This is a genomic window from Commensalibacter communis (assembly GCF_947179105.1).
Taxonomy (GTDB): domain Bacteria; phylum Pseudomonadota; class Alphaproteobacteria; order Acetobacterales; family Acetobacteraceae; genus Commensalibacter; species Commensalibacter communis.
In genome coordinates, this window is the sequence record NZ_CAMXCK010000006.1 from 57,672 (window position 1) to 115,342 (window position 57,671).

At 36.8% G+C, this 57,671-nt stretch carries 54 protein-coding genes and 1 tRNA gene (2 of these 55 cut by a window edge); 29 read left to right on the forward strand and 26 right to left on the reverse strand.

The window, feature by feature from the left end; translation table 11 throughout:
• A protein-coding gene (locus tag PQG52_RS09595) for an SMI1/KNR4 family protein (protein WP_271829292.1) crosses the window boundary here: on the reverse strand, window positions 1-210 show its 5' portion. It extends 231 nt beyond the left edge of the window; only the first 210 of its 441 coding nucleotides appear in the window; its start codon is at window positions 208-210; the stop codon falls past the left edge of the window.
• Window positions 155-631 carry an NTF2 fold immunity protein gene (locus PQG52_RS09600; protein ID WP_271829240.1) on the reverse strand — a complete coding sequence of 159 codons (477 nt, stop codon included), beginning with the start codon at window positions 629-631 and terminating at the stop codon, window positions 155-157. The genes PQG52_RS09595 and PQG52_RS09600 overlap by 56 nt, the downstream gene beginning before the upstream one ends.
• Window positions 632-759: 128 nt before the next feature.
• Here PQG52_RS09600 and PQG52_RS09605 point away from each other — a divergent pair, with 128 nt between their 5' ends.
• The gene (locus tag PQG52_RS09605; RefSeq protein ID WP_271829241.1) at window positions 760-1,062 is read left to right on the forward strand and encodes a hypothetical protein; all 303 of its coding nucleotides are present in this window, start codon (window positions 760-762) and stop codon (window positions 1,060-1,062) included.
• Between the two features lie 129 nt (window positions 1,063-1,191).
• Window positions 1,192-1,572, forward strand: coding sequence for a tetratricopeptide repeat protein (locus PQG52_RS09610; RefSeq protein WP_271829242.1), 381 nt, complete (start codon window positions 1,192-1,194; stop codon window positions 1,570-1,572).
• Between the two features lie 183 nt (window positions 1,573-1,755).
• Here the strand turns inward: PQG52_RS09610 and PQG52_RS09615 are convergent, their stop codons facing one another.
• From PQG52_RS09615 to PQG52_RS09625, 3 genes are all read right to left on the reverse strand, one after another.
• Window positions 1,756-2,766 carry an acyltransferase gene (locus PQG52_RS09615; protein WP_271829243.1) on the reverse strand — a complete coding sequence of 337 codons (1,011 nt, stop codon included), beginning with the start codon at window positions 2,764-2,766 and terminating at the stop codon, window positions 1,756-1,758.
• A 137-nt stretch (window positions 2,767-2,903) separates the two neighbouring features.
• Window positions 2,904-3,824, reverse strand: coding sequence for a bifunctional enoyl-CoA hydratase/phosphate acetyltransferase (locus PQG52_RS09620; protein ID WP_271829244.1), 921 nt, complete (start codon window positions 3,822-3,824; stop codon window positions 2,904-2,906).
• Window positions 3,825-3,829: 5 nt separating this feature from the next.
• Window positions 3,830-4,336, reverse strand: a complete 507-nt coding sequence (locus PQG52_RS09625; protein ID WP_271829245.1) for a DUF721 domain-containing protein — start codon at window positions 4,334-4,336, stop codon at window positions 3,830-3,832.
• 23 nt (window positions 4,337-4,359) lie between these two features.
• Between PQG52_RS09625 and mutY the strand changes: the two genes are divergently transcribed.
• The 3 genes from mutY (at window position 4,360) to PQG52_RS09640 (ending at window position 6,967) form a co-directional block, all read left to right on the forward strand.
• Window positions 4,360-5,424, forward strand: a complete 1,065-nt coding sequence (mutY, locus tag PQG52_RS09630) for an A/G-specific adenine glycosylase (RefSeq protein ID WP_271829246.1) — start codon at window positions 4,360-4,362, stop codon at window positions 5,422-5,424.
• Window positions 5,425-5,449: 25 nt separating this feature from the next.
• Window positions 5,450-6,454, forward strand: a complete 1,005-nt coding sequence (gene hemH / locus PQG52_RS09635) for a ferrochelatase (protein ID WP_271829247.1) — start codon at window positions 5,450-5,452, stop codon at window positions 6,452-6,454.
• Window positions 6,455-6,538: 84 nt separating this feature from the next.
• Window positions 6,539-6,967, forward strand: a complete 429-nt coding sequence (locus PQG52_RS09640; RefSeq protein WP_271829248.1) for a POTRA domain-containing protein — start codon at window positions 6,539-6,541, stop codon at window positions 6,965-6,967.
• On the opposite strand, the gene PQG52_RS09645 is transcribed toward PQG52_RS09640, so the two are convergent.
• Window positions 6,964-7,119, reverse strand: coding sequence for a hypothetical protein (locus PQG52_RS09645; protein WP_271829249.1), 156 nt, complete (start codon window positions 7,117-7,119; stop codon window positions 6,964-6,966). The genes PQG52_RS09640 and PQG52_RS09645 overlap by 4 nt on opposite strands.
• Window positions 7,120-7,184: 65 nt before the next feature.
• Here PQG52_RS09645 and PQG52_RS09650 point away from each other — a divergent pair, with 65 nt between their 5' ends.
• Window positions 7,185-7,514 carry a DMT family transporter gene (locus PQG52_RS09650; RefSeq protein ID WP_271829250.1) on the forward strand — a complete coding sequence of 110 codons (330 nt, stop codon included), beginning with the start codon at window positions 7,185-7,187 and terminating at the stop codon, window positions 7,512-7,514.
• 44 nt (window positions 7,515-7,558) lie between these two features.
• Here the strand turns inward: PQG52_RS09650 and PQG52_RS09655 are convergent, their stop codons facing one another.
• The 6 genes from PQG52_RS09655 to PQG52_RS09680 form a co-directional block, all read right to left on the reverse strand.
• Entirely contained in the window at window positions 7,559-8,560 is a 1,002-nt protein-coding gene (locus tag PQG52_RS09655) for an aldo/keto reductase (protein ID WP_271829251.1), read from the reverse strand.
• A 274-nt stretch (window positions 8,561-8,834) separates the two neighbouring features.
• Complete coding sequence (fucP, locus tag PQG52_RS09660) at window positions 8,835-10,154, reverse strand: L-fucose:H+ symporter permease (protein ID WP_271790103.1); 1,320 nt, start codon at window positions 10,152-10,154, stop codon at window positions 8,835-8,837.
• A gap of 137 nt (window positions 10,155-10,291) precedes the next feature.
• The gene (locus PQG52_RS09665; protein WP_271829252.1) at window positions 10,292-11,365 is read right to left on the reverse strand and encodes an AI-2E family transporter; all 1,074 of its coding nucleotides are present in this window, start codon (window positions 11,363-11,365) and stop codon (window positions 10,292-10,294) included.
• A gap of 105 nt (window positions 11,366-11,470) precedes the next feature.
• The gene (locus tag PQG52_RS09670; protein ID WP_271829253.1) at window positions 11,471-12,292 is read right to left on the reverse strand and encodes an ABC transporter ATP-binding protein; all 822 of its coding nucleotides are present in this window, start codon (window positions 12,290-12,292) and stop codon (window positions 11,471-11,473) included.
• 18 nt (window positions 12,293-12,310) lie between these two features.
• Window positions 12,311-13,414: a glycosyltransferase 61 family protein gene (locus PQG52_RS09675; protein WP_271829254.1), complete on the reverse strand. Its 1,104-nt coding sequence runs from the start codon at window positions 13,412-13,414 to the stop codon at window positions 12,311-12,313.
• 24 nt (window positions 13,415-13,438) lie between these two features.
• The gene (locus tag PQG52_RS09680; protein ID WP_271829255.1) at window positions 13,439-14,266 is read right to left on the reverse strand and encodes an ABC transporter permease; all 828 of its coding nucleotides are present in this window, start codon (window positions 14,264-14,266) and stop codon (window positions 13,439-13,441) included.
• A gap of 488 nt (window positions 14,267-14,754) precedes the next feature.
• Between PQG52_RS09680 and PQG52_RS09685 the strand changes: the two genes are divergently transcribed.
• Window positions 14,755-16,167 carry a lytic transglycosylase domain-containing protein gene (locus PQG52_RS09685; RefSeq protein ID WP_271829256.1) on the forward strand — a complete coding sequence of 471 codons (1,413 nt, stop codon included), beginning with the start codon at window positions 14,755-14,757 and terminating at the stop codon, window positions 16,165-16,167.
• 143 nt (window positions 16,168-16,310) lie between these two features.
• On the opposite strand, the gene nfsB (PQG52_RS09690) is transcribed toward PQG52_RS09685, so the two are convergent.
• The 8 genes from nfsB (PQG52_RS09690) to PQG52_RS09725 form a co-directional block, all read right to left on the reverse strand.
• On the reverse strand, window positions 16,311-16,955 hold the full coding sequence (nfsB, locus tag PQG52_RS09690; RefSeq protein WP_271829257.1) for an oxygen-insensitive NAD(P)H nitroreductase: 645 nt from the start codon (window positions 16,953-16,955) through the stop codon (window positions 16,311-16,313).
• Window positions 16,956-17,041: 86 nt separating this feature from the next.
• Window positions 17,042-17,809 carry a glycosyltransferase family 25 protein gene (locus tag PQG52_RS09695; protein WP_271829258.1) on the reverse strand — a complete coding sequence of 256 codons (768 nt, stop codon included), beginning with the start codon at window positions 17,807-17,809 and terminating at the stop codon, window positions 17,042-17,044.
• A gap of 166 nt (window positions 17,810-17,975) precedes the next feature.
• On the reverse strand, window positions 17,976-18,272 hold the full coding sequence (locus PQG52_RS09700; RefSeq protein ID WP_271829259.1) for a hypothetical protein: 297 nt from the start codon (window positions 18,270-18,272) through the stop codon (window positions 17,976-17,978).
• A 126-nt stretch (window positions 18,273-18,398) separates the two neighbouring features.
• Window positions 18,399-19,076 carry an SDR family NAD(P)-dependent oxidoreductase gene (locus PQG52_RS09705; RefSeq protein WP_271829260.1) on the reverse strand — a complete coding sequence of 226 codons (678 nt, stop codon included), beginning with the start codon at window positions 19,074-19,076 and terminating at the stop codon, window positions 18,399-18,401.
• Between the two features lie 3 nt (window positions 19,077-19,079).
• Window positions 19,080-20,549 (reverse strand): amidophosphoribosyltransferase, encoded by a 1,470-nt coding sequence (purF, locus tag PQG52_RS09710; RefSeq protein WP_271829261.1) that lies wholly within the window; start codon window positions 20,547-20,549, stop codon window positions 19,080-19,082.
• A gap of 57 nt (window positions 20,550-20,606) precedes the next feature.
• Window positions 20,607-21,239, reverse strand: a complete 633-nt coding sequence (locus tag PQG52_RS09715; protein WP_271790092.1) for a CvpA family protein — start codon at window positions 21,237-21,239, stop codon at window positions 20,607-20,609.
• Between the two features lie 228 nt (window positions 21,240-21,467).
• Window positions 21,468-22,064, reverse strand: a complete 597-nt coding sequence (locus PQG52_RS09720) for a thiamine diphosphokinase (RefSeq protein WP_271829262.1) — start codon at window positions 22,062-22,064, stop codon at window positions 21,468-21,470.
• 355 nt (window positions 22,065-22,419) lie between these two features.
• Window positions 22,420-24,141, reverse strand: coding sequence for a Na/Pi cotransporter family protein (locus tag PQG52_RS09725; RefSeq protein ID WP_271829263.1), 1,722 nt, complete (start codon window positions 24,139-24,141; stop codon window positions 22,420-22,422).
• A gap of 319 nt (window positions 24,142-24,460) precedes the next feature.
• On the opposite strand from PQG52_RS09725, the gene PQG52_RS09730 reads away from it, so the two are divergent.
• Window positions 24,461-25,492: a hypothetical protein gene (locus PQG52_RS09730; protein ID WP_271829264.1), complete on the forward strand. Its 1,032-nt coding sequence runs from the start codon at window positions 24,461-24,463 to the stop codon at window positions 25,490-25,492.
• Between the two features lie 135 nt (window positions 25,493-25,627).
• Window positions 25,628-26,008, forward strand: a complete 381-nt coding sequence (locus PQG52_RS09735) for a hypothetical protein (protein WP_271829266.1) — start codon at window positions 25,628-25,630, stop codon at window positions 26,006-26,008.
• Window positions 26,009-26,153: 145 nt separating this feature from the next.
• Here PQG52_RS09735 and metH read toward each other — a convergent pair whose 3' ends face one another.
• The gene (metH, locus tag PQG52_RS09740; protein ID WP_271829268.1) at window positions 26,154-29,648 is read right to left on the reverse strand and encodes a methionine synthase; all 3,495 of its coding nucleotides are present in this window, start codon (window positions 29,646-29,648) and stop codon (window positions 26,154-26,156) included.
• Between the two features lie 384 nt (window positions 29,649-30,032).
• Between metH and PQG52_RS09745 the strand changes: the two genes are divergently transcribed.
• The 9 genes from PQG52_RS09745 (at window position 30,033) to PQG52_RS09785 (ending at window position 44,449) form a co-directional block, all read left to right on the forward strand.
• Window positions 30,033-32,306 carry a peptidase domain-containing ABC transporter gene (locus PQG52_RS09745; RefSeq protein WP_408869548.1) on the forward strand — a complete coding sequence of 758 codons (2,274 nt, stop codon included), beginning with the start codon at window positions 30,033-30,035 and terminating at the stop codon, window positions 32,304-32,306.
• Complete coding sequence (locus tag PQG52_RS09750; RefSeq protein WP_271829269.1) at window positions 32,306-33,877, forward strand: HlyD family type I secretion periplasmic adaptor subunit; 1,572 nt, start codon at window positions 32,306-32,308, stop codon at window positions 33,875-33,877. The genes PQG52_RS09745 and PQG52_RS09750 overlap by 1 nt, the downstream gene beginning before the upstream one ends.
• A 39-nt stretch (window positions 33,878-33,916) precedes the next feature.
• Window positions 33,917-35,845 (forward strand): tetratricopeptide repeat protein, encoded by a 1,929-nt coding sequence (locus tag PQG52_RS09755; RefSeq protein WP_271829270.1) that lies wholly within the window; start codon window positions 33,917-33,919, stop codon window positions 35,843-35,845.
• Between the two features lie 51 nt (window positions 35,846-35,896).
• Complete coding sequence (locus PQG52_RS09760) at window positions 35,897-38,959, forward strand: glycosyltransferase (RefSeq protein ID WP_271829271.1); 3,063 nt, start codon at window positions 35,897-35,899, stop codon at window positions 38,957-38,959.
• Between the two features lie 82 nt (window positions 38,960-39,041).
• Window positions 39,042-40,133 (forward strand): hypothetical protein, encoded by a 1,092-nt coding sequence (locus PQG52_RS09765; RefSeq protein WP_271829272.1) that lies wholly within the window; start codon window positions 39,042-39,044, stop codon window positions 40,131-40,133.
• 113 nt (window positions 40,134-40,246) lie between these two features.
• A complete protein-coding gene (locus PQG52_RS09770) occupies window positions 40,247-41,530 on the forward strand; it encodes a glycosyltransferase family 4 protein (protein WP_271829273.1) in 1,284 nt (427 codons plus the stop codon).
• 188 nt (window positions 41,531-41,718) lie between these two features.
• Window positions 41,719-42,756, forward strand: coding sequence for an ABC transporter substrate-binding protein (locus PQG52_RS09775; protein WP_271829274.1), 1,038 nt, complete (start codon window positions 41,719-41,721; stop codon window positions 42,754-42,756).
• Window positions 42,753-43,688, forward strand: coding sequence for an ABC transporter permease (locus PQG52_RS09780; protein ID WP_271829276.1), 936 nt, complete (start codon window positions 42,753-42,755; stop codon window positions 43,686-43,688). Before PQG52_RS09775 ends, PQG52_RS09780 begins: the two co-directional genes overlap by 4 nt.
• Window positions 43,682-44,449, forward strand: a complete 768-nt coding sequence (locus tag PQG52_RS09785; protein ID WP_271829277.1) for an ABC transporter ATP-binding protein — start codon at window positions 43,682-43,684, stop codon at window positions 44,447-44,449. Before PQG52_RS09780 ends, PQG52_RS09785 begins: the two co-directional genes overlap by 7 nt.
• Window positions 44,450-44,596: 147 nt before the next feature.
• Here PQG52_RS09785 and PQG52_RS09790 read toward each other — a convergent pair whose 3' ends face one another.
• The 4 genes from PQG52_RS09790 to nfsB (PQG52_RS09805) all read right to left on the reverse strand — a co-directional run bounded on the left by PQG52_RS09790 (window position 44,597) and on the right by nfsB (PQG52_RS09805) (window position 47,516).
• Window positions 44,597-45,127, reverse strand: a complete 531-nt coding sequence (locus PQG52_RS09790) for a hypothetical protein (RefSeq protein WP_271829278.1) — start codon at window positions 45,125-45,127, stop codon at window positions 44,597-44,599.
• A gap of 23 nt (window positions 45,128-45,150) precedes the next feature.
• Window positions 45,151-46,080 carry a hypothetical protein gene (locus PQG52_RS09795; protein ID WP_271829279.1) on the reverse strand — a complete coding sequence of 310 codons (930 nt, stop codon included), beginning with the start codon at window positions 46,078-46,080 and terminating at the stop codon, window positions 45,151-45,153.
• Window positions 46,081-46,098: 18 nt separating this feature from the next.
• Window positions 46,099-46,677: a phage neck terminator protein gene (locus tag PQG52_RS09800; RefSeq protein ID WP_271801774.1), complete on the reverse strand. Its 579-nt coding sequence runs from the start codon at window positions 46,675-46,677 to the stop codon at window positions 46,099-46,101.
• Window positions 46,678-46,871: 194 nt separating this feature from the next.
• Complete coding sequence (nfsB, locus tag PQG52_RS09805; RefSeq protein WP_271829280.1) at window positions 46,872-47,516, reverse strand: oxygen-insensitive NAD(P)H nitroreductase; 645 nt, start codon at window positions 47,514-47,516, stop codon at window positions 46,872-46,874.
• A 409-nt stretch (window positions 47,517-47,925) separates the two neighbouring features.
• On the opposite strand from nfsB (PQG52_RS09805), the gene PQG52_RS09810 reads away from it, so the two are divergent.
• On the forward strand, window positions 47,926-48,351 hold the full coding sequence (locus tag PQG52_RS09810; protein WP_271829281.1) for a MerR family transcriptional regulator: 426 nt from the start codon (window positions 47,926-47,928) through the stop codon (window positions 48,349-48,351).
• Between the two features lie 73 nt (window positions 48,352-48,424).
• Here the strand turns inward: PQG52_RS09810 and ppa are convergent, their stop codons facing one another.
• Window positions 48,425-48,949 (reverse strand): inorganic diphosphatase, encoded by a 525-nt coding sequence (gene ppa / locus PQG52_RS09815; RefSeq protein WP_271790072.1) that lies wholly within the window; start codon window positions 48,947-48,949, stop codon window positions 48,425-48,427.
• A gap of 295 nt (window positions 48,950-49,244) precedes the next feature.
• Between ppa and PQG52_RS09820 the strand changes: the two genes are divergently transcribed.
• The 10 genes from PQG52_RS09820 to PQG52_RS09865 all read left to right on the forward strand — a co-directional run.
• On the forward strand, window positions 49,245-50,129 hold the full coding sequence (locus tag PQG52_RS09820; protein ID WP_271829282.1) for a hypothetical protein: 885 nt from the start codon (window positions 49,245-49,247) through the stop codon (window positions 50,127-50,129).
• A gap of 9 nt (window positions 50,130-50,138) precedes the next feature.
• A complete protein-coding gene (locus PQG52_RS09825; protein WP_271829284.1) occupies window positions 50,139-50,651 on the forward strand; it encodes a Fe(II)-2OG oxygenase family protein in 513 nt (170 codons plus the stop codon).
• Window positions 50,652-50,760: 109 nt separating this feature from the next.
• On the forward strand, window positions 50,761-50,919 hold the full coding sequence (locus tag PQG52_RS09830) for a hypothetical protein (protein ID WP_271829285.1): 159 nt from the start codon (window positions 50,761-50,763) through the stop codon (window positions 50,917-50,919).
• A 293-nt stretch (window positions 50,920-51,212) separates the two neighbouring features.
• Entirely contained in the window at window positions 51,213-51,701 is a 489-nt protein-coding gene (locus PQG52_RS09835) for a hypothetical protein (RefSeq protein ID WP_271829287.1), read from the forward strand.
• A gap of 62 nt (window positions 51,702-51,763) precedes the next feature.
• A tRNA-Ile gene (locus PQG52_RS09840) sits at window positions 51,764-51,837 on the forward strand.
• Window positions 51,838-51,938: 101 nt separating this feature from the next.
• A complete protein-coding gene (ettA, locus tag PQG52_RS09845) occupies window positions 51,939-53,618 on the forward strand; it encodes an energy-dependent translational throttle protein EttA (RefSeq protein ID WP_271790068.1) in 1,680 nt (559 codons plus the stop codon).
• An 88-nt stretch (window positions 53,619-53,706) separates the two neighbouring features.
• Entirely contained in the window at window positions 53,707-54,228 is a 522-nt protein-coding gene (locus PQG52_RS09850) for a GNAT family N-acetyltransferase (RefSeq protein ID WP_271829288.1), read from the forward strand.
• 27 nt (window positions 54,229-54,255) lie between these two features.
• Window positions 54,256-55,572 carry a radical SAM protein gene (locus PQG52_RS09855; RefSeq protein WP_271829289.1) on the forward strand — a complete coding sequence of 439 codons (1,317 nt, stop codon included), beginning with the start codon at window positions 54,256-54,258 and terminating at the stop codon, window positions 55,570-55,572.
• Window positions 55,573-55,767: 195 nt separating this feature from the next.
• The gene (locus PQG52_RS09860) at window positions 55,768-57,135 is read left to right on the forward strand and encodes an APC family permease (protein WP_271790065.1); all 1,368 of its coding nucleotides are present in this window, start codon (window positions 55,768-55,770) and stop codon (window positions 57,133-57,135) included.
• A gap of 27 nt (window positions 57,136-57,162) precedes the next feature.
• Window positions 57,163-57,671, forward strand: partial view of an NAD(P)/FAD-dependent oxidoreductase gene (locus tag PQG52_RS09865; protein ID WP_271790064.1) — the 5' end (the start) only. Its footprint extends 910 nt past the window's final position; 509 of the gene's 1,419 nt are visible here — the first part of the coding sequence; its start codon is at window positions 57,163-57,165; its stop codon lies off the right edge, out of view.

A 57,671-nucleotide genomic window follows, 5' to 3' on the forward strand; every position in this document is an offset into this window, starting at 1 on the left:
ATTCTGGTTTATATCTATGATTTCATAGGGCTCTTGATCCTGAATAATCTCTACTAAGAATTGTTTGTATAGTGTAGGGAATTGAATATGAAATTGTAGTTCAATGGTTTGTAACTGCTGGATAATTTTCGCATTCATCATAAATTCTTCTTCATTATAAAAACTGATTATTCCATATTTCTTTATGATAACGACGGTTCTTGTAACCATCAATTTTCCATTCTCCAGCTTTTTTGAGAACGATAAATAAATATTCATCATTGAACGTCGTTGTGGTTTTAAAATAGACCTCAATTCGACTTTTACTTTTGATTTCTACTGCTGTTTTTTCAGCGGTTTCAATTCCATTAAATTTGGATGGAAAACCAAACGATTTTTGCGTTTTTCCGCCATATATACGAGGTTTTTCCGTGCAAAAATGATTGATTAAAGGGGATATTCGCTCGTTTAATAGAGAGAACCAATCTGTCCTAGGGGCATAATGATCGTAAACGCCATCATTTTTTTGAAGTATGATGGCTTCTTCTGTGTCCATTTGATTTCGAATGTTGTTTTCAATAACATTCCATTGCAAAGCAAAGTCAATAACCATCGACAGGATTTGATCTTGTAGAGCTGTATCTTCATTCATGATATATTCTTTATAATAATATCAAAATATAGCGTTTTAATCATATTTTGTTTTTTTATTACCTCATCATATTCATTATAGTCGTTTATTAATACTATTTTATAAGGCCAAAAATTATGAAACTAAAAATGCTATTAATGGCTACAGCTTTGTTGTTGCCAGTAAGTTCAGCACTTGCAGATCAATTAGATGATCATATTTCTGAATTAAAGAAAGAGGCTGATATTGGAAATACTGAAGCGCAAAAAAAATTAAATAAACTTACCACTCAGTTACAAGAATTGGAAAGTAAAGCAAAATCTGGTGATGCAGAATCTCAATATAAATTAGCATCACTGTATCATGCTTACCGTAGCCGTGAAGAGGAGGCTAATCAATTGACATTGCAAGCGGCAAATCAGGGATATGTAGATGCACAACGTTCTATGTAATTTGATACCATAACTAATTATCGAGTAATTAATTATAATATCAAGTATAAACTTAAGAGTGGTAATCAGTATGACGAAGAAAAAAGGCAAGCTGACGAAGAGGAAAAAACTAAAATTTATCAAGAGCTGATGGGATGGGTAGATAAGTTGCTTGCAGCAAGAGATGATAGAACGGCAGAGAATCTTGGTGATGCTTATATGAAAGGTGACGAAGGGCTTTCGAAGAATTATACTAAAGCAAAAGACATGTATGAAAAAGCTATAGAATTTGGTTCTATAGAAGCAATTTATAAATTAGCAGATTGTTATAAAGAAGGATTAGGTGTTAATAAAGATATATCTAAAGTAATTAGTTTGTATGAAGAAGCGGGTCGTAAAGGATATGTTAACGGGTATGCAACATTAGAGATTATGTATGAATTTGGTAGTGATGGTGTGCCTCAAGATAAGGAAAAAGCAAAAGAATACAAAAGAAAAAAATGTGAGATAAATCCACAAATATGTCAGTAATTATATTAATAATAATGGAAGATTGTCCATCACAGACACTCTTTCATTATTATTTATATATTATGATAATAGGACGATTTCTTCACTGCACAGGAAACCACGTAGTTATTAATGCTATTCGTTCAATTACATAAAGTAGCGTAAGAAACTAGTAACTTATAAAAAATCTTCCAAAGTATATGATTAAGTCAAAATTTTATTCAATAATGGGAATCTGGCAAGAAGTATAGTGACTATATATGCTCCTACAAAGGAAAAAATAAATAGAAATAAGCACTGTAATGACCAAGTTATTTTTATATTTTTGATATAGTATAAAAGAATATAGATGATTGCATAATGAAAAAGGTATATGCCAAAAGACTTCTTACCAACGTCATTTAGAAAAGATAAATTAACACGAGATAAGAAAGATTTTAATATAAAAAATAAAGCTAAACTAGATATAAAAATTGGTAAAGATTCGCTGTACCAATGCATATTTATATTTTTATACATGTCCAACATATATAGAAAATAAATAGCTAGTATAAATGTTATTATAGATACAATTAAACATAGTTTTTCTCGTTTAATGTGACTGTTAAATAGAAAATAACCCAGGACAAAATACGCGACATAAGCACCGGTAAAGTCCGTTCCCATTTTTGAGATGCCAATAATCCCAGTAAAAGGTTGTAATTGATTAAAAATTAAACAAAGCGCAATATATAAACATAACTCTTTTTTTGAGCAATGAAGAACCATTTTTGCAATAAAAGGTGCCATGATATAAATAAGAATTAATGGATACATAAACCATAATTGGATAGCTTTACCATAGTCGCCATTATATACTCCATTATGATAATATAGTGATAATAATGAAGCATCTATAATGTTGCTGCCAGTTTTTATATAAAAAGCAATGTTTGTAATAATTGATGAAAAGATTAAAGCAACAATAAAGCGTGGTATTCTTTGTAGATAAAAACAAAATATTTGTTGGTTATAAGCTTTTTGGATGATGAATGCGCCAGAAAGCATAAAAAATATAGGAACACCACATCGATCAATTGAGTAAAAAATACTTGCCCAAGTTTTGGGGACTGTTAATGTCTCTTCATGACAATGGGTAAAAACGACAAGCATCATACAGATTGCTTTAAGTTGATCGATCCATAAGATTCTCTGTTTTTGGGGTTTATCATTCATATACTTATAATTACTTACTATATTAAAGATCCGTTTTATATATAATAAATAATATATGTTTGAAAGAATAGTTCTATTAAATGTCGTTTGCTATCGGTATAAAAGAGTGTCCATCACAGACACTCTTTCCCTATTATCTACACACTATGATAATAAGACAATTTCGCCATTGCGCATGATACTAAGCGACTATCTAGACCATTGGCACGGCTGGTTAGGATGATCGGGGCTTTGGCGCCAAGGACAATACCAGCACTATCCGCATGGGCAGGTTGGTCGCCAATAAAGCATAATGCTTTGAATAAAATATTTCCTGAAATCAAGTCAGGTGGAATCAGGATTTGTGCTTTGCCTGTGACTGGCGTATCCAGTTTTTTCATTTGAGCAGCTTTTAAGCTGACGGCATTATCCAATGCTAATGGGCCATCCAAAATCCCATTGGTGATTTGTCCACGATCGGCCATTTTACATAATGCTGCCGCTTCTAAAGTAGACGGAATATCAGGATTGATCATCTCAACAGCCGATAAAATCGCTACACGTGGCACGCCATAACCCAAAGCATGATGTAAATCGATTGCATTTTGAATAATATGCATTTTCGTGGTCAGATCAGGTGAAATATTAATGGCGGCGTCTGAAATGATGTAAGGGGTTTCCCAATTAAGACCATCCATTAAAAAAGCATGCGTAATGCGTTTGCCTGTTCTTAACCCATTTTCTTTATTAACAACTGCTTTCAGCATTACATCAGTGTGTAGGCTGCCTTTCATTAATAATTGTGCTTTGCCTTCACGAATTAATTGCACACTGGCTGTCGCAGCAGCAGCCTCGCTTTTCGCATCAATAATTTCATATCCATTAAGGGAAATATTATGTTTAGAAGCAATCGCTTTGATTTCATCTGTTGGGCCAACAAAAATAGGGTTCAACAACCCCAGCTTATGCGCTTCGATACCTGATTCAATTGCGGTATGTTCACACGGATAACATACGGCACATTTGGGTGCTTCTTCTTCTTTGGCTTTTTCAATTAATTTTTGATGATGTGCAAACATAGTGATTATCTTCCTCTTTGTTTAGATTGTAAATGTCCACCTAATTTCGCCAAAGCTTCTTGCAAAGGGCCATGGGGAAAATCATCTATTTTAATAGGGGACGGCGGACGAATAGGCAAAATCGGTTTTTTGGGTAATGACGCAAGCGCACTTCGATTGGATATAAATTTGATTGTTTTGACGACAGGCCTGCCACAATAAAGATTAATTTTTTGCATGATATTATTGCTGATATAGTGCATTTCTGCGGCTGTTGTGCTGGAACATGCGATGGTTAATGTGCCACTTGCAAGACGGTAAGGTATGGTTAAATTACCATAATGATGTCCGATAATATCACACCAATCTGTTATTAATTGCGTATTTGAAAGTGATTTTTGTTTAAAAATAGGACGAGTGACTTTTTGAATAGAACCTGCAATTTGATACATATCATACGTGCGTCTTGCTGTTTTATTTACAGGATAATCCGTATTGTAGTATTCATCATTGTTACCGTTTTGTTCATCCATGTTTAAAGGCACCATTTATATATATGTCGACTCAGATTCCATATGCCACTTTGATTTTACGTTGGTATGATCGTCATCAACGTATTTTGCCGTGGCGAGCAAAAACAGGCACAATACCTAATCCTTATTACGTATTGCTTAGCGAGATTATGCTGCAACAAACCCAAGTTGCAACAGTTATTCCATACTTTAACAAGTTTATTGAAAATTTTCCAACGCTTAATGATCTGGCAGAGGCCTCATTGGAAAAAGTAATGGCGATGTGGACGGGGTTAGGCTATTATAGTCGGGCTCGTAATCTTCATCGCTGTGCCCAAGAGGTTGCCAAACAAGGTGGAAAAATCCCAAAAGATTATCGAGCATTAAAAGCATTACCAGGAATTGGTGATTATACTGCCTCGGCTATTTTGTCGATTGGTTATAATCAACCTTATGTTGCCGTTGATGGAAATGTAGAGCGGGTAACAGCACGATTATTTGCAATTCAAGAACCTTTGCCAATGGTCAAACCGACATTAGCCACTCTGGCAAAAACCCTTAATGAGGGACGAGAGGCACAAGAAAGAGCAGGGGATTTTGTACAGGCATTATTTGATATTGGTGCAACGATATGCAAGCCTAAAAACCCATCATGTCTAATTTGCCCTTTGTCAGAAGCTTGCAAAGCATGTCAGAAAAAAATCGCTGATATTTTACCAATAAGGCAGAAGAAAGCTGAAAAACCGACCAGATACGGTATTTCTTTGTTTATCGAAAGTGATAAAAATCAAATTTTATTGCGAAAACGTTTTGAAAAAGGGATGCTGGCGGGAACATTGGAATTACCCAGCAGCATTTGGTCAGAGCAATATATTTCTATTGAACAAGCCATCAAAGAAACAGGGTGTTTTGGTCGATATCAAGAAATTGGAGAGATCAAGCATGTCTTTACACATTTTACTTTAAAAGTTAAGCTGTTCAAATTAGTCAGTGATCTAAAGCTGACGCAAGTGGCGCAAGACAATATGTGGATTCATTCTGATGAATTGAATCATTATCCTTGTTCGACTTTAATGAAAAAAATGATTGCCTATAGTACCAAAATATAATCTGAAGAATAAATAGGAAACTATCATGGATAGGAATGAGCGTCATCAGCGTAGGATTGGTGTGTTATTGGTAAATTTGGGAACGCCTGAAGGTACTGATTATTGGTCTATTCGTCGATATTTATCTGAATTTTTGTCTGATAAGCGTGTGATAGAGTTATCTTCTTTGTTATGGCAACCGATTTTACAAGGGTTTGTGTTGGCATTTCGTCCTCGTCGTTTAAGGCATTCTTACAAAAAAATATGGGATAATGTTAAAAATAAAAGTCCATTGGCGGTGTTTACACAAAATCAAGCGGAAAATTTACAAATTGATTTTGCCAATCAAAATATTTGTGTTGAATGGGCTATGCGGTATGGTAAACCATCAATTGAAAAGAAATTAGATCTTTTAACAGAACAAGGCTGCAATCATATTTTCATCTTGCCCTTATACCCACAATATAGTGCCACCACAACGGCAACTGTGAATGATGAAGTGTTTCGTGTCTTGATGGGCTATCGTCAGCAACCTGCGATCCGCACGTTATTTTCTTTTCCAGACCATCCTGATTATATCAAGGCTTTGCACTATACAATCCAAGAACAGCTTCAATCAATGGCTGTTCAACCCGAACGCATTCTTTTGTCTTTTCATGGCTTGCCTTTGCGTTATGTCAAAGCGGGCGATCCTTATGAACAAGAATGCCAAAAAACAGCATCTGCTTTACGGAATGCTTTCGGAAAAACAGAGGAAGAAATGCCTCTAGTGTATCAATCTCGCTTTGGGCCAGATAAATGGTTGGGACCAAATATTGCGGATGTTATCAAAGAATATACGAAACAAGGCATTCAACATATCGCTGTAGTTGCCCCAGGCTTTATGGCGGATTGTTTAGAGACCAAAGAAGAAATTAATTATGAATATAGAGAGCTTTTCTTGTCTAATGGTGGCAAAGAATTTACATATATTCCCTGCTTAAATGATCATCCCTTGGCCGTTGCTTTGTTAAAAAACCTGATCCACCAAGAAATTAAAGGGTGGATATAGGAATATTTATAGAAATATATTGAATTCTGAACTTAACATTATTTAAAATACTGAATTCTATTCAAAAAACAAAAGAGATTAATTGTGATCAAAAAACGCTTTCTTTTTTCTATAATGCTGCTTGGTGGGTCTTTTGTAACCTTCATTGTAAATGCAAAACCAATAAATACGCATGATTCTCATGAATCTACTCAAGGCAAAAACCAACAGAATACAAAAAAAAATCCTTCGCCGGATACTCAGGAAGAATATATTTCCCAACCAATTATTAAAAAGATAAGTTTTACAGGGAATACATTTTTTTCATCCGAAGCATTGTTAAAGGCTATTCCTTTAAAAGTTCAAGATGTTGCGAATGCAAATATTATTATGGATTCAATGGTGAAAATTGCACAAATTTATAAGACGAAAAATATCAAAGTAACAATTACGCCTGTTTTAGAGAAAACGGATATTAATTCGAGACAGATTCAGTTTGATATTCATGAGCAACCTGCTAGCAATGCAAATTAGTATCGATTGAATTCATCAGTATCTCTTCGAATAGCCTCATCTAATGATTTATGATTATTTTCTTTTTGTGTCGATCCAACAATTTTAAGAAAGAACATGAATAATGAAGATGCAATGATTGTTAATATCATCATTGTTACGTATAAACCCATTATGATAACTCCTTTTTTAATAATATGTTGGTTTTAGTATTATACTCAAATTTGTTAGTAAGTGAATGTCTTATATATATTTAGTCGTCGCAATTATCATCGAAATTGGCGCCACAAGCAGTTTAAAAGCTTCTGACGGATTTACGAATTGGTTTTTTACATTATTGTCCTTGATCGGATATGGTGTTTCTTTTTACTTTTTGTCAATGGCTTTACGTGAAATTTCAGTGGGAATTGCATATGCGATTTGGTCTGGCATAGGTACGGTGGGTATTTGTTTGTTTGCTTGGCTTGTTTATAAGCAAAATTTATCTTTTATTTCCGTTATTGGTATCGTGTTTATTGTAACTGGCGTTATTATTGTCAATTTTGGAAATATGGGACATCACACGTAAATCGTAAAATCCCTTTTATGTATCATAAAAGGGATAAGGATTTGTTAACGACTAGGAGGAGCCATAAACTCTGGCGAAATAGGTTTTTTAATATGTTTATTCAAAATATCATCGATCGTTTTTAAATCTTGTTCCGATAAAGACCATCCTAGAGCGTCTTGAATACCTTCAATTTGTTCAGGTTTTCTGGCACCCCATAAGGGGATATTGCCTTGGTACTGATCCAACACCCAACGAATAGCCAAAGCTAGCAATGATTTATTATAGTTATCTTTTGCAAAGGTTTTTAATTCTTCTGTCGCTGATAAATAGTTTTCAAAATTAGCAGCAGAGAATTTAGGATCCGATTTACGCAGATCATCACCGTTAAAAACGCGATCTTTGGTCATTTTTCCACTTAACAACCCACGACATAGAGGGCCATAACAAAGTGCAGCAAGATCGTACTTCTTGGCGTAGGATAAAATATCTTTCTCGATTTCTCGTTCAAATAAATTATAAGGCGGTTGAATAGAAGCAAGATCAGTATATTGACGAATGGCCTCCATTTGTTGAACAGAAAAATTACTAACCCCGATTGCTTTAATTTTACCTTCTTTATGCAGTTTGTTTAATTCAATCGCTGTTTGTTCGATAGGTGTTTTGTCATCAGGCCAGTGGATTTGATACAGATCAATATAATCTGTTTTCAACCGCTTCAAAGAATCTTCGATTTCTTGGCGAATACGTTCGGGTCTAGTATCGCGAAAGACTTTTTCTTTATCGTCTGTCCAATTCAAAGCAACTTTGGTTGCTATGACAATCTTGTCTCTTTTTCCTTGTAATGCTTTTCCAACGACTTCTTCTGAATGCCCAAAGCCATATACTGGGGCTGTATCAATCATGTTGATCCCATTATCAATGGCTTTATGGATGGTTTTAACCGCATTATCATCGTCTGGGCCACCCCACATCCATCCACCAATAGCCCAAGTTCCAAGGGCAATCCGCAATACAGGCTTATCTATTCCCTTGATGGTAACGGTATCTTTTGAGTTGTATGACATAGAATCTCCTTACACTATCAATATAATAATTAGGCGATTATTTAAAAATAAATCGTGAACATGTTCTATGATTCGATCAATAGAAGCATTCTAGCCAAGATCAAACTTTGTTCAATGAACGATGTTATATCTTAGACATCACTTTATAAAGTAACAGTCGATATAATGATGCTAATGATAAAAGGGGTTGAATGCAACCCCAATATGAAAAGGTTTTTTGCGGGGATTATCCACTCCTTTCATAAAATAATTTATAAAAGGAATGGTAATAAAGCTAAACTACGTTAGTAGAGTTATCTTTTTTTAGATATTCTCTAAGGAAATGAAGCCCAACAATTGCAAAACAAATTGCTGATACGGTAAAAGCATGTTGCATGGAATGTAATTGGTCGGAAACGAACCCTTGGATTGCGGGAACAACAGCGCCGCCAACAATCGACATCACGGTAATAGCCCCAGCAATTTCAACATATTTTTTGTCAACAACTTCTAAATTATTGGCAAAAATCGTTGGCCAACAGGGTCCCATCAAAATACTAGTCAGGATCGCTGCATAAATAGCAGAAAAATCACTTGCGAAAGCAACATAAAGCAATAGTAAAGTGCCAATAATAGAATAAATAAACAGTACTAGCTTCGGATTAAATCGTGTCATAAAGACATTGGCGATGAATTTGCCAATGAAAAAACACACAAAGCTATATAACATGAAATTAGCAGCTTCTCTTTCATTTTGTGCGCCCATTACTAACGCTAAGCGAATGGTAAATGACCAAACCGCAGTTTGCATACCAACGTAAACAAATTGCGCAATAATACCGTTTCTGAAGCTGGTATTTCTGATTAAATAAGAGATGGTTTCCCCAAAAGATACTTTTTCGACTTTATGGTCGGCAGTGTTGGTGGGCTTACAATTTGGATAGGAGGTCAATATAAATAACAACAGAACGACAGCAAGAAGAATAATAATATATTTATATGGCACCAGCGTATATTGCAAATGTTCTAATTGAAATCTCTTTAGAGCATCCCCAGAAAGGTTTTGAATTTGTGAGTGCAGGCTGTTGCCGTCTTGAAAGATCAAATATTTTCCCATCAAAACACCAGCAATTGCCCCAAAAGGTTGGAAATTCTGGCTAATATTTAATCTCAACGTTGCATATTTTTTTGGTCCCAGCATAGAACTATAGGTATTTGAAGCCGTCTCAAGGAAGCTTAGCCCAAAAGCCATGGCAAGGATTGCCGCTAAAAACATCGTATAAGTAGCCATTGTCGAGGCTGGAAAAAACAAAGAACAGCCAATAATATAAACAGCAAGACCAATAATAATTCCTGTTTTATAATTCGTCTTTTTGATAATTAACGAGGCTGGAATAGCAATTAAAAAATAGCCCCCATAAAATGCACTCTGGACGAGGGCACTAGCAAAATCGCTTAAATTAAAAATACTTTTAAATTGTGTAATTAAAATATCATTTAGGCTAACTGGAATACCCCATAAGGCAAATAAACAAGAAAGTAATATAAATTGAAAAATTGGTGTTTTGTTTAAATAACCGTCTGGAAGCTGTTCAATAGAATTTTTGTTGGTCATAAGACTTCCTTTTTACTGATTTAGTTAAAATATACTAATCAGTAAAAAGAAATTAATCTAATTAAAAAGAAAAGATAAAAATTAATCTTTAATAAAACGAAATCTTTTTTTATCTTAAGTAATATTTTTGTAACATCTTAATCTAAGGGTGGTAATTTTTCTTCATCTTTGAGTTTGGGTGTGCTGGCATCCATAATCGCTAAAATCGCAGCCGTCAAAGGTGAAGCCAAAATTAACCCTGGCATTCCCAAGATTGTCCCAAACACCGTTTGTGATAGAATTGTGATTCCAGGGGGCATACGTACGGCATGGTTTTGTACTAATGGTGAGATAACATTACCTTCTACAAATTGAATAACACAATATAATACCAAGACCAAGACCGCCTCTTGCCTTCCTTGGGATAGCCCAATCAATATAGCAGGGACTGCCCCAATAATTGCCCCAATATAGGGGATAAAATTAGCCAATCCTGCAACAACGCCCAATGCCAGTGCTAATGGAATTCCAATAATGCTCAGCCCAATAAAAGAACAACTTCCCACAACTAACATGACGACGGATTGTCCTGCTGTCCATGACCATAATGTATGTCCACCAATTAATAATAATTTACGAATTTGCGGACGTTGACGGCTTGGGAATAAACGAAGCAATCCGTTTCCATATAAAGTAGGGGATGCGGCAAAATATAGTCCAGCAATAAAGATAACAAAAACAGTCCCCAAAACACCAAAAACAGAGGTAATAAAGCCTGTCATAGATCCTGCTATACGTGATCCCAGAGATGCCCCGCCCGAAGGAGGATGCCCACCGCCACCAACAGAATTAGGCAAGTAATCCATGATGATACTGCCTAATGGATTGGTATGTAATTGATCTCGTAAGCTGCCTACTTGTGTTGTAATGGCATGTTTTAACTTAATAATTTGTTCACTGATTTGTGGTCCACTGGTCAACATTAATGCCAGAAAAGCACTGATGATAACAATGATAACAATTGTCAGAGATATCCAATAAGGCAAGCGAGTATGTTTACGTAAAATAGACGCAAGACCTTTTAAAATAATGGCAGTTAACGTCGCAGCAAAAACGATCATTAACAAATCACCAATTAACCAGATGGCCAATATTCCAACAGCAGCGATAATTACGCTTTGAATCAGAGAATAAAAACGTTCTTGTTGTGTTGGTTCTGTGGAAGAGGGCATAATAGAAGACATTTACAATTTATATTTTCAAATAAGAGTAAAATTTAAGCCATATTGATTTTATCATGCAGTGATTGTAAAAATAATACAATAGAAGAATTAATTTTAGAAAACAGAATCCGTTGTCATTGCGCGTTTATATTGATCTAAAATAATATCTGTTGGTCCATCAGCAATAATTTGACCCGCTTTGAGCCAAATAAGCCTATTACACCATTGTTGTAAAATAGATAGAGAATGCGTGGTCAGCACAAGAATATCGGCTTTATCAACGATGGATACCAATCGATTACGGGCTTTTTCTTGAAAATTGCTGTCCCCAGCCATGAACCACTCGTCCATTAATAAAATATTTGGTACAATAGAAGTCGATAATCCAAAACCAAGGCGCATTAACATGCCTGAAGAATAAATTTTAATGGGTAGCTCTATAAACTCATTTAACTCCGCAAAGGCTTCGACATCCTTTGCTAGTTCTTGGATTTTTTTTTGTGATAATCCTAATCTCTTCCCTCTAAGATATATATTTTCTCTTCCAGACAATAGAGGATTCATTCCTGCATTTGTACTCAGTAACGCCTCTATATGACCATGGCTTTGAATGTGACCAGAATTGGGTTCGTAGATCCCAGTGATAGCGCGGAGCAAGGTTGATTTGCCAGCGCCATTGTGACCGATCAATCCTATTCTTTCCCCTGATTGAATAGTCAGGTTGATATCTCGAAGTGCTTGCACGACAACATCATTATTTGCAGTTGTGACAATCTCAGCCCCTGTACGTTGATGATGACGTTGCGGGTTATTCATCATTTTCTTAACATTTGAAAATAATGTTTTTTTCAAAGAACGGCTTTCTAATTGGAATACTGGGAATTCAATTGAAAGATGTTCCATTTTAATAAAGCTGGCAGGGGCTGATATATTCATTGTTTATACTTGGTTAAATCAGATCGAATCAAGTTTAGAAACTGCATCTTTAATCATGTCGGCTGTCAAGACAACCCAATCAAGATCAAAGAACGTATATTGTAATCGATTAGATGATGAAATTAAATAAGGCCAAGCAGGCAAATAGTTTGTTCTGTTTGATGCACGTGTGAATTCAATTACTTCTGTATCACTGCTGCAATATAGAAGATTAATTAACTCTGGTCTGTGTGGTGAAATAACCAATTCAGCCTGAGAAAAGAGAATTCTTTGACTATCCAAATCCATTTTGTCGAGATCAATACAAGGAATGTTTAATTCATTTAGTGTTTTTTGTATTAAAATAGTATCTTCATCGTTCAAAATAGGTTCCATATTTTGATCTTGGTTGATAAAGAAACGAGGGGGGAAATTATCGTGATATTTAGTATGTTTATTGACGTGTGAAAAAACAGATTTGGCATCATGAAAATTAAAGTAAGAGCTTGGGACATAACTGTTTTGCCAGAAATAAGATAGCTTCTTGGCTTTATAAATTCCGTCTTTTAACTTGACAGCGCGTTTAATTAATCCTGTTTTTTCCAAGGTAGCATCGTAAATTTCTTTTGAAATTGGATGTGGAATAGACGTATGTTCACGATATTCAGGGATAACGATTTGTACACTTTCTGGGGTATAAAGGCTTGCTAAATAGGCCTTGGACAAACAATACCCCATCCAATGATTATAACGCATCCATTGAGAATCAAAAGAAAGAAAGACCTGATCTAGCAATTCAATACCTTGTAATTCGGGCAAATCTTGTGATTGAAATTTGGTGTCGTAAATACTCTCTGTAATGACATGCAAATCATCTGTGATAATTGCACCGTCTATACCGTCTTTGATTGTAAAATATGCATTTTCCAATTCACAAAAAAAGATCATTCCTGCAGGAATTTCATCAAGTGTTTCAAGCGGTTTTTCATTTTTTGGATCAATACCCTGCGCTAATCGCAGCATTTGCTGATTAGGTATTACTTCAACAGGTTTTAATCTTGGTCGAGGTGATGTTGATACCGAACTTTTTAATACACCCGGCGGGCGAAAGGAGAATGTAGAATATTGACCCTTAATTTTCATTTTAAATACCTCAAAATCTAAATTTTATATCCAAAAAGCTAAACGCCCTCTGGCTCTGATAAATACATATCCAGACACCAACCATATTAGCATACTATACCCAAGCGCATAAATCCAAATGGTGCCGTTAAATCCATTATTTAGCAAAGGACCTCTTACCACTTCGATCAGAGGGTATAATGGATTATAAACCAAGTAAGCTATATGATGTTTTAATTGCTGTGGTAACCAAATAATAGGCGTTACATAAAAAATAATTTGTATAAAACTGTTAATAATTTGTGGTATATCACGATACCGAGCGCAGATACAGCCTAATAACAAACAAACAGCCAACCCGTTTATAAACCACAAGATAAACCCAGGAAGCACGAACAAAGCATTCCACCCAACGTGTACTTTGAATAAAATAAAGACAATAATAGGAATAATAAGATTTAAACTTAGAATGATTATATTTCTGAAAACGGTTCTAAGTGCTTGTAGGAAAAAAGGAAGTTTAATAGAGTGGATGGTGTCGTTGGCCTGCAGAAAACATTGACACGCGTCCGATAACGTCAACGCAATTCCTTGCCCCCATAGAACGGTTGATAAAGCAACAAACGGTAAATATTCATGGATGTCCATTTTAAACAATGAACTATAAATGACACCCATTGTTGCCGTCATAGCAGCTGAAGTTGATGTTATCCACAAAGGCCCCAAGGCAGAACCTTTATACCGCAATTTGATATCAAACCAACCCAGAGAGAGCGCCAAACGCCACAGTTTAAACCCTTTGATGATGTCCATCAATGCTTGATAATATCGAGAGTGTGCCGTATTGCTGTTTATTTTCGTAAGTAATGACATTTGGTTAAAATGACTATGCAATTAAAGTTAAAAAGAGATCAAGCTGTTCAAAACAATGACACTTAATGATGTGACGATTAACTATAAAGGATAGTATTCCAAGAAACAATCTTTATATTAAAGGCTTTATATTAAGGCTTTATATTAAGGCTTTTTTTACAGATGGTTATCAATAATTTCTTTTTTATTGGTGATAAATAATTTTGATCGTTAATCTGGCAGCTTGTACTTGCAAATCAATTGAATATCTTGTAAATCTTAAGAAGATATTTATTAAGTTTATTTTGATTCTTTTATTAAAAAATAATCTTATAAATATATTAGAAAATATAGGATAAGTGCATAATTTCGCTCAAAAATTAAATATGATTATTTATTTTTTTGAATGAGTATTGATTTGAGGTAAAGGCATGATGACGCACTTGAGAAGCAAATTATCACAGTTTTCATTCGGTTGGTGTCAACTGAATGGAATACGGAAACTGTCAATGAAGTCATCTACTGCCTTGATATTGCGTGTAGGGAGCGTCAGTGGATTGGCGGCATTAGTTGCTGCTTGCTCTTCTTCTACACCACGTCCGCAACAAATGCCTATTGCACAAGAGGTCGCTAATTATAAAGCACGTGCACGCTCTTATTATGCCCCGCCTGGACCAGCGAGTGACCCTTGGGGGCCTTACATCAAAGAAGCATCCGAACGTTTCGATGTGCCTGAGGCTTGGATCAGAGCAGTAATGAAACAAGAATCAGGTGGCAATTCTTTTGCGACATCTGGACCTGGTGCGATGGGACTAATGCAGTTAATGCCCCCAACGTATGACGAGCTTCGTATCGCATATAACTTGGGTGACGATGCGTATGATCCACATGATAATATCGCTGCGGGTGCAGCCTATATTCGTCAAATGTATGATATTTACGGATCTCCAGGATTTTTGGCGGCTTATAATGGTGGACCTGGTCGTCTTGATGATTTTTTAACCCGTAATAGAACATTACCTTTGGAAACACGTCGTTATGTAGCCTCTATTGGTCCTAGAATTCAGGGGGCAAATCCGAAACGTCGTTCTCAGGCAGATTTATTGGTAGAAAGTCACAGCCTTGGTTCTGGTGTTGACCCAACCCTTTATGCATCTGCTGCTCAACCATCTTCTGCACGTCAACTTGCATTATCTCCCCAAGCAAATTCAGTGCAACAAGCTTGGGCTAATCGTATGGGGGGTGGCGGTCAGTCATCTGCTGACAATTTGAATGTTGCAAGTTTAAATCGTGTTGGCAATGCGACTACTGAAGCTTTGAATGGTCAAAGTCTAAATAGTTCTGGACGCACTGTTGCTTCTACAAAAGCATCACGGCGCAATGAGAATACTAGTTACCCAACACAGTGGAAAAGTTTCGATCGACAGCCTACGACTGTTGCACAATTAGACACACGTCAAGATATTAAATCTGCTTGGGCGTCAAGAGGGTATAAAGCCTCCCCACCACCTGTTTCTAGCGGCGAGCCACCTATTTTTATCCCATCTTCATCCCAACCTGTCCAAGTTGCTTCAGCACCTGTTAGCAATAGTAGTCGTTATTATCAACCCGTTTCTTATCGTATGCCCGCTGCCAGTACCAAGAGAGCTGCCGCTGCACCTGTAAAAACCAGTAATATTTCAACTGCTGGGGGATGGGGCATTCAAGTTGGCGCTTTTGCATCTTCTTCTTTGGCGCAAAGTGCTGCTGGTAAAGCAAAAAGTAAAGCAGCTTTGAAAGCGGGTTCCCAGCAAGTACAAGCAGTTCAAGTCGGAAAAAATAAACTTTATCGAGCCAGAGTTACAGGCTTAAGTAAAGATGCTGCTCAGAATGCTTGTCAAAAACTGTCCTCTTGTATGTTGCTTTCGCCTTCAAAAATCTAGAAATCAATCATAAAAGCGCTTAATTGTAATTAAGAATTAAGAAAAGCAGCTTTTGAAGCTGCTTTTTTTGTATAGCATTTAGGATTATTTTATATAAATTGTCTTTTTTATAGTTATTAGCAGGAAAGATATCAAAGTAAATATTATAAAATTGTAAAAAGATCTTCTTTGGTCAAACGAGATTTTGGTAACGTTGCAAATATATCGTCGTCAGCCCTATATCCCAAAGCGATGACAACCAGGCTCATATAGCCTTGCTCCGTTAAATTAAATTCTTTATCTAAAATTTTGCAATCAAATCCTTCGATAGGGGTTGCATCTATTCCTAAAGCGGAAGCTCCTAGTAATAGATTGCCTAATGCAATATAGCATTGTTTGTTCATCCAACCTTGAGCATCCTCATGTAGATCTATAAAGTTCATATACTGATTGACTTGTTGCTCAATCTTTTCATAAGAATCAAGGCGGCCATCGTGATAGGCTTTTTCAATAGTTTTAGTTAAATAATCACGATCTATATTGGTTTTAGAGCATATTACGATACTGTGGGATGAGTTGATAATTTTATCATAATTGAACGTAAAGAAAGCAGAAGCCATCGAGGATGCAATGCGTTTTTTTCCTTCTGGCGTCCCTGTCAAAATGAAATGATATGGCTGAGAATTTATAGATGTTGGGGTATATTGCAACAATTCGACCAGTTGTTCTATTTGCTCTTCGGGTATTTTTTTGTTTGGATTATATTTTTTGGTTGAATAACGTTGATGAATAATTTGTTGAAGATTCATATTGTCCTCTTTAAAAGTTAGTTAAGTATAAATTTAATTACATACATAATGACGTAAGATTTAAAGCAAATTAAATAAATTACATATTAAGGATTAGTTGGAATAACCGCTAACATTGGAATAGTCATATACGTATTTAATGGCTCTATATGACGGTTAATCTCAATGTCAAACGATGTATTTTCTCTGTTGGCAGTAGGGTTGAAAACATAAAAATTACTTCCATGAGGCTCCTCTTGATAGGATCGAGCTGTTTCGTTGCCTATTGACGTTGCTTTTTGCAGAAGTTGTTTTGCACCTTTGGCAGAGATTGTATAACATCCAAGGCCAGAGAAGGAGAATGTCTTGAGTGTTTGAACGGCCTTTAAGTCGCTGTTTTTATACAAAGATACATCAATTAGATCATTATTTGGTTTTTCAAGTTCTTCTGTACCATATCCCATAAATGTATAAATGATCTTAGGCAAGCAAGTCATGATTTCTACACAAGGATTCCAATTAAGATTGTAGCCCCAAATGATTAAATCATATCCAGTTTTAAGAGACAAAGATTTTTTTTGATGCTCTAAAAAATTTTTGTGAGTGACCGTATTTGATTCAAAAACCGTTACTGGTGATTGTGTTTCCACTGCTTGTTGCCATAGGGAAAGGTGAGTTTTGGTAAAAGCAAGTGTTGTCAAATCATAAATATTATTTTCCGTAATAATATTGTTTGATATTAATTCATCACGCAAAGTAAGATTAGAAACTGGCGCTTTTACAGGAGTGACATCAGTTGTTAGGTGCTGATTATTGGTTTTGAAATTTTCTAAATGATCACTGTTATTATCAGAATATATAACAAAATACTTCATGTTAACTCAAATTAGTCCATAATTGATGTATATTTTTGTTATAATATTATTTAAAATTTCTGAGTAATTAGAAAACTTATTTTAACAATTAATATACATTGCGTTTTATAAAATTAAAATATTAACGTGATAATATTATAAAATGCAATGTATTTTACAAAAGATATTAAGCTTCAGCCTTATCCTCAGAACCATCTAATCGATAGATAGAGGTTGGAATGATCTTAATGTTTTTGAATTGAGCTGCTAATGTTAAACAAGAAATCACGAAAATAGTAACTAGATTAATGACTGCTAAAAAGGAGAAATTTAGCCAACTTCCCGGTAGAGGAACGTGGATTAATTGTTTATATTGATAAGGGACAAATGCAATTGAAAAAAAATCAATGGTTAATAGATAAATTGTCCAAACAATAAGGGAACCAATAATTGTTCCATAGAGATAACGATGAATTGAATACATGTTATTCTCTCCTTTCCACTTTTATTAATTAGCGATTATTTCATATATGGGTTTTGCCGTAAAATTATTACACCGATCTTTAAGTATATTAAATTAAACTTTAGATGTCAATAATATATAATTTTATTAATGCGTAATAAGAGCGATGATATCGTTTGCTGTTTGTATTGGTGTATTTAATTTTAGTTTATTTTCGGCTGGGAAAAAAGATTGCCTCAATAAAGTATTTGTAGGTGGAAGAGAGAGATAATGGATATTTAAAGACGATAATTGTGCAATTTCCTGTTGCCAAGTTTGAATCATTGCTCCAAGAGCTGTTTGGATGGACACGACTGGAGACCAGAAAGGTTGTACTGACGTTATTGGTTGGAAAAAGATTGCATTAGCATCGGCTGTTGCCGTTAATAATGGTGATAACGTGCGGATTAATCGCCAAGCACTTGATAAATTCGCCTGTATATTTTTATCCCAAGCTCTATCAGTGATTTGCGTCACTGGGGTAAGGGGGACATATTGAAACGCAGCATGAATAAAAATATCCAATCGGTTAAACTGTGCTGCGATCGAAGGCCCAATCAGATCAATTTGTTGTGAAGTGTCACTATTCCCTAAATCCAGGGGTAACAAAGTTGCTTTTCCGCCAAAAGATAGGATTTTATCATCGGTTTGCATCAATCCCATTTGGGCTCTGGCACTGATGATACAATGGGCACCAGCCTGTGCCAAAGCGACGGCACAGGCCTGACCGATTCCACGGCTGGCACCTGTAATAAAGGCAATCTTATCTTGTAATGGTAAACCCATTGTTTATTTAGATTTGACTAATTGCATATCATGATCTGTTAACGGAATTGGATAATCCCCTGTAAAGCAAGCATCGCAATATTGTGGGTTTTGATTGTTTCTTTTGTCTTCTTGCAGAGCACGATAAAGACCGTCAGCAGACACAAATCCCAATGAATCAGCGCCAATTAATTTACACATTTCATCGATTGAATGGGTATGAGCCAATAGTTTTTCTTCGGCAGGGGTATCAATTCCATAAAAACAAGAATGTTGTGTAGGAGGGGAGGCAATACGCAAATGAACCTCTGTAGCACCTGCAGCCCTGACCATTTCAACGATTTTCTTGGACGTGGTTCCACGAACAATCGAATCGTCGATTAAGATTACACGTTTGCCGTTGATGACGGCACGATTGGTGGCATGCTTTAATTTGACCCCCAGATTACGAATTTGATCGGTCGGTTCAATAAAGGTTCTGCCAATATAATGGCTACGAATAATGCCTAACTCAAAAGGAATATTGCTTGCCTCGGCGTAACCTATTGCAGCTGGTACTCCAGAATCAGGAACAGGGACGACGACATCGGCTTCTATGTGGGATTCTTTTGCTAATTCAGCACCAATTTTTTTTCGTGCCATATAAACTGATTTATTTTCGATAACCGAATCAGGTCTAGCGAAATACACATATTCAAAAATACAAAAACGACTTGAAGTATTATCAGCAAATGGATGGATAGAGCGAACCCCATCGTGATCGATAATGATGACCTCGCCAGGCTCGATATCACGAACAAAATCCGCACCCATGCTGGACAATGCACAGGTTTCACTGGCGACAACCCATGAGTTTTCATCTTGACTATATGGCAATTTACCAAGAATCAAAGGCCTTACGCCCAAAGGATCTCTGGCAGCGATTAACATGTCTTTGGATAAAGCAACCAAAGAATATGCACCTTGAACTTGTTTGATGGCATCAATGAAACGATCAATGACGTTGCTGTATAACGAAATTGCAATTAGATGAATAAAAACTTCGCTATCTGTGCTGGATTGGAATAAACAGCCTCTACGCACCAAAGATTGTTTTAATAATTGTGCGTTGGTTAAATTGCCGTTATGTGCAACCGCAAACCCACCAAATTCAAAATCACCATATAAAGGCTGCACATTGCGTAATTGTGTTTCACCTGTGGTGGCATAACGATTATGGCCAATTCCCATTCCTCCAGGTAAAGAGGCAATCACTCTTGGGTCATCAAAGACTTCCCCAACTAACCCTAGACCACGATGTGTATGAAATTGGTTCCCGTCATAGGTCACGATGCCACTTGCTTCTTGCCCACGATGTTGCAAAGCATGTAGCCCCAATGCGGTTAACGAAGCTGCATCTTGGGTTGTCCATATACCGACAACACCGCATTCTTCGTGGAATTCGTCATCGTCGATAAAATCAAGTTCATGAGAAGAAAAAGAGGAAAGTGTCATGATAAATCCATGGTGGTTAAGGGAAAAACAGAATAATCGTAAGAGAACAATATGAGGTTAATAATCAGGGGAAACCCCTTCGTCTGGATTATGTTGTCCAGTTGCAGGCAAAGGTTCATTTGGATCAGTAATCATATTTGGATCGGTGTTTGTATTGGTTGGATAAGATGTTCTGGGCGTTTTTATCTGTGGAACAATAATATCTCTTTGCATGGAGCTGGGCAGCAAGCCGTTAATATAAACAGCACCTTGATAAACATAAGGAACCATTTGGCTTTCTTGTAAAATTTCTGGCCATTGCGCCGAAGGAAAAACAATACCACCAAAAATATAAATAATTGCCAAGGTGGCAAACCCCTTTACCGCACCACACGCAGCACCAAGCAGTCGATCCAGTCTTCCCAGAATAGAAAAACGTGTTGAGTTTTGACCAACAATCACATTAGCAAGCGTATTAATAACGATGCAACATAATATAAAAATAGTGGCAAATGATGCTATGTCAGCAATGGTTTCATTGCTAATATAAGGGGTGATCTTTGGTGCGAGGTCAGGATACCAACGATTAGCAAGGCTTGCAGCAACAACCCATCCAAACAAACCAATGAATTCTCGGGTAAAGCCTCTGGTTAATCCTGATAAAGCACTCAGGATAATTATCCCAAGGCAAACCAGATCAATCCAGTTCATATTATCTAGCACTTTATTAAGAGATCCCTTTTTAATGAAGTGTGTAAAACATATTCATAATTAAACAATGTCTTTATATCAATAGATAGTTATAAATTATTTTCGTTACACCTAGAACCTATTATTTGCCTTATCGTTATTTTTACTTAGTGAATGATAGATAGGAAGAATTGTTCTAAAATCAAATTTTATCAAAAATATTTTTGCGCTTCATCGCATAATAGACAATTACTCTCGAAATGCTCGATAAACGATCAAAGCGTTATTAACTTCAATTGTAAATTCATCCCCTAAGGATTCGTTTAATGACCCTTGCCACCAATAAATATGATTTTGTTTATTCGAAGAATATTTTAAATTGGTGGTAGTAATTGGAGTAGGGGACTGACTAAATAAAGAAACTTGTTGTTTAGAATAGCTTTCAAAGCTGGATAGAAGCTGAATAGCATTAAAAACGCCAAAATCGCTAATCATGGTGACGTTGTCAATGATTGATAGATAATTTACTAGTAAGGCAATATTGGCGATGGTGTGGTCTTCTCTTTTCCCCGTTGCGCCTAAGATAATCAAAGATTGTACGGATTGGCTTTGGCAAAATAACACCGCTTTGGTGAGATCGTTGGTATTTTGGTCTGATAATTTTATAAATTTATCTTGATATTTTATCTGATTATCTAGCGATAAAGAATCGCCATCCCCAATAATGACCTGTGCAGTAAGATGATGGTTTGATAAATTATTGGCTGCTCCGTCGCAACAGACCAGCTTGTCTTGATGATATTGTAAAATCGATTTTGGAAATAGGGTGACGGGGGAAATCACCATTTGCGAGGATAATGGCTTGTGCTGAGCTTTGGATGGTAGGCATAGGATAGTATTTCATAGAATTTTTTCCTATGGAAACTGTAACATTAGTTCAAAAAGTTAATTAAATGGTAATCTTAATTTGAAGAATAATATAAAGTAACTATTTTTTCTTTGATTAAGACAAGAAAATAGTGTTTTTGCTCAGATAAATAGAGAACGTTAGGAAATATTTAGAGGAGCAACTATTTAAAGATAAGGGGGGCGTGGAGTATACCTTATATATAGCGCAGGAAATTATTGTTAGACTTTGGCGAAACAGTTATTAAAAACTCGAATCATTAGCATTTTAGTTATATTGAGTTGAATGAGTATATCATTCTTCATTTTCCTCGCGTTTGGACAATTCCTTGTCTGTGGATAAATTGGTATCATCTTCGGGCTGCAAACGACTAGGTAATAATAAACCTGATTGATCTAAGACAGGATAAGCCGCTGATGCCACGATATGCGTGTTAGTACGTTTTAAATCACGAGCAAGTTCCAGCATAAATGACCCATAAAGGATCTGGTTTTTTTTATTGGTGGTTTCTTCTCGTAAACGACGATAATAAATAGAGTTTGCTTGATTTTCAGTTTCCCTGAAAATATCCTTTTCCTCGGCCAGCTTTCTGGCGATGGTTTCATCCTCGTTCATCAACAAAGTTGCAGCAATACGTAAATTTTGATGCATACGTTTTAACATATCTTTCAAAGGTTGCATCATCTCATCGGGTAAAATGATGCGCTGCTTAGCCATTTTATGAACCGTTGGTAAGACATTGCGATCCAAGACATCACTGGCATTGGCAATTTGTGTGCAAAAAGTAAGTATGCGTTCTGTTTGTGTTAATTCATTCCGGTTTAAAGACTCAGGATCTAATGCTGTGACGTAACTTTGAATAGAATTGGTTAATTTATCCAGAATAATATCAACTCTTCTTGCCTCAATGGCGATTTGAGGAGTTTTGCTTTTCAATGTATTATCTACCCCATACAACATTTTCTCCAATGCATCGCACAAACGCAAAGATTCCCTGATTGCGTTGCTGATAGCAAGCATAGGGGATTGTTTCAGAGCGGATTTATCAAGATATATTGGCTTAGATGGATCTTCTGTTTTTTCCTCTTTTGGACGGGGCATGATGCGCTTCAGGAACTCAGCATAAGGTGTCAAAAAGGGTAGAAATACAGCAGCCGTCACAATGTTAAAAAGAGTATGAAAATTGGCTACAGACCGATTCATATCAGGATAATAGTAGATAAACCAACGCGTCATTTGCGTCAGAAATAACATACAAATTGCTGCACCAATAACACGGTTTAATAGATTCCCTATAGGTAAACGTTTAGAGACGATATCTTTGCCAGTTCCTTCCAATACTGGGTTCAATGCTGTCCCGATATTGGAGCCAATAACCATTGCAAAAGCGGTTTCTGGTGGGATAACATTATGCGATGCGAACGAGGCAATTAATAAGACAACAGCAACAGAGGAATGCATAATCCATGTTAAAACCAATGCAATAAATACGGCGATTAAGGGCATATCTGCGATGCTGCCCAGCATCAAGCGCAAAGAGGGCTGGTTGGTGTATGGTTGTAAGATTTCTAAGAATTGATGCAGAGAAATTAAAATTAGACCCAACCCAATGAACGATCTACCTAAATCACGTACAGCGTTCATCCACCGTCTGAACATCACCACCCCAATAAGAACAAACAAAGGAGCTATGCGTGATACGTCAAATGATAACAATTGAACGATCAACGTTGTTCCGACATTCGCCCCAAGCATCACCGCCAAAGCAGAGGGAAGTCCAATGACGCCATTTGCGGTAAAGCTGGTAATCATTAATCCAGTAGCTGTAGATGATTGCAAAACGGCAGTAATGCCCAAACCCGCAAAAAAAGCTTGAATCTTGTTTCGTAATGTTTTTGATAAAATCTGATTGAGCCTTGCGCCAAAAGCACGTTGTACGCCAGTTTGCACCATATGTACACCCCATAGCAACAGGGCAACACTGCCGGCAAGATCAATAATACTAACAAAATTCAATGATAAACCTCGATTGTAAATTAAAAGCAGTTTCGCGAATAAGAATGGTGGATATTTAGGTAAAATGAATGATAAAAAAAGTCAGATAAAATTTATTTAAAATTATTAAAGTCGTTAGCATATCACCATAAAGTATGAGTAATCAATATAAAGGATTGTTTTAGGTGATATTCTTTTAGGAAATAGTTTTGAGCCCAATATCCAATTTTCTACATTTGCTTACTGGTATTAAATAGATTTAAAATGAGAACAATTAATTAATAATTATGCACACAATTTAGACGAATTTATGTTCTCCTTTTTTGGTAAAGGTTGATTAATGGAAATTATCCCCACTGAATGTTTTGATTTGTCGCCTATTGAAGGTGAAAAACTTGGTTATGTCTATATTGATAGTCAAAAAACGTCATTGTGTTTAACTGGAGAAAAATTGGAAGTTTGCATCAAATTCGATCAATATTATGTTGCGTTTATTACTTATTATAGTGATGTTGCAGATGAAAGTCGTCGTTTAGCAATTTATTTAGTTGATCAGCAGTATAATTTGTTGGATAGCAAAGAGATATTTGGTCAAGCAATAACCTATATGTTTGGTGAAAATGTCGATGATCGATTTTATGGGTTGGAGTTAAGAGAGCCTAATACTATTCTTTTTGATTTTATGTATACTAATCAACATCAATTAACTGTACACTTACATTTAGCACCAAAGAAATGTTATTTAAAGTTAAGGCAACCTCGAAATTTTAAACGAGAACGTGTCATGAAATGGACAGAATATAAAGTTTCTGGACGTGAAGGACATCAATCTGTTGTTATTAACAAACTTGGTAATGATACAAGTCCTGAGCCAAAAATAACAATGCAAACGCCATATTATAATCACGAATTTTCTGTTAAGAGCCAAATATTTTTAGATGGTAAATATACGCATTTGACATTAGATGGGACTTTTTTAAAAAATATTATAAAAATTGACAAACATTATGTATTCATTATTCGAACAATTGTTAATAATCATTGCTGGGATAATTTACATTTAGTCAGTGAAGATTTTAAACTATTGGAAAGTGTTGAAATTGATAGAGAGTATGATTTTATAAAAATCATTATAGATATGCGGTCTCATCAAGATAATAGTTTTATTATTGATTATTCTGGGGAAAGCAAAGGTTTAAAATCCCTTATTCACCGTCAACTACGTTGTTGGGTTTCAGAAAAGAAAATATTTACGGCTTTACCACTTCCAAGGTCTTTATGTTGCTTAAGATGGGGAATATATAGACAAGCAGATTCTAAATCTCATTTTCGTTTTAAAAAAGTTAAAATATATACAGAACCGTTGGTATAATTATCTTAATGCATGAAGAGAATTAAATGGAATATGTTTCTTACATAGAATTTTCTGTATCACCGATCTGTACGGCCAAAGAACCAGAATACCCGATAAAAAGCTATGTTGTTTTAAAATGGTCAAAAAACCAACATGATTATTGGTGGCATTGTATTAGAGGCTTGTATTCGGATTTATGAGTATTATTTGGTCTTTGCAACTTATGATTGCCCATTTGAAGAAGGATTAACAGTTTCTTTGCTTGATAAAAATGGAAGGCTATTGGAAACAAAAGATATTTTTGTTGCTTACTACACAGATGTATTTTTAGGTTTAAACTTATATCCTCCGAACATTATGACTTTTGATTTTTTATATAAAGGATTATGGAGAATAGAAGTTTTCCCTCCTACTGAAAAAGCGGATACATTAAAAGATCCTATATCTATATGGAAAAGAAAATTTAACATAAAACCTTATTGGAAAATGACCTTAAATGAAGAGGATGTTTTAATTCCTCTTAAAGTAAGATAAGTTATTGTCTTGTCAATCTGCTTTATAGTCGTGCTTTATATATGTATATCGCCTTGGATATTGTAAAAGTGTGTATGTGATTAATAGAGATGTAATAAGAACCCTTCTTGTTTCTTTAAATTAAAACAAGAAGAGTATATTTTTCTTAAACAATAAAATACTTGGCTTTTGGATGAAACAAAACCAGAGCAGAAGTGGATTGTTCTGGATGTAATTGCCATTCTTCAGACAAAGTAATCCCTAATTGCTCGGCTTTTAGTAATTTCAAGATATGTTTTTGATCTTCGATATTTGGACAAGCTGGATACCCAAAAGAATAACGAGAACCACGATATCCTTGCATCAAAAGTTGATTCATATCGGGATCGTCTTCACCCATATATCCCAGTTCAGAACGCATACGCTGATGGGTATATTCCGCCATGGCTTCGGTCATTTCAACGGATAATCCATGTAGGTACAGATAATCTTGGTAGCGATTATCTTCGAACCACACTCGGGTAGTGTCAGAAGCTTGTTGACCAACGGTTACAACTTGTAATCCAATAACATCACGAACAGGATCATCAATATCGCGTACAAAATCGGTTAAACAAAAACGATTAGCCCCAGGCTGTCTGGGTAAATTAAAGCGGCATAATTCGGTTTGACCATCTTCATCAAAAAGAATGAGGTCTTCACTACATGCTGCCGCTTTCCAATAGCCATATAAAGCCTGAGGTTGCAGGATATTTTCTTTTTCACATTGCTCTATGAGTTTATGTAAAATGGGTCTTAACTCAACTTTTGCATTTTCAAGGAACTCTTCCAGCGTTTTCCCTTGTTTTTTCATGCCCCATTGTAGTTGATACAACGAACGTTCATTTAGAAACGGCAGGATCGCCTTCATTTTTGCTTCTAATCGTTTTACCCCCCAAAATGGTGGTGTAGGAACCTCTTCGTCGGGAGCCATTTCTCGACGGCGTTGTGTTGATTCTTCCTTAGTTAATGGAGGAACTTCGATTTTTTCTTTCTTAGCCGCACGTTTAGGACGTTTATTCTGCACTTTTTGAGCCGCAACATATCCCTCTAAATTTCCAGATGCAATTTTTTCCATTAATGTAAGCCCGTCAAACGCATCACGTGCATAGGCAACTAATCCATTGTTTTTGCTATAAGCTGCGGAGCAATCGTCTTCAACATAAGCACGGGTCAGAGCAGCACCACCCAGTAACACAGGAACATTTAATCCTTGTTCAGCCATTTCTTCTAGATTTTCACGCATAATCACGGTGGATTTTACCAACAGACCCGACATACCAATCGCATCGGCATTATGCTCTTTGGCGGCATTAATCATATCCGCAACAGGGACTTTAATCCCTAAATTAACAACGTTGAATCCATTATTGCTCAGGATGATATCAACAAGGTTTTTCCCAATATCATGTACGTCGCCTTTAACAGTTGCCAAAACCATCGTACCTTTGGTTTCATTGCTGGTTTTTTCCATAAAAGGTTCAAGGAAAGAAACAGCAGCTTTCATTGTTTCTGCGGATTGTAATACGAAGGGAAGTTGCATTTTTCCAGAACCAAATAACTCACCAACGGTTTTCATGCCACTTAACAATAAAGTATTGATAATTTCTAAAGGCTCGTACTTTTCCATAGCCTTTTTCAAATCGTCTTCTAAGCCTTTACGATTGCCATCCACAATACGATCATGAAGCTGTTCTTCAATCGTGGTTGCAACAGGACGTGCCGCAGCTTGAGAGGCTTTGCGATCAGCAAAGATTTCTAAGACTTTCTTTAAAGGATCATAATCCTCGGTTCTGCGATCAAAAATCAAATCCTCAATAACTTTGACTTCTTCTTTGTCAATTAAATGCATAGGACGGATTTTAGAAACATGAATAATTGCAGAAGTCATACCTGCTTGTTGCGCATGATATAAAAAGACCGAGTTTAAGACGGCACGTGCCGCAGGATTTAACCCAAAGGAAATATTGGATAATCCCAAAACAATTTGAATATCAGGGAATTTATCATGAATGGCTTTGATGCCTTCCAATGTCCACAGACCTAATTTGCGATCATCCTCAACCCCAGTGGCAATGGTAAAGGTAAGGGGATCAATCATCAAATCAGACTGAGGTAATCCATAACGATCACAAGCAAATTCAACCAGGCGTGTTGCAATACGCAATTTATCCTCGGGCGTTTTTGCCATTCCAACCTCGTCAATGGTAAGGGCAATTACAGCAGCACCAAACTTTTTTGCCAAAACCATCCGTTCAGCTGCAATTTCTTCGCCATCTTCAAAATTGATAGAGTTGATAATTGGTTTCCCACCATGTAATTTTAAACAAGTTTCAATGACATCGGTGCCCGTGGAATCAATGACTAAAGGTGCATTAATAGAAGAGGTAAAACGAGGAATAATTTCACGCATTTCAGCATCTTCATCGCGCCCAACAAACGCCATACAGACATCAAGCGCATTAGAGCCTTCTTTTAATTGCTCACGCCCAACGGTAACACAACCATCCCAATCTTGTTCGGCTTGCAGATCTCGCCATTTCTTAGACCCATTGGCATTACAACGCTCACCAATAGAAAATAGACTATTTTCTTGACGTAATGGGGTGGCAGAGAAAAGGCTGGCAACAGACGGCATGGCAACATGTGTGCGTGGAATAGATTTTGGACGACCAGCAGAACCTTCATTAGTGGCTCTTTCGCGTAACACTTTGTCCATTGCAGCAATGTGGTTCGGATTGGTACCGCAACAGCCACCAATCATATTGATTTTTTGCTCTTCTATATAACGAGCCATCCAATGTCCCATTTCTTCTGGAGATAATGGATAATGAGTTTTACCATCTAAAAGCTCTGGAAGACCGGCATTAGGTTGCATCGAAATTAATCGTGGCCAATATTGAGAGAGCCATTTAATAGCCTCGCCCATTTCACGGGGGCCAGTTCCGCAGTTCATCCCCATCATTTGCACGTCCAAAGCATCAATTACCGTTGCAGCAGCAGCAATATCACTGCCAACCAACAAAGTGCCAGTCGTTTCAATTGTGACTTGGACAAAGATAGGCAAGAAGAGGCTGGCTTCTTTTTGAGCAAGTTTTGCAGCATTGACCGCAGCTTTGATCTGTAATGGGTCTTGACATGTTTCAATTAAAAAACAATCGACCCCACCATCAATTAATCCACGACATTGTTCCGCAAGTGCAGCTTCTAGCGGATCATAAGCGATGTTACCTAAGGAGGGAAGGCGTGTTCCTGGGCCAATTGATCCAACAACAAAACGTTCTTTCCCATCTTTAAAAAGGTCAGCAGCTTCATGAGCAATTTCAGCCGCACGTTTATTGATTTCACGGGTTTGGTCTTGAAGGTCAAATTCACTAAGCGTAATGGTGGAGCCACCAAAAGAATTGGTTTCCACCATATCCGCGCCTGCTTCGAAATATTGGCGGTGGATATCTCTTACCAAATCAGGTCTGGACAGGTTTAAAACTTCTGTACAATTTTCTTTGCCCCAAAAATCTTTTTGGATATCAAGGTCAAGCATTTGAACAATCGAACCCATGCCACCATCACATAGGAGGATTTGTTGTTGAAGTTTTTCAAGAAGTTTACTTTGTCCAGACATAAATAAAAAGCCTAATCATCAGTTGAGGTAAAGAGTAAAGATAGTCAATTGCAGTTTATAAGTGAAGTATATTAAAAATAGATCTTACTTTATAATAACAAGATATAAAATTAAAAAAAATTCATATAAAATAGTATTGTTTTGGATGTGAAATAAATTTATAATGATTTCATCATTTATATTATGACTGGGTAATTTACAAATCATAATATTTTAATTTGGTTAATTTTATTAGAATATTTGAAATGGTTGAATTATTGACAAATAATTGATATGTTCCGTTGTGTTTCTTTGGAGAGAGTCATTTAAGGTTAAACTGGGCATCTCGATTTCCAAGAAGCGTTAAGTTTTAGTATTATAGAGATTTTTGATGAAAGATGATCCGTGGATCAACCATTAAACACTCCCCTTCAGTCAGGATCGGGGCAAAATAAAGACGGTGCGACCCAAAAAGCCGAGCGCCTTTCTCCGATGATGATCCGTATTCGTGCCACAATGGCGGCTGCTAAATATCATGGTGTTGATCTTGACATGCGTGATCTCGCCACACAGCCAGACGAAGCTTCTCCTTCCCCAGCAACGCTTGCGCGTTGGTTGAATGGTCAAGGTTTGGTTGCAAAAGGAATGCGTTTAAAGTGGCGTTATTTGATTCGTTTATATAATTCCTCACCCGTCGTATTGATGTTTAAAGATGGTTCTGCGGGGTTAATGGTTGGGGTTAACCCAAAAAAACGGATTGTTTTTCTTAGAGATCCCTTAGGCAAAGAAACAGATGCCCCCATAGCCGTTGACGAATTACGATTGCGTCAAGCATGGACAGGGGATGTCCTATTGGTCAAAGCCAATCGGAATCTTTCTGAGGCAGATGCTGTTATTAACTTTACATGGCTTGCAAAGATGGTATTGCGTGAACGCGTTTTATTACGTGACATCAGCTTTGCCTCGATGATTATCAGTATTTTGCAAATTTTCCCTGCTTTTATCGTGATGCAGGTTGTTAACCGAGTGATTGCATTCCAGTCAACAGCGACACTTATCTCGATTACAGGTTTGTTGATTATTTTATGTTTTTATGAAATTTTAATTACTTATGCTCGTCGTGAATTAACGGCCGTTTTAGCAACAAGATTAGATTCGCGTATTTCCATTCATACTTATAACCGCTTATTGGCGCTGCCATTAGAATTCTTCGAACGCCAACAGGCAGGGCGTATTGTTGGTAAAGTATCCCAGATTTATATGGTTAGGGATTTTATTACGGGTAAGTTGCTGACAACATTTTTAGATTTATTTACGTTGATCGTGATTTTGCCGTTTTTATTTTATATCAGTCCAACGCTCGCGTGGTTAACGGTTGCTGCTGCTGGTTTGATTGGTCTTATTGTGATTTTATTCCTTCCGGCTATTACTAAACGTTTCAGGAGTCGTATCGAATCTGAAATGACACGTTCGTCAATGATGTATGAGACTGTAGCGGGGATCAGAACGGTTAAAACTTTGGCATTAGAACCCGCACGTCGACGTGAGTGGGATGAGGTGATTGCTGAGGTCTCCAAATGGCGTTTGTCGACTTCTCGAATACAAAACTGGCCCGAAACGTTGGTGATGCCACTCGATTTTTTTATTAATCGTGGTATTATCCTAATTGGTGCTTTTCTTGCAATTACAAATCCGACATCAGGGATTGATGCTGGTGTGGTTGTTGCATTTATGATGTTAGGGGGGCGTGTTGCCACTCCGTTAGTTGGTATGGCAAAGTTGACTTCGTCTATTACAGAAGTAAATACATCTCTTGGGCAAGCGGGGGATATTTTAAACAACCCTACAGAAACCAAAGCATTGACCACTGGACTTCGCCCCAAAATTGTTGGTGCTTTAGCGTTCGAGGGTGTTAATTTCACGTACCCAGGTGGGAGCAACCGTGCACTAAAAGATTTGAGTTTTTCTATTCCTGCTGGAACAATGTTGGGATTAGTTGGTCGAAGCGGTTCTGGTAAATCGACTATTACGCGTCTGCTGCAAGGTGTAAGCCGTGAATATACAGGCTTCTTACGATTAGATGGTGTTGATTTACGTGAAATTAACTTAACACATTTAAGACGCTCATTTGGTGTGGTATTACAAGACAACTTTCTATTCAGAGGAACAATCAAAGATAATATTACCGCAGGTCGTCCAGGGCTTACGATGGAGGATGTTATTCGTGCGTCACGTTTGGCAGGGGCAGAAGAGTTTATTGAGCGTATGCCGGCAGGTTATGATACCTTTATCGAAGAGGGATCTACCAATATTTCTGGTGGACAACGCCAACGGTTGGCAATTGCACGTTCTGTAATTTTGGATCCAAAATTCATGATTTTGGATGAAGCAACGTCGGCGTTGGATCCAGAAAGTGAAGCTTTGGTTAATGCCAATCTAGAGCGTATTGCGACCGGGCGTACAATGGTAATTGTCTCGCACCGACTTTCTTCTTTGGTGAATTGTGATAAAATCTTGGTTTTGGATCGAGGAGTCATGCAAGCAATTGGTAATCATGAAGAATTATTAGAGACTTGTGAAATTTATCGTACTTTATGGTTGCAACAAAACAGGCATACTCAAGAGAAACCTAATAAAGAAAAACAAAGTGGCGATGGTTTGGTGCCTGAAGGAATGTAATGATGGTTGATGATAATAAACATGATCAATTACCAAAAGGCGTTCAACCTGATGGAAAAAACAATATAGAAAACGGTTTAACTCAATCTGATGAAAATCAGACGCTGCCTAAGAAAAACACACAGGCATCCGAGATTGATAACGGGCAAGATGATGAAAATCATGTTCCAGACGGTTACTACTTACCTGATGCAGATTCTGATGATAGCTTCCAAGCGGATATGCCGATTGCATTATTGGAGTTTCATTCGCCAACGTCTGCGATAATTAATATGCCCCCGACGGCTTCTGCGCAATATATGACGTGGTTGATTGGTGGATTAGCCGTTTTTTCCTTTTTTGGAATGTGTTTATTTCCGCTTGATAAAGTTGTGTCGGCGGAAGGTCGGCTAATTTCCACGGAAACACCTTTGTTAGTACAACCTTTGGAACAAAGCATTATTAAATCTATTGATGTCAAGGAAGGCGATTTTGTTACTAAGGGACAAGTTATTGCACATCTAGATCCAACATTATCCGATGCAGATATTGATAATTTAAAAGTCCAAGTGGGTGCCGATAAAGCAGAATATGATCGTTTACGTGCAGAGGCAGACGGAAAAACTTATACTGTTGACCCATCAGACTCTTACTCTGTTGAACAGGGAAATTTATTTCTGAAACGTAAATTAGAATACGACGCGAAGGTTGCGGGCTTCGATCAAAAGATTGCCGAACAGCAAGCACAGTTAAAAAATTCCATTGCGAGCATTGCAGTGTTGCGTGGTCGTGTTAAAGTGGCCTCTGATGTTCATCAAATGCGTACAAAGTTACAGAAAGAAGAAGTGGGTAGCAGATTATCTACACTTGGCTCACAAGATACATTAATGGATGTTGAAAATAGATTAATCACTGCCCAACAAACAGCAAATGCAACGGTGAAACGTATTGAATCTCTACAATCTGAACGTACTGCATATATTGAGAATTGGAAAGGAACAATCTATAAGGAATTAAATATCGCTATTAAACAATATGCACGTGATGATGGGGATTATAAAAAGGCACGCTTACGTAAAAATAAGATATTATTAAAAGCTGAACAGGATTCTATTGTTTTATCGATTACCAAAGGTTCTGTTGGATCAGTATTGAATGCTGGCGCTCCTTTCATAACATTGATCCCTGTAGGAACAGGTCTAGAAGTGGAGGCTGCTGTTGCTGGTGATGAGATTGGATATCTAAAGTTAGGTGACAAAGCAAATATCAAATTTAGCACTTTTCCATATACGCAATATGGCGGTGCTGAAGCAGTGTTAACAAATATCAGTGCTGATGTTTTTCAACCAGGTGACATGACACAAGAAACCAACCGTCTGGGTACTGCCCCTATGAATTTTAAGAATAAACCTTTTTTTAGAGCGCGTTTAAAAATTGAGAAATATACATTACATAATGTTCCTAACTTTTTTCATCCAACACCAGGACTAACCGTTTCGGCGGATATCCATGTTGGAAAAAGGACTGTTGCGCAATATTTAATGAATGGTATTGTTCCTCAATTAACCAATGGTATGCGTGACCCTCAATAAGAGTTAGCTGTTTACTATTGATTTTATAGGAGTTTTAAAATGCGCAGATTATTTAGAATGGGCGGCGAAAGTCGTCAATCTAAAAAAATTGAGAAAATATTGGAAAAGGCTAAAGACTCATATGAAAATGAGGATTACGAAACAGCTTTTAACCAATTTTCTCAAGCTGCGTCGATGCAGTCTCCCGAGGCACAGTATTGGTTAGGAATGTGCTATCTGAACGCTCACGGGGTTCTTTTTAACCTTCGTGAAGCGGCTTTGTGGCATGAAACAGCGGCAACAGCAGGTTGGGTTGATTCAGCATATATGCTGGCATTATTGTATATGAGGGGGATACCAGAGGCACAAGAGATAACCGGACAAAATATATTTGAACCTCTTCCAGAGGAAAACTATGATAATTTACAACCTGATTTAGATAAATCGCGTTATTGGGCCAAGCAAGCAGCGGAACAAGGTTTGCCCGAAGCACAAGCATTATATGCTTACTTGCTTTCTTCTGAAACGAAAGACCCTGAAATAGTTTCTGAGGCGCTGAGTTGGTATGACAAAGCAATTGCTCAGGATTCTGCTCAAGGTTATATGGGCAAAGGATTATTGTTATTACGTTTGGGTGAAAATGATAATGATTATGCCGAAGCTGCTAGATTTTTAGAGGTTGCCGCAGAAAGAGACATGGCAACAGCATTATACAAATTGGGGGTAATGTATCAATCGGGTAGAGGGGTTCCACTTGATACCCGACGGGCGGCCGAATTATATAAAAAAGCAGCTGAAAACGGTGTAAGATCTGCTCAAGCCTTGTATGGTGTTGCGTTAAAAAATGGCCAAGGGGTAGAGCAAAACTTCATCCAAGCGGAAACTTGGTTAAGAAAAGCGGCCTTGGCAGGAGATATAGAAGCTGCTGTTGTGTTGGCAGATATGAATGGTCAAGGCAATGATGATATCCCCCCTAATTATGTTGAGGCTGCGCGTTGGTATGTAGTCGCTGCTGAAAATGGTCATGTTACAGCGACAAGATCATTGGGGTTATTGTACTTGAGGGGAATGGGGCTTCCACAATCAACTAATAAAGCCATAGATTTATTAAGTTTTGCTGCTAAGAAGGGGGACGTTATTGCGACGGTCACTCTTGGTGATATGGCAATTCAATTGTCAGACAGTAATTTGCAGATTGACGATGTCATTAAAGAGTATCTCATCCCTGGTGCAGAGCAGGGTATACAGCCAATTATGTTTAACTTGGCAGTGGCTTTATTGAAAAGCAATACGCTTAATCCTGATGCTGAAAAAGAAAAACAAGCTCGTGAATGGTTAAGGAAAAGCTGTCCAGAAGTAATGCAAGCACGATATTGGTATGGCAGAATGCTACTTGAGGGTGCGGGAGGAGAGCAAAAATCTGATGAAGCTTATGCTTGGATATCTTCTGCAGCAGAAGAAGGGATTGCAGATGCGCAAATTTTATGGGCGCATATTTTATTGGAAGGCAAAACCAATAAAGGGCAAGCCTTAGCCGAAGAAGCTCTGAAATTTTATCAAATGGCTGCAGATCAAGGCAGTGTTCCAGCAATGTTTTCTTTGGGTGCGATATATGGTGGAGGAAATCATTTAGAACCTAATCGTGAAAAGGCTCAAATTTGGTTCAGAAAAGCAGCAGAGAAAGGTCATTCGAAGGCTCAATTAATGTTGGGTCGATATTTGGCACAAGGTTTGGCTGGACAACAGGATGCAAAACAAGCACGATATTGGTTTGAAATGGCTTTGAATGCGGGGGAAAAAGAAGCTCAAAATGATCTGAAAAAATTAGAGAACCCTAATTTTATACCAGAGCTTAAAGAATCCGAAACAGCGCAGCGAATGCCAGAGAAACAAACGCAAGAATTGCCGATTTCTGAGGAAATAATACAAGAAAAATCAACTGACAAAGTTGAAGTGGCTCCAGGTTTATTTTTTGTAAAGAAAAAATAATATTTAAAGAATGATGAATCTTGTAATGTATTTTTTTTAAAGAGTGATTCATTGTCTGATCAATATAAAAAGAAACTATTAGAATATTCTAAGAAAAAAAAAGAGGGGATTGAGCGCATACGTCAAAGCGCTCAATCTGCTTTTCTGAAGGCTCTGGATCAACAAAATAAAAAAAACATTGTAGAAGCTGTTCGTTGGATGGAACGCGCCCATCGATTGGCAGAACATAACCCAAATATTACGTTTGATTTGATAATGTTGCTTTTAAAGCAGCAACGATATAATGATGCATATCGATTACTTGTGCCTTTGATAAAAAAATTTGATTTTTATAAAGGGTGGGTCGTGTTATCAATCATACATGCTCACAGAAAAGAATTCTCTCAAGCCATAGAAACCATACAATATTTATTGTCTTGTTATTGCCCAACTAAAAATTCGTGGGCGACTATAGCGCAAATCGTCACTGATGGTGGAGAGGAGGGATGTTGTGGTGTTATTGGTTCTTCGGGACAGGTATGGATTGGTAATAAAAACCGTCTGACGCTTTATGTGTTTTTAGATGATAAGTTCATTCTTGAAACAAAGGATCCTTTTTTTTCTTTACCAGAGGGTTGGGAAAATTTTTCTTATTTATCGATTGAAACACAGAATAAACCTCTGGTTGGCAGCCCAATTGATTTACAAGCTATTTTACGCACAGAAGGCTTTGTCGAAAGCGACGATCAATGTGTAAAGGGTTGGTTATGGTATCCAGCAGAAGCAGATCGTGTCTCAACAATTCATGTTTATGATGCTCAAAATACTTTATGTAAACAAGTACAAGCCATAAAAGAATTTGATGTCGCGACCTTAGAATTCCCGCTTTTTAGGGCAAAGCAATTTTATATTCCTTTGGCAGAATTTGAAGAAGGATCATATTCTTTTACAGACGATTATGGCAGGCATTTAATCGGCAGTCCGATTGATCCATTATTGTTATACCGTAAAACGAAATCCTACAGAAATATTAATAAAAAGCATCAACATTATTTGCCTGTATCTGCATATTATAAGGGGTGCAATCCGCAGATATCAGAACATTCAGGACTAGGTGTTATCATTATTATTCCTGTATATAAAGGAAAAGAAGAGACAATATCGTGTGTTCAATCCGTTTTGAAAACTTTGCCTAAGGGATTTAAGATACAACTTGTAAATGACTATTCGCCAGATATTGAACTTGTGGAGTGGTTAGAATCTCAAGTAAATCATGAAACTATATTTATGATCCATCATTTGGAAAATCTTGGTTTTCCAGGTGCCGTGAATACTGGTATGCTGGCTTGGCCTGATCATGATGTGATTTTATTAAACAGTGATACACTGGTGCCAAAAGGATGGATAAAGGGTTTATTGGATGCAGCATATAGCGGTCGGGCTATTGGAACGGTAACGCCTTTTTCGAATGACGCCAGTATTTTTTCTTATCCTTATCATGACAAAGAAAATCCTGTCCCTGAATTAAAAGCTGTTGAGAATTTAATGCATTCTGTGCAGAAGGTGAATAAAAAATTAACGATTGATGTGCCAACCGCTCATGGGTTTTGTATGTTTATTCGTCATGATTGTTTGCATCAGGTAGGGTTATTTAGAGAGAATTTGTTTGCCCAAGGCTATGGTGAAGAAAATGATTTTTGCATGCGGGCTCAACATTTAGGATGGCGGCATGTTTTAGCAGCAGATGTTTTTATTGGTCATAAAGGTGGCGTTTCATTTCAGAATAATAAAAAATCATTATCAAATCGTAATATTAAGATATTAAATAAACTTTATCCTGATTACGATCAAATGGTGATGGATTATATCGATCAGGATTTTTTACGTGCTGTGCGTCGCAAGATTGATTTATATCGTTTGCAAGCGTTTGAAAAAAGACAAAAAAAAATAGGGAAATCACTGCGATATGGTTTGTTTATTACCCATATTTATGGTGGTGGGGTGGAACGTGCTGTGCAAGAACGCGCCAATGATTGGCGTATAAAAGGGGGAACCCCCTTGATTATTCGCCCTACATTGTTAGGCGATGCGTGCCGAATAGAGATACAACTGAAATCAACTTCATCATCTAATATTAATATTGAAGATTTATATCCTAATTTGGTTTACGATTTGCCATCAGAGTATCATATTTTGCTTAATTTTTTAAAAAGCAAGCCTATCCTGATGATGCAAGTTCATCATTTTGCTGGTCATCATCCTGCCGTTCGCAATTTGTTACAAGATTTGAAGATAGAATATGAAATGTATTTACATGATTATATGGCTTTTTGTCCCAGGATATCGTTGATTAATCCACAGCAACATTATTGTGGGGAACCAAAAGATCTTGATGAATGTCAAAATTGTATTGGTGGTGAATGTTTTGATGAAGAAAAGCCAGTTCAAATACGACAATGGATTTCGCGTTCTCAAAAGGAATTCGATGTAGCTCGATCTATTATTGTTCCTTCTGAAGATACAAAAAAACGTATTTACAAGCATTTTCCAAAATTAGAAACGATCAATATCCAAGAGTTAGAAGATGATCGTCCCGATTTGTCTATAGAACAGCTTGCTTATTTTTCACAAGTTGCACAGTCTGATTTATATAAACAACCTGTAATGAATTTAAATCGATTTAGAATTTGTATCATTGGTGCGATTGGTATTGAAAAGGGATTTAATATTATCAAGGATTTAGTCCACGATGCCGATCAAAGGGAGCTGCCTTTGGAATTCATATTGGTTGGAAGAACGGTTGACGATCGTTTATTTGAAAAAACAGATCGTCTTTTTATAACAGGTACTTATCAAGAAAAAGAAGCTGTTTTTTTGGTTAAGCAACAAAACGCAGATATAGCATTCTTTCCTGCAATTTGGCCAGAAACATGGTGTTATGCTCTTAGCATTGCATGGCGCTCTGGATTGCAAACAGCAGCGTTTGATATAGGAGCAATATCACAGCGAATAAAAAATACGCAAAGGGGATGGGTTTTATCACCTTTAATGACTATTCCTGAACTAAATGATATGCTATTAACTCTTTGTAAAGGGTTATATAATAAAGAGGTAAAACATTTAGATCGTAGTTAATAATTACGCCATAATGTCGAGCTAATAAAGTCAGATGAAAAAATTTAAAAATAATAATTACGTCAAAGATAGGGAAGTATAAATGTCAGAAGGCAGAGACCAAGGCAAGCAAGGTCAACAACAAAGAGTGATTGATTTAAACGTAAATGGTCATTTGATGAGTTTAGACGCTGGCTTATATTGTATTTATCATGCACCACAACAGGCTCCAGCAGATGAATTCGGTTTCCCCGGCTTGCGTATCTCTTTGCCGCCTTTCAAACAATCAGCATATGTTTCAATTGAAACGTTTGAAAATGATGGATGGCTGGGTGCTGAAAAAAATGCTGCACTTATTCGGATTTCTGGTGGTCCTGGTTTAATTTTAGTAACTGTTTATCAAAATCCGTCCAGTCAGCTGCCTGCACCAAAATTACAAGTCGTGCGGTTAAATGACGCGCCTGAAATTGTTGACCTTAATAAGGATGCGGTTGTCCCTGTTTCGACTGTTAAAGAACATGCCAAGATGGCTCAACAAGAACAACAACAAACAGCCGTTACACAAGCCAAAACAGAGCCTGAAAATGACATTTCTATATTTGCCCATATTCAAAGAATGGGTGATGTTGCGGTTAAATTAGGTGATTGGATTGGAATTCCAGATAGCAAAACTTGGATCGAAGGTTTTGGATTGAATATTAATAAATATATCAAACCAGAAGATATTGAGTATCAAGCTTTGTTGGGAAAAGGATGGATGTCCCCATGGCACCAAGGTAATCAGTTTTGTGGTAGCCGTGGTATGGGATTACCATTATGTGGACTTGGAATTAAATTAAGCGACGAAGCTGCAAAAAAATACCATATTCGCCTGAGTGCTACGTTTGTTGATGGAACAAAAGTTGGACCAGTTGAAGATGAAACAATCTTGTCAGCAGAATCTGTTGCCCCTCTAGAGGCTATTCGATTTGAATTAATTTCTATTGCTGATGGTAAATCTGTTGGTGTTTCAACCTCTGTTTCTATTAATTCTGAATCTGAGACAGCAACACCTAAAAAAATTATTAGAAAAATAGTCCCCGCAAAACCAGTCAGAAGCAATATCAAATTAAAAACATCAACATCCAAAGAAGCCGCATTAAAAGCGATGGAGCGTAAAGTAACGACAAAAGCCACCACTAAGAAAACAAAATAAAATTTATCAAATTAAAACTTATTTTGTTATAAACATTAACGTAACGATTTTATCTCGTTTTTTTTAGATGCATGATATGAAACAAGGTAAAATATTACTAAATTGGTATCGTCGTGAAATATTTATTTATTCATCAGAATTTTCCTGGGCAATATTTACATATTGTTCAACATCTTGCTAAACAAAAAGATAATGAAATTGTGTTTATCAGCCAGCCCTCAAATGCCAGAATTCAGGGGGTACGTTCTGTTTTTTATCAAGTCCCTGAACCTGCCAAAGGGTTGCTGGCTCCTCTGGGAGAGTTGGATTTAGCAATAAAAAGAGGGGACGCCGTTTATCAAACGACGAAAACCCTCAAAAATTTAGGGTTCATTCCTGATATTATTATCGGACACCAGGGCTGGGGGGAAATGTTGAATTTACAAGACATATATCCCGATGTTCCTGTTTTGAGTTATACTGAATTTTATTATCATTCCTCTGGATTGGATGTTGATTTTGATCCTGAATTTCCAGCTGATGAAATGTTGCCTGCGCGGGTTCGGATTAAAAATACAATTAATCTTGTTTCAGCAACAAACCCAGGTTGGGGGCAAACGCCGACATTATTCCAGCATTCGACTTATCCCGATTGGGCTCAGAAAAAAATTACGATTTTAAGAGAAGGGGTCAATTTAGAGAAATGTAGTCCCAACCCATCAATTTATAAATCTGATCTAGAGTTGAAGGATTTTGTCGTCAAACCTGAAGATAAGCTGGTCACCTATGTGGCTAGGGGATTAGAACCGTATCGTGGCTTTCATATTTTTATGCGGGCATTACCAAGATTATTACAAGAACGTCCAGATGTTAAAGTCGTTATGATTGGTCGGGATCAAGTCAGTTACGGTGCCAGTTTAGAAAGTGGCATGTCTTGGCGTGATTATATGTTAAAAGAAGTGCATAATAAGTTGGATATGTCTAGGGTGCATTTTTCAGGGCAAGTTCCGTATAACGTGTTTAACAGTGTTTTGAAACGCTCTGATGCTCATATTTATTTGACCTATCCATTTGTATTATCTTGGTCGTTAAGAGAGGCAATGGCGATAGGTTGTCCTATTATTGCAAGTGATACACAGCCAGTACAAGAGTTTATTGCAAATCGTGTTACAGGAATATTAACCCCATTTTTGGATCATGATGCATTAACGGATCGTATCTTAGAAGTGTTAGAAGACAAAAAACTCGCCCAATCAATTCGTAAAGCTGCAAGAGCCGAAGCAGAACGGAGCTTGTCGATGGATGAATATATGAATAACTATGAAACATTGATTGATGATTTAATCCATCGCAGAACGCCATCCTTAAATTTAGGGAACTCGCCTGCGGATAGAGCCTTACAAAATTTCAAAAAATAATACAAATGCCTTATTCGTTAAAAGAATAAGGTATTTTTTTAATTGATATATACTTAGAATTATAGTGTTTTTAATCTTTGTACTTAAAAATAAGATTGTATTTTTCAATAAATTAATTACATACTATTACTAATCTTCTTTATTCTATATTTCCTTTCTTTTTAAAATAAATTATGAGGTTTAATTTTATGAATCGGCGGCAATTTTCACGTTCATTATTAGCTGCCTCTGGGGCAGCATTATTGACCAATCCATTACGTCAAGCGATGGCTACAGAAATGGATACAGCATTTCCAAATGTGGGCGCACCTGTTAAAATAGAAGGTGCCCCTCGTAAAGTAACCTTGGCATGGAGTGCCGATTCAATTTGTACCGCAGCTTTTCCAGTGGCTCAACAAAAAGGGTTTTTTAAGAAATATAATCTTGATGTAAATTTTATTGATTTTGCAGGCTCTGTCGATCAGATGTTGGAAACGATGTCTACAGGTAAAGCCGATGGTGCGTCAGGCATGGCGTTAAGATGGTTAAAACCTTTGCAACAAGGGTTTGATGTAAAGTTGGTGGCTGGATTGCATTCTGGTTGTTTACATTTGCTGGCTCCACAAAATGGTTCTATTAAAACCATTGCTGAGTTAAAAGGTAAAACCATTGGTGTTGGTGATATTGGAGGGCCTGCAAAGAATTTCTTTAGCATGCGTTTCAAAGAAATCGGGATTGATCCAGAAAAAGATGTAAATTGGCGTCAATTTCCAGAAGATATGTTACCACTGGCTTTAAAACGGGGTGCAATTCAAGCTGCTGGATTAGACGATCCATTGGCACATTTGTTCCAAACAAAAAATCAGCTAGTGTCCATTGACTCCAATATGGAAGGCAAGTGGCAGCATATTGCTTGTTGTGTGGTTGGATTGCGTGGGTCATTGATCCGCAAAGAGCCAATGGTTGCCAAAGCGATTACGCAAGCTATTTTAGAAGCAGGGCAGTGGGTGCATCATAACAAGATGGAAGCAGCCAAGATGTTTGAACCTTATGCGCCGAAAGTATCAGCTCAAGAGCTTGCTGCGATTTTGGAAACAGAAGGGACGCATGAGCAATCTGTTGGTAAGCAATTGCGTGACAATGTGGTCTTTTATGCAGATGAGTTAAAGAAAATTGGTGTTTTCCCACAAAGTTTAAATTCTGAAACTTATGCCAATAAAGTAACGCAGGATCTTTTCACTGGATGAAACAAATTGTAAAAAACGCCTATTGGCCTCAAATTGTGGGAGCGGTTGCATGGTTAGCAACCGCAGGGCTGACTTATTTCATTCCAAATGCTGATGATTTTCCAAGAACCACAACACTTGCTGTAGTGTGTTTGGGTATTGCTATTTTAAGTGCCATCTCTTTGCCGCTGAATAAAGTGCGTTATTATGGGGCTTGGATTTTGGCTTTGGCGCTTTTTATTGGCATTTGGGAAGTGATCCAAGCAAAATTACTCTTGTTGCCAAGACCGTTTTTTGGTGCGCCTCAAGAGTTATTGGATGTGTTTATTACGGATTGGGCTAAATTGCTCAATTCCTTAGCACATTCAATGATGTTGCTGGTGGGTGGTTATCTTCTTGGGTGTATTATAGGATTTGTTATTGGCGTTGGAATGGGATGGTCTAAACTGTTTGGTTATTGGGCGCATCCTGTATTACGATTTCTGGGGCCTTTACCTCCCGTTGCATTCCTTCCTTTATTATTCGCGGTCATTCCATCCAGCTTTGTGGCGGGTGAGTTATTAATGGCTTTTGCAGCGTCTTTTCCTGTGGCGGTTTTGACGTGGTCTGGAATTGCTGGTGTTAATCCGAGTTATTATGACGTAGCAAAAACAATGGGAGCAAAACCATTATTCCTTATTCGTCATGTGGCTATTCCTGCGGCATTGCCTTTTGTGTTTGTGGGTATGTTTATGGCGTTGGGGTCTTGTTTTTACATGCTGGTCGTGGCGGAAATGCTTGGGGTCAAAGCAGGCCTTGGGTTCTATATGCAATGGGCGCAAGGATGGGCAGCTTATCCGAATATGTATGCGGCATTATTGATTATGGCGGTGATGTGTACTTCCTTTATGACCTTATTGTTCAAAGTTCGTAACCGTCTTTTACGTTGGCAGAAGGAAAGCATTAAATGGTAGATTCTTTAGTCAAAAAGCAAAAAATTGAAATTACGAATGTCAGCCATAGTTATAGTTTAGACGATCATGACTTGCCCGTGTTGGAAGAAATTGATTTAACGATTGAACCCAATGAGTTCGTTGTGATTTTAGGGCCGTCAGGATGTGGCAAGTCAACGTTGCTGCGCATGGTGGCTGGGCTGGAACATCCTGAGCAAGGGTCAATCAAAGCCAATGGTGAAGAGATCATTGCTGCCGATCCATCTCGGATCGTTGTGTTTCAAGATCCGACATTGTTTCCTTGGTTAACGGTTCGACAAAATGTTGAGTTGGGCTTTAAGATCCAAAAGAAAAAGGATGATAAAGCCATTTCCGACATGTTGGAAATGATTGGGCTGGCAGGATTTGATAATGCGTATCCATCTCAACTTTCTGGTGGAATGGCGCAACGTGTGGCGTTGGCTCGGGCATTGGTGAATGATCCTAGTGTGTTGATTTTGGATGAACCTTTGGGGAAATTAGACAGTTTAACCCGCATTACGATGCAAAAAGAGCTGGTTAATTTATGGCGAAATAAGCAATTTACTGGTTTGATGGTAACGCATGATATCGAGGAAGCCTTGTTACTCGCGACCCGTATTATCGTGATGCGTCAACGTCCAGCGCATATTATTGGTGAGTTTAAATTGGATATGGACTATCCAAGACATCGGGATTCAGAGGAGCTTCTGAAAATCCGTCGAGAGATTTTCGGGTTATTAGGGCATAAATCTGATTGGTAGTAAGAAAGGGCAGTGTTTACTGTCCTTTTTAGTCTGTGATTAAAAGTGCTGTTGATGTATAGAACAAGCACAACGTTCTTTCAAATCTAAAGCGTACGCGTTTTAAAGTGACGGTGCCGTCTTCAATTATTCTCATATCAAAGTCTTTTATATTTTACCGTCACTCGTTAAATTTAAATTTTTGATGATGTTAATCTGTAAACGGTTTCTAACAAGTGATAATATCCGTCCACCATCGTAATAGAAATTATTATTTTTATTATTTTTGTAATAGTCAGACCAAGGATAAACTGGTTTATCTAGCACTTCTATGCTATAAACCTTATCGTCAAATCGGAAGGTAATCATATTGGGTGGGATAAGGTTAAACCTACCTAGAACCCAACTATCATCCCAAAGTTCATCTTCCTCATTCTCGTCTCTTATAATCTTTCTCTCCAAAATTCTTCCTGATTGGTTAATTAAATAAATGTCACAGCTTTTCGCCCAATTTATATCCCCTTCATTAGATGAGACAAAGAGCAAATAACGAGAGCCGATTTGAATAGCTTTTTCCAACTTGATGCCATCAACGGTGAACCAAGTGCGATGTCCATTAATACAAATGCGACTCCTTTGAAACCTAAAGCGTACGCGTTTTAAAGTGACGGTGCCGTCTTCAATTATTCTCATTGTCATTTGCTCTGCCTTTCATTTATTAATTATTCGTTATGTTTTAACCAAGAATCGGTCAGGTAAACCGCCAGCGTACTCCCGACCATGGCACCAATATATGCCCCTGGAGGGCCACCGAGCGCTGCCCCCACTGTGCCCGCTGTCCATCCCCCCACAAACATTACGCCTTGTAAGATGGCTTCATGTTCAGCTGCCGCCACTTTATCATTCGCAGTCAGAATATTGTAAATGGATATAGAAACAGAAAGATAGAATAAATATCGTCCAGTAACATCTATTACTCCATAAATACGTGTTTTCCCTCCAAAAATATTTTTCTGTCCTTCAGGGAGTTTTCTTGGAGGGTCTATAAGTTGCTTAAGAACCTTTTCTTGCGCATTACCTGCTGCTTTTCTTGCTCTATGTATGACAATCTCTTTCTCTTTATATGGCAGGTCTAAATACATTTTCTTTTGTTGTGCGGGCGATAAACTCTCCTTTATCTTTTCAACTTCCTTACGAATACGTTTTTTTCTCTCATCAGGGGATAAATGGGAGGGAAGTTCTATCGTTTTTTCAACATGTTCAGTGATTGCATAATGGGATAGTAAATATCTTGCTGTTCTTCCCTCTGGCTTTTCCTCTTTGGCAAAAGACAGACCAATAGAGTGTGTTACTTCACGAACTGCATCCATAATAAAGTTACGTCGCTTGTTCGCAATCAAATAGCCTTGTCTATATGTAATTTTACCGCGTTGGATTTGGTTTTCGATATTTTGACTCATTTTTTGGATTGCAACGGTATAAATCCGTCTGACATTCGTATCCCATCCAAGTCGGGCACCCAATGTTCCGACTGCAATTCGTAAGTCGTCAATTTCTTTGTAATATTTTTCTTTATACTGATTGTCATCATCATTAATTGTCACTGTATATTTGCGACCATTAATAGTCTCAGACCCTACTTTGTATTCCATAATAGTTTTTTTCCCGCTTTATTTGTTCACACTCATGATGATTTCTTTGGCACTTGCCTCGCAAACGCCAACTTCGGGGTGATATTCAAAATAAACATTCATAGAGCATTTATCTTGATATTGGTCTTCGGCATCAACAAAGACAGGTTCGACGAGGGCATCATCGCTATATAATGGAAAAAATGGCTTTTGATATTGTTCGAATTGTTCACTTGCCCAGGCATCATTAAACCTGATTGAAAATGCTTTTGCCATTTGTAAGGCCGGAATATTATCGTTCCCAATGAAAGTGAGTCCCATCGTTATTTGGGATCTGCACCATGTGATTTTATATTGATCTGTATATCGTGTTTCAGAACTTGAAAGGGCTTCATCACCTGTAACTTGTAAAACAATATAAGGCGGTTTTGGTGTTGAAACTCTATTCTCTAATCCTCGAATAATTTGTAGCTTTGCCCCTCTAATGGGGATTGCTTTCTGTAAAAACTTACCTACTAAATTACACATTTCTTTATAAGTTAATGTTTTTAACTTTGGGAACTTTTTATCTTTTGGGGCTTTAGCGGTGACTTTGGCAGGCGTTTTCTTTTCTGTCATTTGATCGTTTCTTTCTTTGATTGTTCTTGGAATTTTGACGCAGCTATGGCGTCGAATTGAGTTTTGGTTTCGTTTTTAGGAAAAATAGACATAAAAAAACGACCTATAAAAGGTCGTTCCGAGTATTTCAAATGTAATAATATCAATCTATTAATATAATCTCATATTTATTCAATAGTTTCAATGGATAATATTTAAACAAATATAAATATTTCCTCTTTTGGTAAACGGGATTTTGGTCTTTTGGCGTTGCTGTCATTATCGGCGTGATAGCCAATGCTGGCAACGACAATGCTTTTCAGTCCTTTTTCTTTTAATCCCAATAGCTCATCCATTTTTTGTGCATCGAACCCTTCGATTGGCGTTGAATCAATACCAATGGAGGCTGCGGCAAACATGAATTGTCCCAATGCCAAGTATAATTGGCAACTTTCCCAGCTATGTAATTTTTCATCTGTAATACTATTTAGCCCAATAAAATAGCGACGATCTTTGTCCATACTTTGGATGATTTCAGGTTTTGTAAAACGACCATCTTGTATTTCAGTATCTAAAATATGTGTTAAATAGTCATTATCCAATGATGTTTTGATACAAAAAATAATGGTATAAGTGGAATCTGTGATACGAGCATGATTGAAATCTAAAATCGCTGGCAAGATTTTATTTTGTGAAGTCGCATTATTTACAACAACAAAATGCCATGGTTGTGAATTCACAGAAGAGGGACTGTTTCTAAGGACAGTCAGTAATTTTTCCAAATCTTCGTGGGAAACAGATCTGCTTTTGTCATACCGTTTTGCGGAATAGCGTTTTTCTGAAATTTGAACGATATCCATTTCTATTTCCTCAATATTTTTATGAATTTATTAATAAAATTATCTATATAAGAGGAAACGATGTCAAATCATTCTTTTAAATAAAAGAATCAATATTTATTGAGGGCTATTATTAAAATACGCTGCCAGCCTATCGATGACTAGCAACGTATAGAGTTATATTTACATTGTGTGATTTTTAATAATTACACAATTAAAATAGACGACTACGCTCCGCAACGGCATGCAGAGTTACAAATTTGTTCAGTTTTGCAATTACAATTTGAACCACAGTTACAATTTTGATTATATTTACAGTGAGATTTTTTAATATTATTAGACATTTTTTAGTTCCTTTCTTTGATTCATAGTGACGAGAATCGTTCGTCATAACTAATATGCACTCTATAGTAACTATAGGGTCAACAGCATGGTAAAGAAAAAAAATCATTTATTTTATAGCATTGGGGATTTGTCAAAATCTACAGGAACCAAAGTAGTAACAATAAGATATTATGAAAAAATAGGACTGCTTCCTGAGCCTCCACGGACAGAAGGGGGATATAGAGCCTATACAAAAAAACATCTGGAAATATTATTTTTTATAATACGTTCAAGAGCTTTGGGATTTTCACTTATTGAAATACAAAATTTATTAAAGCTCAGTGAAAATGATATTTTGTTAAATCAGGATGTTTTAACAATAACTAAGAACCACTTAGAAAATATTAGGTCAAAAATATCATCATTACAAAAAATGGAAACAAGTTTGGAAAGCTTAATTAAAGAATGCCCTAATGGGAAAATATCTGGATGTGGTATTATCGATAGTCTTAATAACTATTCTGATACTTAGTCAGTAAGATCATAATAAAAAAACTTACATCTACAAGGCTATTTTATTCAGCAGCCTTGTAGAGCATTAAGCGTTATTTCTTAAAGTTTTTAATTGATGTTTCGATCAATTCACAAGCTTTGGCTTTATTATCCCAACCTTGGATTTTAACCCATTTTCCTTTTTCAAGGTCTTTGTAATGGGTAAAGAAATGTTCAATTTCTTGACGTGTAATTTCTGGGAGTTCAGAGACTTCGTTAATATTGGTATAGGCTGGGTGGATTTTGTCGTGTGGAACACAGATAACTTTTTCATCCATGCCTGATTCATCTTCCATTTTCAATACACCAATTGGGCGTGCGCGAATGACGCATCCTGGAATAACAGGCTCTGGGCATAAAACCAACATATCAATTGGATCACCATCAGCAGCTAATGTATTGGGAATAAATCCATAAGCAGCTGGATAAACCATTGGTGTGAATACAACGCGGTCAACAAATACTGCACCGCTGTCTTTATCGACTTCGTACTTTACTTTTGATCCTTTAGGAATTTCAATCACAACATTAATGTCGTTTGGCACGTCTTTGCCAGGAGCAATCTTAGATAAATCCATAATTTTTTTCCAATTTTTAATAAGATGAAAAAGCATAGCGAGTTATTAGTTTTTTTTCAATATATATAAGATGTTGATGATTTGCAGGTAAAGATAAATATAAAGAAGCACAATTTTTTTGATTTGAAATATTACCATATAACTATCAGTAATAATTAATAATATATGTGTAATTATAATAAATTTTCATTTCAATTAAGAATAATAACTATATTATTAATTTATTTATTAAGAAAAATGGCGTAGGTTTATAGAAAATGTTTTATTTTATTGATAACATAAGGAGTAATCATCAATGATTACGCATTTAAACTATAAACTCATTGTATTAGAAGCCAGGAAAAGGCAGATTATTAGTATCAATCCTAATGATTATTCAACCAACATCCTTTTACAAGACCAATCTGGAACGCCAGATGGTATTGTATTTAATCCTAATGACCAGCTATTTTATTGGACAAATATGGGGGCAGATTTTGATGCTTGGGACGGCTATATTCAGCATTGTAATTTGGATGGCAAAGATACAGGTTTCACGGTTAAAATCGGAGATACCCATACTCCGAAACAAATCCAATTGGATCAACGGACGAATTATTTATACTGGTGCGATCGTGAGGGTATGAAAATTGAACGATGTGCCATCGAAACTGGTAAAGTCGAATTTTTGCTTGATACACAGGATATGTATTTGGATGAAGAAAAAGAAAACAGACATTGTGTTGGGATCGCGTTGGATATTCAAAATAACCGTATCTTTTGGACTATGAAAGGACCACCCAAAAGCGGAACAGGACGCTTACTTTGTGCGCCCTTTGATTTTAATGATAAGCAGGCCGTGATTAACTCGTCTCAAATAAAAATCATCTATGACCATCTTCCAGAACCGATAGATCTGGAACTTGAATATAAAAATGATTATCTTTATTGGTCAGACAGAGGCGCAGAACCTGATGGCAATTCGTTGAATAGATTGCAGCTTTCAACCCTCAGCAATAAAGAAGTCGTTGTGCGTGGGTTTGATGAAACAATCGGTTTTACGGTTGATGCAGATCATCACCTAGCTTTCGTTGCTGATAAGATGGGGCATGTGTATCAAGCCAATCTGCAAACTAAAGAGAAAAAAGTGATCTTTACATCAGAAAACGGTGCGTTCACGGGGTTGATTAAGGTCGGGTAGTAGCCTGGTATGATGTTTGAGTCATTAAAAGAGCATGGTTTTTATATAATTGATAATGTTAAGTCATTAAGTGATGCATTGAACTTAACAGAAGCTTTGGGTCGAATACTTCCTTTAAATGGCAAAGATACACAAATATTGCAACCTAAGAATAAATTATCATCGAATTTTAAATCTTTAAGTTATTTTTATGGTTTTGATAGTTTTCCATTACATACGGACACTACTTTTTGGTCTATTCCAGCCCAATATATTATTTTCTTTTTGAAAGAGAAGGTGGATACAGGAACAGTTTTATCAAATAAAAATCAAACAGCTTTGATAATAAAGAAATATGTAAATAAATCTCCTATTTTTTTTAGAAAACAAATAGGAGGTAATGTTTATAGTTTTCCCTGGTTTGGAATAAATGACACAAGCATAATGTTTGATCCATGTTACATGCAACCAATTAATAAGGTTGCAAAGGATTTTGTTAAAGAATTACAGGATATGTTTATAAATTCTGAGATAGTAAAATAGGATGGTGATAAATTACTAGTTGTAGATAATTGGACAATTCTTCATGATAGAGAAAAAGTTTTTAGTAATAATACAAGTAGAAAACTAATTAGGTTTTATAGAGGTTAAAATGGCATATAGTTGGGAATCTTTATGGGCTAAAGCTGTTTTATTTATGCAGTATGCAAATGAAAATGATAAAGAAACTGCTCAATTTGGTATCTGGTGTGCGTTATCTTTTGAAATATTAGCGCGATCGGCTATTGCATATAAAATCCTATCTTATTAGCTGAACCAGATAGGGATCATAAAAATTTACTTGTTATACTGAACTTAGGTTCTGTTACAGAATATGTTGCAAAATCTATAGGTACCGTGCAAGTTTTAAAATTATGTGAAAGCTTAATTCCCAATTTTTTAGCAGAGGATTTAAAATTTGCAACTGCTTTTGTAAACCGAAGAAATGAAGAGTTACATACAGGTGCTTCATCATTTATAAATAATAAACACTCGGAATGGTTATATGGTTTTTACAAATGTTGTAAAATTTAATGTGAAGCTCAAGAAAAGAGTTTAAAAGACTTGTTGGGTTCAGAAGAAGCTGAGTTTGCTGAGGAAAATTTACATAAAATTGAAGATATAGCTTTAAAAAAGCTGAAAAAATCAATCGAATCATTTAAAATTACATTCGATGCTAAAGAAGAAAGTATACGTAAAGAACTCCGTGCAAGTGCAAAGGTAAATAGTAAAATATTGAGTTTCAAAGGTCGTCATAAAGTTGAATGTCCTGCGTGTCAAAGTGTGGCAACAGTGATAGGTAAGGAGATAGGAGCTAGCAAAATTGAAAATGGAGAATATGAAGTTGTTGTAAGAAGGTCTGTAATTCCGACTGAATTTGATTGTATTGCTTGTGGTTTAAAAATACGAGGATATCCGCAATTAGTTGCAGCTAAGATTGGTGATTATTATACACGCCGCACGACATATTCACCTCAAGATTATTATGGACTGATAGATCCTAGTTATTTGGATCCTTCCGAGTATTATGGTGAAGAATTTAATAATGAGTAATTTTTTCTTAAAAAAAACCTTGCAAAAAGGTTCATTTTACGGCAAATAGAGAAAGCGTTTGTGCGCCTGTAGCTCAACTGGTTAGAGCCGGCCGCTCATAACGGTCTGGTTGCAGGTTCAAGTCCTGCCGGGCGCAGACGCTTTTTATATCTATTATTTCGCCTGAAGCAAAAAATTAGGCGGGCAATTTCCCCCTATATTATATGTTTGATGGATTTTTGAAGGAGCTTCCTTACGATGGCTGGGCCTCAGTATGTTTATGTAATGAAAGATTTGACCAAGGCTTATCCTGGTGGACGAGAAGTTTTTAAAGGCATTACTTTATCCTTTTTACCAGGTGTAAAAATTGGTGTGCTTGGGGTCAACGGTGCTGGTAAATCTACTCTTTTAAAAATCATCGCGGGTAAAGATAAAGAATTTGGTGGCGAAGCTTGGGCTGCTGATGGAATAAAAGTAGGGTACTTAGAACAAGAACCCCAACTTGATAATACTAAAAACGTTGGTGAAAACGTTGCTGAAGGCTTTGGGCCTTTAAAAAAAGCAGTTGATCGTTTTAATGAAATCTCTATGAAGTTCGCAGAACCGATGGATGATGATGAAATGAATAACTTGCTTACTGAACAGTCAGAATTACAGGAAATCATTGATGCAGGCAATGGTTGGGATTTAGACCGTCAAATTGAAATTGCTTTAGATGCATTGCGTTGTCCACCTGCACATTTAAGTGTGGAAAAACTTTCTGGTGGTGAACGTCGTCGTGTGGCTTTATGTCGTTTATTGCTTGAAAAGCCAGATATTTTATTGCTTGATGAACCAACCAACCATTTGGATGCGGAAAGCGTTGCTTGGCTTGAACAAACATTGCGTGAATATACTGGCACAGTGATTTTGATTACCCATGATCGTTATTTCTTGGATAATGTTACGAACTGGATCTTGGAAATTGAACGTGGGCGCGGACATCCATTTGAAGGCAATTACTCTTCATGGTTGGATCAAAAACGTAAACGCTTGGCTCAAGAAGAAAAAGAAGAAAGTGCACGTCAACGTGCATTGGCGGCTGAACAACAATGGATCAGTGCTTCTCCTAAAGCTAGACAAGCAAAAAGTCAGGCTCGTATTGCAAAATACGAAGAAATGTTGGCGCAGAGCCAGGAAAAGTCTGGTGGTACTGCGGAAATTAATATTGCACCAGGCCCTCGTTTGGGAAGTGTTGTCATTGAAGCTGAGAACCTTAGCAAAGGATTTAATGATCGTTTGTTGATTGATGGGTTAGACTTCAAATTACCACCTGGAGGTATTGTTGGTGTTATTGGTCCCAATGGTGCTGGTAAGTCCACTTTATTTAAAATGATTACAGGTGCGGATAAACCAGATCAAGGGGAAATTCGTGTTGGTGAAACGGTAAAACTTGGATATGTGGATCAATCTCGTGATGATTTAGATCCAAATAAAACCGTATGGGAAGAAATCTCTGGCGGAACAGACGTGCTTTATTTTGGTAAACGTTCGATTGCGTCTCGTGCTTATGTTGGTGCATTTAACTTTAAAGGATCCGATCAACAAAAGAAAGTTGGCATTCTTTCTGGTGGTGAACGTAACCGCGTGCATTTGGCAAAAATGTTAAAGAAAGAAAGCAATGTTTTATTGCTTGATGAACCAACCAATGATTTGGATTTGGATACATTACGTGTATTGGAAGAAGCATTAGAGGAATTTGCTGGTTGTGCTGTGGTTATCAGCCATGATCGTTGGTTCTTGGATCGCTTGGCAACCCATATTTTGGCTTTTGAAGGCGACAGTCACGTTGAATGGTTCCAAGGAAACTTTGAAGCCTATGAAGCAGATAAACGCCGTCGTCTTGGCCCTGATGCTACTGAACCAAGCCGTATTAAATATAAACCTATTTCACGGTAATTCATATTTCGACTTGTGAAATAGATACACCCATTTCATTATAGGATGAAATGGGTGTTTTCATTTATAAGTGTGTCCAGAAAATATCATGATTTCCTCTGAGTTATATACACCAAGATTAATTTTATCCCCTGTTGGATGGCAAGATTTAGAGGATGTTGTTTCTCTGAAAACCGATAGCCAGGCCTTTGGTCACATGTTGGGTGGGGTGAGGACACGTTTAAAAGCTGAAATTGAAATGGCAGAAGATACAACATATTGGGGTTGTCACCGCATAGGAATGTATGTTGTTCGTGAAAATGCACAATTGGGTTGTTCTCGTTTTTTAGGCATAACAGGGATTCATCACCGTCAAGATGGTCGGGGATATGCATTAAGATTTTCGCTTTGGCCTTGGGCTCAGGGTAAAGGATATGCGCGTGAGGCCGCTTATGCTGTGTTAATAGAGGCTCATTTACGTGGACATGATCGTATCGTTGCGATAGCCAAAGAGGACAATATTCCGTCACGTAGAGTATTAGGAGGAATAGGGATGGTTGTCGAAGAAATCTTTATGCGACATGGAAATAAAATGTTGATGTATATCAGTAAAAACGATAATAAAAATTAATATTTATTTAAGATAAGGTTCTTATCGTTGGTTTATAATCCTTTTAATATTTTTAAAAAGAAGAAACCTACATCTGATTTATATCCAAACCGTTTTATTTTTGGGTTTGTTGATGAAATTAATGTTGTCTTTGCCAGTGGTTGGGTTTGTGATGTTAACCATATTAATGACAGATTAGTTTGCGAGGCTGTCATATCCGATACGGGAGAAGTTTTAGCTTTCGCTCTTGCAAATTCTTTCTATCATGTGGATATCCCCAGTGTAGGGGATGGAAAGAATTACTATGCATTTTGGATAAAATTTTCACGTGAGTTGACAAGTGATGAAAGGGATAAAGTTATTATTCGTATTCAAGGAACGAATACACTCATTCCTTTCGCACCTCAAATAAGGACCGTGTTTCAGCCTTTTGCTCAAATGGCGATGGATATTGTCAATAATTGTAATTTAAGATGTCCATTTTGTTTGTATGATTATTCCTCTACAAAAAAAACCTATTTTATGAGTGAGAAAACTCTGGATATTTTGCTTAAGTTACTTCCTTATGTAGATGATGGTCAGTTTTGGTTTTCTTGTCTACATGAACCAGCATTACATCCTCAATTTGAATTTTTTTTACAAAAAATTCCTCAACAATATCGTAAGAAGATTTCGTTTACGACTAATTTGGCCAAGAAAATGCCAGATAATTATTTCGAATTCCTTGCTACCTCAAACATAGATCATATTAATATATCCATTGAATCTTTTGTTCCCCAATCTTATGTAAAGTTTCGTAAAGGGGCACGTTATCAAATCTTTATGGATAATTTAGAAAGACTTGCAACAGCAATGAATTCTTTTAATTCCATAACAACAATAAATTATATTGCTATGGCATATAAGACGAATTTCAAAGAATTTCCTGAAATGTATCAGTCATTGATAAATAAATATCATGGATCTTATTTTGAAATGAGAGACACTTTTGATTTGCCTTTTATTGCCCAAGATTTCAAAGATGAGGAATTTTTATCAGAAGCAGATTGGGATTGGCTTGAGGATCAGTTCAAATATATTGATAAAAAAACGATTGCATTATACAGACATTTTAGGATCAAAAAAGAAGAACAAAAAGATTATATAGACCTAGATCCACCACCAATTCCAGTAGCTCAGGAAGTACAAGAGATCATTTTAAACAGACAATTTACGTTAAGAGTTTCTTGGGATGGGGCGATAGAAGTTTTTGCAAAAGTGGCTCCTAGTTTAACGGATCGTAAAATTTTAGAGACTAATGTTAATAACATACTGAATCCTAAGGGTTTTTACGAAGAAATACTGAAAGTAAAACAAATTTTATAAAGTATAAAATGAACTGTTTTATTTATTTTAACAGCATCTCAAACAAATGTTATTATAAACAGCAATGTTAATCTTGCTATTTATTGCACAAATTGCATATTATGATGTTTATTTTAAATTTTATTGCTTTGATTCACTTTAGCAATTTCTTTTAAAATCCGTTTGCAATATTTCGAGAAGTTAAAGATGTAATTAATGGATCAGTTAAAAAAAAGTGCAAAGCTATTATCTTTATGGCAGGTTGTAATCATTGGGGTTGCTTATTTAACGCCAATGACTGTATTTGATACCTTTGGAATTGTTTCTGAACGTACAAATGGTCGTGTTCCACTAGCGTATTTGCTCACCTTAGTCGCTATTTTATTAACAGCGATGAGCTATAGTCGGTTGGCAGCGACCTTTCCAGAATCTGGTTCTGCTTTTACATATACAGGTAAAATATGCGGTAAAGAGAGTGGCTTTATTGTTGGGTGGGCTACGTTACAGGATTATATGTTGTTACCCATGATTAATGCGTTGTTATCTGGGGCTTATCTCAGTGCGTTATTTCCAGATATTCCAACGTGGGTGTTGATTTCTGTTTATGTGGCTATCGTTACCTTTATTAATTCTCGTAATGTTAGTTTACTGGCCAATATGAATTTTATATTTGTTGGGGTTCCGCTAATCTTAACAGTTTATTTTATTTATCTTGTTATTCATATTAAACTTGGCGATGGTTGGGCTGCTGTGCTGACCACGAAACCATTATTTAATGGGGATAATAGTTTGGGACCTTTGGTTGGCGGGGCTGCTGTCTTATGTTTTTCATTCCTTGGGTTTGATGCGGTATCAACGTTGGCAAGTGAAACAAAAGATTCACAAAAAACAATCCCCAGAGCAATTATGATAACTGTGTTGGCAGGTGGGGTTATTTTCTTTATTAGTGCTTGGTTTATTCAGCTATATTATCCAACCAATGAGCTATTAAAAAATTATAAAGATTCATCTTCGCCTGAAATTGCTTTATATGTAGGTGGCGCGATTTTCCAAAAATTCTTTATGATTGCAATGTTGGTGAATACATTGGCATCGGCGTTGGCATCTCATGCAAGTGCAGCTAGATTATTGCACATTATGGGAATTGCTCGATTTATTCCAGGCCAGATGTTTAGATATGTTCACCCTAAATATCATTCGCCTTATTTCTGTGTGCTATTGGTTGGTCTTTTATCCCTAGCTGCTATTTTTTGCACACTTGATACCGCGGTTTCATTTGTTAATTTTGGTGCGATGATTGCATTTAGTGCGGTCAATATTTGTATTCTAGTGATGTTCGCTTTTTATAAAAGGCAAATTAAAACATTTAAAGATATTGCTTTGAATATTATTTTTCCTTTGCTGGGATTAACAACTGTTGGCTATATGTGGTTGAACTTACAGATGGACTCCTTTATATTTGGTCTATCATGGACATTTTTGGGATTACTTTATCTTCTTTATCTAAAAAAATATCAAAAAGAACTTTTTGTAAAAGACGATCAGACATTCTTACGAAAAGAAGAAGATGCCCTTACTCTTTAATCTATGTTACGAAACGAGTTATATTAAATGACTTTAAAACAAAAAATTGAAAAACCAGTATTAATCGATGATGCGATGATTGTATCAACAAATAACACTGACAAACAAGAAGATTGGAATTGGGTTGATGGCGATCAAAAGCCTGAACATCCAGCCAATTACTATGAAGCTACTTTGTCTACATGGGCTGGTTTTCCCAAGTTAGAACAAGAAACAACATGTGATATCGTGGTGATCGGTGGAGGACTGCTTGGTGCGTCAACAGCACTACATCTTTCAGAATCTGGTGTTGATACAATTTTGTTAGAAAAAAATCGCATTGGTTCTGCTGCCTCTGGTCGTAATGGGGGACAATTAACCCCAGGGCTAGCCCGTTGGGAAGCCGAAACAATGATTGAAAATTTTGATTATGATGAAGCATGCCGTTTATGGCGTTTTACATCGATTGAGTGTTTTGACTTAATCAGAGAAATCGTCAGTAAATATGATCTATCTGTTGATATGCGTAAGGGGCATTTAACTGCTGCAATTCATCC

What these genes read in the sequence shown, in the direction of transcription:
- PQG52_RS09600 (WP_271829240.1), bottom strand. Translation starts at nt 631, where the DNA reads ATGAATGAAGATACAGCTCTACAAGATCAAATCCTGTCGATGGTTATT.
- PQG52_RS09605 (WP_271829241.1), top strand. Translation starts at nt 760, where the DNA reads ATGCTATTAATGGCTACAGCTTTGTTGTTGCCAGTAAGTTCAGCACTT.
- PQG52_RS09610 (WP_271829242.1), top strand. Translation starts at nt 1,192, where the DNA reads ATGGGATGGGTAGATAAGTTGCTTGCAGCAAGAGATGATAGAACGGCA.
- PQG52_RS09615 (WP_271829243.1), bottom strand. Translation starts at nt 2,766, where the DNA reads ATGAATGATAAACCCCAAAAACAGAGAATCTTATGGATCGATCAACTT.
- PQG52_RS09620 (WP_271829244.1), bottom strand. Translation starts at nt 3,824, where the DNA reads ATGTTTGCACATCATCAAAAATTAATTGAAAAAGCCAAAGAAGAAGAA.
- PQG52_RS09625 (WP_271829245.1), bottom strand. Translation starts at nt 4,336, where the DNA reads ATGGATGAACAAAACGGTAACAATGATGAATACTACAATACGGATTAT.
- mutY (WP_271829246.1), top strand. Translation starts at nt 4,360, where the DNA reads ATGTCGACTCAGATTCCATATGCCACTTTGATTTTACGTTGGTATGAT.
- hemH (WP_271829247.1), top strand. Translation starts at nt 5,450, where the DNA reads ATGGATAGGAATGAGCGTCATCAGCGTAGGATTGGTGTGTTATTGGTA.
- PQG52_RS09645 (WP_271829249.1), bottom strand. Translation starts at nt 7,119, where the DNA reads ATGGGTTTATACGTAACAATGATGATATTAACAATCATTGCATCTTCA.
- PQG52_RS09650 (WP_271829250.1), top strand. Translation starts at nt 7,185, where the DNA reads ATGTCTTATATATATTTAGTCGTCGCAATTATCATCGAAATTGGCGCC.
- PQG52_RS09655 (WP_271829251.1), bottom strand. Translation starts at nt 8,560, where the DNA reads ATGTCATACAACTCAAAAGATACCGTTACCATCAAGGGAATAGATAAG.
- fucP (WP_271790103.1), bottom strand. Translation starts at nt 10,154, where the DNA reads ATGACCAACAAAAATTCTATTGAACAGCTTCCAGACGGTTATTTAAAC.
- PQG52_RS09665 (WP_271829252.1), bottom strand. Translation starts at nt 11,365, where the DNA reads ATGCCCTCTTCCACAGAACCAACACAACAAGAACGTTTTTATTCTCTG.
- PQG52_RS09670 (WP_271829253.1), bottom strand. Translation starts at nt 12,292, where the DNA reads ATGAATATATCAGCCCCTGCCAGCTTTATTAAAATGGAACATCTTTCA.
- PQG52_RS09675 (WP_271829254.1), bottom strand. Translation starts at nt 13,414, where the DNA reads ATGAAAATTAAGGGTCAATATTCTACATTCTCCTTTCGCCCGCCGGGT.
- PQG52_RS09680 (WP_271829255.1), bottom strand. Translation starts at nt 14,266, where the DNA reads ATGTCATTACTTACGAAAATAAACAGCAATACGGCACACTCTCGATAT.
- PQG52_RS09685 (WP_271829256.1), top strand. Translation starts at nt 14,755, where the DNA reads ATGAAGTCATCTACTGCCTTGATATTGCGTGTAGGGAGCGTCAGTGGA.
- nfsB (WP_271829257.1), bottom strand. Translation starts at nt 16,955, where the DNA reads ATGAATCTTCAACAAATTATTCATCAACGTTATTCAACCAAAAAATAT.
- PQG52_RS09695 (WP_271829258.1), bottom strand. Translation starts at nt 17,809, where the DNA reads ATGAAGTATTTTGTTATATATTCTGATAATAACAGTGATCATTTAGAA.
- PQG52_RS09700 (WP_271829259.1), bottom strand. Translation starts at nt 18,272, where the DNA reads ATGTATTCAATTCATCGTTATCTCTATGGAACAATTATTGGTTCCCTT.
- PQG52_RS09705 (WP_271829260.1), bottom strand. Translation starts at nt 19,076, where the DNA reads ATGGGTTTACCATTACAAGATAAGATTGCCTTTATTACAGGTGCCAGC.
- purF (WP_271829261.1), bottom strand. Translation starts at nt 20,549, where the DNA reads ATGACACTTTCCTCTTTTTCTTCTCATGAACTTGATTTTATCGACGAT.
- PQG52_RS09715 (WP_271790092.1), bottom strand. Translation starts at nt 21,239, where the DNA reads ATGAACTGGATTGATCTGGTTTGCCTTGGGATAATTATCCTGAGTGCT.
- PQG52_RS09720 (WP_271829262.1), bottom strand. Translation starts at nt 22,064, where the DNA reads ATGGTGATTTCCCCCGTCACCCTATTTCCAAAATCGATTTTACAATAT.
- PQG52_RS09730 (WP_271829264.1), top strand. Translation starts at nt 24,461, where the DNA reads ATGGAAATTATCCCCACTGAATGTTTTGATTTGTCGCCTATTGAAGGT.
- PQG52_RS09735 (WP_271829266.1), top strand. Translation starts at nt 25,628, where the DNA reads ATGATTATTGGTGGCATTGTATTAGAGGCTTGTATTCGGATTTATGAG.
- metH (WP_271829268.1), bottom strand. Translation starts at nt 29,648, where the DNA reads ATGTCTGGACAAAGTAAACTTCTTGAAAAACTTCAACAACAAATCCTC.
- PQG52_RS09750 (WP_271829269.1), top strand. Translation starts at nt 32,306, where the DNA reads ATGATGGTTGATGATAATAAACATGATCAATTACCAAAAGGCGTTCAA.
- PQG52_RS09755 (WP_271829270.1), top strand. Translation starts at nt 33,917, where the DNA reads ATGCGCAGATTATTTAGAATGGGCGGCGAAAGTCGTCAATCTAAAAAA.
- PQG52_RS09765 (WP_271829272.1), top strand. Translation starts at nt 39,042, where the DNA reads ATGTCAGAAGGCAGAGACCAAGGCAAGCAAGGTCAACAACAAAGAGTG.
- PQG52_RS09775 (WP_271829274.1), top strand. Translation starts at nt 41,719, where the DNA reads ATGAATCGGCGGCAATTTTCACGTTCATTATTAGCTGCCTCTGGGGCA.
- PQG52_RS09780 (WP_271829276.1), top strand. Translation starts at nt 42,753, where the DNA reads ATGAAACAAATTGTAAAAAACGCCTATTGGCCTCAAATTGTGGGAGCG.
- PQG52_RS09785 (WP_271829277.1), top strand. Translation starts at nt 43,682, where the DNA reads ATGGTAGATTCTTTAGTCAAAAAGCAAAAAATTGAAATTACGAATGTC.
- PQG52_RS09790 (WP_271829278.1), bottom strand. Translation starts at nt 45,127, where the DNA reads ATGACAATGAGAATAATTGAAGACGGCACCGTCACTTTAAAACGCGTA.
- PQG52_RS09795 (WP_271829279.1), bottom strand. Translation starts at nt 46,080, where the DNA reads ATGGAATACAAAGTAGGGTCTGAGACTATTAATGGTCGCAAATATACA.
- PQG52_RS09800 (WP_271801774.1), bottom strand. Translation starts at nt 46,677, where the DNA reads ATGACAGAAAAGAAAACGCCTGCCAAAGTCACCGCTAAAGCCCCAAAA.
- nfsB (WP_271829280.1), bottom strand. Translation starts at nt 47,516, where the DNA reads ATGGATATCGTTCAAATTTCAGAAAAACGCTATTCCGCAAAACGGTAT.
- PQG52_RS09810 (WP_271829281.1), top strand. Translation starts at nt 47,926, where the DNA reads ATGGTAAAGAAAAAAAATCATTTATTTTATAGCATTGGGGATTTGTCA.
- ppa (WP_271790072.1), bottom strand. Translation starts at nt 48,949, where the DNA reads ATGGATTTATCTAAGATTGCTCCTGGCAAAGACGTGCCAAACGACATT.
- PQG52_RS09820 (WP_271829282.1), top strand. Translation starts at nt 49,245, where the DNA reads ATGATTACGCATTTAAACTATAAACTCATTGTATTAGAAGCCAGGAAA.
- PQG52_RS09825 (WP_271829284.1), top strand. Translation starts at nt 50,139, where the DNA reads ATGATGTTTGAGTCATTAAAAGAGCATGGTTTTTATATAATTGATAAT.
- PQG52_RS09830 (WP_271829285.1), top strand. Translation starts at nt 50,761, where the DNA reads ATGGCATATAGTTGGGAATCTTTATGGGCTAAAGCTGTTTTATTTATG.
- ettA (WP_271790068.1), top strand. Translation starts at nt 51,939, where the DNA reads ATGGCTGGGCCTCAGTATGTTTATGTAATGAAAGATTTGACCAAGGCT.
- PQG52_RS09850 (WP_271829288.1), top strand. Translation starts at nt 53,707, where the DNA reads ATGATTTCCTCTGAGTTATATACACCAAGATTAATTTTATCCCCTGTT.
- PQG52_RS09860 (WP_271790065.1), top strand. Translation starts at nt 55,768, where the DNA reads ATGGATCAGTTAAAAAAAAGTGCAAAGCTATTATCTTTATGGCAGGTT.